The sequence below is a fragment of the Cupriavidus sp. FW305-27 genome, from assembly GCF_058787995.1.
This window is the reverse complement of sequence record NZ_JBYTAG010000029.1, coordinates 1-56,882: the sequence shown is the minus strand read 5'-3', so window position 1 is coordinate 56,882 and position 56,882 is coordinate 1. Positions and strand designations below refer to the sequence as shown.

44 protein-coding genes and 14 pseudogenes (1 of these 58 running past the window's edge) are annotated in these 56,882 nt (G+C 64.4%); 32 read left to right on the top strand and 26 right to left on the bottom strand.

The annotated features are described in order from the left end of the window. A protein-coding gene (locus tag AC3WRI_RS15860; protein ID WP_011615273.1) for an MFS transporter crosses the window boundary here: on the bottom strand, positions 1–521 show its beginning. 766 nt of this gene lie to the left of the window's left edge; only the first 521 of its 1,287 coding nucleotides appear in the window; it begins with the start codon at positions 519–521; the stop codon falls past the left edge of the window. Between the two features lie 159 nt (positions 522–680). On the opposite strand from AC3WRI_RS15860, the gene AC3WRI_RS15855 reads away from it, so the two are divergent. Further along, the gene (locus AC3WRI_RS15855; protein ID WP_011615274.1) at positions 681–1,604 is read left to right on the top strand and encodes a LysR family transcriptional regulator; all 924 of its coding nucleotides are present in this window, start codon (positions 681–683) and stop codon (positions 1,602–1,604) included. A gap of 110 nt (positions 1,605–1,714) precedes the next feature. Here AC3WRI_RS15855 and AC3WRI_RS15850 read toward each other — a convergent pair whose 3' ends face one another. Further along, complete coding sequence (locus AC3WRI_RS15850) at positions 1,715–1,840, bottom strand: hypothetical protein (protein ID WP_255266293.1); 126 nt, start codon at positions 1,838–1,840, stop codon at positions 1,715–1,717. A 140-nt stretch (positions 1,841–1,980) separates the two neighbouring features. Here AC3WRI_RS15850 and AC3WRI_RS15845 point away from each other — a divergent pair, with 140 nt between their 5' ends. Next, a complete protein-coding gene (locus tag AC3WRI_RS15845) occupies positions 1,981–2,109 on the top strand; it encodes a histidine kinase (protein ID WP_269446661.1) in 129 nt (42 codons plus the stop codon). A 141-nt stretch (positions 2,110–2,250) separates the two neighbouring features. Further along, complete coding sequence (locus AC3WRI_RS15840; protein WP_041687336.1) at positions 2,251–2,436, top strand: hypothetical protein; 186 nt, start codon at positions 2,251–2,253, stop codon at positions 2,434–2,436. Positions 2,437–2,476: 40 nt separating this feature from the next. Here the strand turns inward: AC3WRI_RS15840 and AC3WRI_RS15835 are convergent, their stop codons facing one another. Further along, on the bottom strand, positions 2,477–2,899 hold the full coding sequence (locus tag AC3WRI_RS15835; RefSeq protein WP_231881405.1) for a tyrosine-type recombinase/integrase: 423 nt from the start codon (positions 2,897–2,899) through the stop codon (positions 2,477–2,479). A 128-nt stretch (positions 2,900–3,027) separates the two neighbouring features. Between AC3WRI_RS15835 and AC3WRI_RS15830 the strand changes: the two are divergent. Both AC3WRI_RS15830 and AC3WRI_RS15825 read left to right on the top strand, forming a co-directional pair. After that, positions 3,028–3,240: pseudogene (locus AC3WRI_RS15830) on the top strand (IS30 family transposase); the annotation flags it as partial. Between the two features lie 8 nt (positions 3,241–3,248). After that, a complete protein-coding gene (locus AC3WRI_RS15825) occupies positions 3,249–3,509 on the top strand; it encodes a cupin domain-containing protein (RefSeq protein ID WP_081225799.1) in 261 nt (86 codons plus the stop codon). Positions 3,510–3,810: 301 nt separating this feature from the next. On the opposite strand, the gene AC3WRI_RS15820 is transcribed toward AC3WRI_RS15825, so the two are convergent. Further along, positions 3,811–4,305: a winged helix-turn-helix transcriptional regulator gene (locus AC3WRI_RS15820; protein ID WP_041687341.1), complete on the bottom strand. Its 495-nt coding sequence runs from the start codon at positions 4,303–4,305 to the stop codon at positions 3,811–3,813. Positions 4,306–4,462: 157 nt separating this feature from the next. Between AC3WRI_RS15820 and AC3WRI_RS15815 the strand changes: the two genes are divergently transcribed. Continuing rightward, positions 4,463–5,656, top strand: coding sequence for an MFS transporter (locus AC3WRI_RS15815; RefSeq protein ID WP_011615276.1), 1,194 nt, complete (start codon positions 4,463–4,465; stop codon positions 5,654–5,656). A 210-nt stretch (positions 5,657–5,866) separates the two neighbouring features. Here AC3WRI_RS15815 and AC3WRI_RS15810 read toward each other — a convergent pair. Together AC3WRI_RS15810 and AC3WRI_RS15805 are read right to left on the bottom strand one after the other, a co-directional pair. Next, positions 5,867–6,187, bottom strand: a pseudogene (locus AC3WRI_RS15810) (IS30 family transposase); the annotation flags it as partial. A 21-nt stretch (positions 6,188–6,208) separates the two neighbouring features. Further along, positions 6,209–7,299 (bottom strand): annotated as a pseudogene (locus AC3WRI_RS15805) (IS3 family transposase). Between the two features lie 50 nt (positions 7,300–7,349). Between AC3WRI_RS15805 and AC3WRI_RS15800 the strand changes: the two are divergent. Then, positions 7,350–7,846 (top strand): annotated as a pseudogene (locus tag AC3WRI_RS15800) (fumarate hydratase C-terminal domain-containing protein); the annotation flags it as partial. Between the two features lie 162 nt (positions 7,847–8,008). Here AC3WRI_RS15800 and AC3WRI_RS15795 read toward each other — a convergent pair. The 4 genes from AC3WRI_RS15795 to AC3WRI_RS15780 all read right to left on the bottom strand — a co-directional run bounded on the left by AC3WRI_RS15795 (position 8,009) and on the right by AC3WRI_RS15780 (position 10,244). After that, entirely contained in the window at positions 8,009–8,869 is an 861-nt protein-coding gene (locus AC3WRI_RS15795) for a ferritin family protein (RefSeq protein WP_051398476.1), read from the bottom strand. A gap of 98 nt (positions 8,870–8,967) precedes the next feature. Next, on the bottom strand, positions 8,968–9,423 hold the full coding sequence (locus tag AC3WRI_RS15790) for a carboxymuconolactone decarboxylase family protein (RefSeq protein ID WP_011615279.1): 456 nt from the start codon (positions 9,421–9,423) through the stop codon (positions 8,968–8,970). Next, positions 9,420–9,845, bottom strand: a complete 426-nt coding sequence (locus tag AC3WRI_RS15785; protein ID WP_011615280.1) for a cupin domain-containing protein — start codon at positions 9,843–9,845, stop codon at positions 9,420–9,422. Before AC3WRI_RS15785 ends, AC3WRI_RS15790 begins: the two co-directional genes overlap by 4 nt. Before the next feature lie 96 nt (positions 9,846–9,941). After that, on the bottom strand, positions 9,942–10,244 hold the full coding sequence (locus tag AC3WRI_RS15780; RefSeq protein WP_492293512.1) for a hypothetical protein: 303 nt from the start codon (positions 10,242–10,244) through the stop codon (positions 9,942–9,944). A gap of 254 nt (positions 10,245–10,498) precedes the next feature. Here AC3WRI_RS15780 and aceE point away from each other — a divergent pair, with 254 nt between their 5' ends. The 3 genes and pseudogenes from aceE (at position 10,499) to AC3WRI_RS15765 (ending at position 15,154) form a co-directional block, all read left to right on the top strand. Further along, on the top strand, positions 10,499–13,195 hold the full coding sequence (gene aceE / locus AC3WRI_RS15775; RefSeq protein WP_011615282.1) for a pyruvate dehydrogenase (acetyl-transferring), homodimeric type: 2,697 nt from the start codon (positions 10,499–10,501) through the stop codon (positions 13,193–13,195). Beyond that, positions 13,107–14,156, top strand: a complete 1,050-nt coding sequence (locus AC3WRI_RS15770; RefSeq protein ID WP_492293511.1) for a xanthine dehydrogenase family protein molybdopterin-binding subunit — start codon at positions 13,107–13,109, stop codon at positions 14,154–14,156. The genes aceE and AC3WRI_RS15770 overlap by 89 nt, the downstream gene beginning before the upstream one ends. A gap of 45 nt (positions 14,157–14,201) precedes the next feature. Beyond that, positions 14,202–15,154: pseudogene (locus tag AC3WRI_RS15765) on the top strand (GlxA family transcriptional regulator). 280 nt (positions 15,155–15,434) lie between these two features. On the opposite strand, the pseudogene AC3WRI_RS15760 reads toward AC3WRI_RS15765, so the two are convergent. Next, a pseudogene (locus AC3WRI_RS15760) lies at positions 15,435–16,233 on the bottom strand (SDR family NAD(P)-dependent oxidoreductase). A gap of 329 nt (positions 16,234–16,562) precedes the next feature. Between AC3WRI_RS15760 and AC3WRI_RS15755 the strand changes: the two are divergent. From AC3WRI_RS15755 to AC3WRI_RS15745, 3 genes and pseudogenes are all read left to right on the top strand, one after another. Further along, a complete protein-coding gene (locus tag AC3WRI_RS15755; RefSeq protein ID WP_011615284.1) occupies positions 16,563–17,177 on the top strand; it encodes a response regulator in 615 nt (204 codons plus the stop codon). Further along, positions 17,174–18,475, top strand: coding sequence for a sensor histidine kinase (locus AC3WRI_RS15750; protein WP_011615285.1), 1,302 nt, complete (start codon positions 17,174–17,176; stop codon positions 18,473–18,475). Before AC3WRI_RS15755 ends, AC3WRI_RS15750 begins: the two co-directional genes overlap by 4 nt. A gap of 237 nt (positions 18,476–18,712) precedes the next feature. Then, positions 18,713–19,602 (top strand): annotated as a pseudogene (locus tag AC3WRI_RS15745) (FAD-dependent oxidoreductase); the annotation flags it as partial. 31 nt (positions 19,603–19,633) lie between these two features. On the opposite strand, the gene AC3WRI_RS15740 reads toward AC3WRI_RS15745, so the two are convergent. Next, a complete protein-coding gene (locus AC3WRI_RS15740; RefSeq protein WP_492293510.1) occupies positions 19,634–21,424 on the bottom strand; it encodes a cytochrome c biogenesis protein DipZ in 1,791 nt (596 codons plus the stop codon). Between the two features lie 432 nt (positions 21,425–21,856). On the opposite strand from AC3WRI_RS15740, the gene AC3WRI_RS15735 reads away from it, so the two are divergent. The 3 genes and pseudogenes from AC3WRI_RS15735 to AC3WRI_RS15725 form a co-directional block, all read left to right on the top strand. Beyond that, the gene (locus AC3WRI_RS15735) at positions 21,857–22,150 is read left to right on the top strand and encodes a hypothetical protein (protein WP_041687751.1); all 294 of its coding nucleotides are present in this window, start codon (positions 21,857–21,859) and stop codon (positions 22,148–22,150) included. A gap of 130 nt (positions 22,151–22,280) precedes the next feature. Then, entirely contained in the window at positions 22,281–22,823 is a 543-nt protein-coding gene (locus AC3WRI_RS15730; RefSeq protein ID WP_136227763.1) for a thioredoxin family protein, read from the top strand. Positions 22,824–22,840: 17 nt separating this feature from the next. After that, positions 22,841–23,053, top strand: a pseudogene (locus AC3WRI_RS15725) (transposase); the annotation flags it as partial. Here AC3WRI_RS15725 and AC3WRI_RS15720 read toward each other — a convergent pair. The 3 genes and pseudogenes from AC3WRI_RS15720 to AC3WRI_RS15710 all read right to left on the bottom strand — a co-directional run. Continuing rightward, positions 23,032–23,665: pseudogene (locus AC3WRI_RS15720) on the bottom strand (IS110 family RNA-guided transposase); the annotation flags it as partial. The pseudogenes AC3WRI_RS15725 and AC3WRI_RS15720 sit on opposite strands and share 22 nt — an antisense overlap. A 246-nt stretch (positions 23,666–23,911) precedes the next feature. Then, positions 23,912–24,057: pseudogene (locus AC3WRI_RS15715) on the bottom strand (IS5/IS1182 family transposase); the annotation flags it as partial. Between the two features lie 1,043 nt (positions 24,058–25,100). After that, positions 25,101–26,312, bottom strand: coding sequence for an NAD(P)/FAD-dependent oxidoreductase (locus AC3WRI_RS15710; protein ID WP_011615289.1), 1,212 nt, complete (start codon positions 26,310–26,312; stop codon positions 25,101–25,103). Between the two features lie 304 nt (positions 26,313–26,616). Here AC3WRI_RS15710 and AC3WRI_RS15705 point away from each other — a divergent pair. Next, a pseudogene (locus tag AC3WRI_RS15705) lies at positions 26,617–26,799 on the top strand (cupin domain-containing protein); the annotation flags it as partial. Here AC3WRI_RS15705 and AC3WRI_RS15700 read toward each other — a convergent pair. Further along, positions 26,794–27,040 (bottom strand): annotated as a pseudogene (locus AC3WRI_RS15700) (hypothetical protein); the annotation flags it as partial. The pseudogenes AC3WRI_RS15705 and AC3WRI_RS15700 overlap by 6 nt on opposite strands. Positions 27,041–27,289: 249 nt before the next feature. On the opposite strand from AC3WRI_RS15700, the gene AC3WRI_RS15695 reads away from it, so the two are divergent. Continuing rightward, positions 27,290–28,501, top strand: a complete 1,212-nt coding sequence (locus AC3WRI_RS15695; protein WP_492293509.1) for an NAD(P)/FAD-dependent oxidoreductase — start codon at positions 27,290–27,292, stop codon at positions 28,499–28,501. A gap of 77 nt (positions 28,502–28,578) precedes the next feature. On the opposite strand, the gene AC3WRI_RS15690 is transcribed toward AC3WRI_RS15695, so the two are convergent. Beyond that, a complete protein-coding gene (locus AC3WRI_RS15690) occupies positions 28,579–29,328 on the bottom strand; it encodes a LysR substrate-binding domain-containing protein (RefSeq protein ID WP_011615291.1) in 750 nt (249 codons plus the stop codon). Between AC3WRI_RS15690 and AC3WRI_RS15685 the strand changes: the two genes are divergently transcribed. The 7 genes and pseudogenes from AC3WRI_RS15685 (at position 29,295) to AC3WRI_RS15655 (ending at position 39,011) form a co-directional block, all read left to right on the top strand. Continuing rightward, a complete protein-coding gene (locus AC3WRI_RS15685; protein WP_011615292.1) occupies positions 29,295–30,080 on the top strand; it encodes an epoxide hydrolase in 786 nt (261 codons plus the stop codon). The genes AC3WRI_RS15690 and AC3WRI_RS15685 overlap by 34 nt on opposite strands. Before the next feature lie 301 nt (positions 30,081–30,381). Further along, positions 30,382–31,623: an efflux RND transporter periplasmic adaptor subunit gene (locus tag AC3WRI_RS15680; RefSeq protein WP_492293508.1), complete on the top strand. Its 1,242-nt coding sequence runs from the start codon at positions 30,382–30,384 to the stop codon at positions 31,621–31,623. A gap of 102 nt (positions 31,624–31,725) precedes the next feature. Then, complete coding sequence (locus tag AC3WRI_RS15675; RefSeq protein ID WP_492293507.1) at positions 31,726–34,917, top strand: efflux RND transporter permease subunit; 3,192 nt, start codon at positions 31,726–31,728, stop codon at positions 34,915–34,917. A gap of 11 nt (positions 34,918–34,928) precedes the next feature. Then, on the top strand, positions 34,929–36,407 hold the full coding sequence (locus AC3WRI_RS15670; protein ID WP_041687755.1) for an efflux transporter outer membrane subunit: 1,479 nt from the start codon (positions 34,929–34,931) through the stop codon (positions 36,405–36,407). A gap of 198 nt (positions 36,408–36,605) precedes the next feature. Beyond that, positions 36,606–37,163: an RrF2 family transcriptional regulator gene (locus AC3WRI_RS15665; RefSeq protein WP_011615296.1), complete on the top strand. Its 558-nt coding sequence runs from the start codon at positions 36,606–36,608 to the stop codon at positions 37,161–37,163. A gap of 182 nt (positions 37,164–37,345) precedes the next feature. Continuing rightward, positions 37,346–38,737, top strand: a pseudogene (locus AC3WRI_RS15660) (aldehyde dehydrogenase family protein). A 40-nt stretch (positions 38,738–38,777) separates the two neighbouring features. After that, a complete protein-coding gene (locus AC3WRI_RS15655; protein ID WP_157886285.1) occupies positions 38,778–39,011 on the top strand; it encodes a DUF2798 domain-containing protein in 234 nt (77 codons plus the stop codon). On the opposite strand, the gene AC3WRI_RS15650 is transcribed toward AC3WRI_RS15655, so the two are convergent. Together AC3WRI_RS15650 and AC3WRI_RS15645 are read right to left on the bottom strand one after the other, a co-directional pair. Further along, positions 38,968–39,429 (bottom strand): DUF6130 family protein, encoded by a 462-nt coding sequence (locus AC3WRI_RS15650; RefSeq protein ID WP_011615298.1) that lies wholly within the window; start codon positions 39,427–39,429, stop codon positions 38,968–38,970. The two genes, AC3WRI_RS15655 and AC3WRI_RS15650, sit on opposite strands and share 44 nt — an antisense overlap. A 143-nt stretch (positions 39,430–39,572) precedes the next feature. Further along, a complete protein-coding gene (locus AC3WRI_RS15645) occupies positions 39,573–40,532 on the bottom strand; it encodes an AraC family transcriptional regulator (protein WP_011615299.1) in 960 nt (319 codons plus the stop codon). An 86-nt stretch (positions 40,533–40,618) separates the two neighbouring features. Between AC3WRI_RS15645 and AC3WRI_RS15640 the strand changes: the two genes are divergently transcribed. The 4 genes from AC3WRI_RS15640 to AC3WRI_RS15625 all read left to right on the top strand — a co-directional run bounded on the left by AC3WRI_RS15640 (position 40,619) and on the right by AC3WRI_RS15625 (position 44,823). After that, positions 40,619–40,924: a carboxymuconolactone decarboxylase family protein gene (locus AC3WRI_RS15640; protein WP_011615300.1), complete on the top strand. Its 306-nt coding sequence runs from the start codon at positions 40,619–40,621 to the stop codon at positions 40,922–40,924. 242 nt (positions 40,925–41,166) lie between these two features. Then, positions 41,167–41,658, top strand: a complete 492-nt coding sequence (locus AC3WRI_RS15635; protein ID WP_011615301.1) for a YkgB family protein — start codon at positions 41,167–41,169, stop codon at positions 41,656–41,658. A 318-nt stretch (positions 41,659–41,976) separates the two neighbouring features. Next, positions 41,977–43,023 carry an alpha/beta fold hydrolase gene (locus AC3WRI_RS15630; RefSeq protein WP_011615302.1) on the top strand — a complete coding sequence of 349 codons (1,047 nt, stop codon included), beginning with the start codon at positions 41,977–41,979 and terminating at the stop codon, positions 43,021–43,023. A gap of 60 nt (positions 43,024–43,083) precedes the next feature. Continuing rightward, complete coding sequence (locus AC3WRI_RS15625) at positions 43,084–44,823, top strand: FAD-dependent oxidoreductase (RefSeq protein WP_492293506.1); 1,740 nt, start codon at positions 43,084–43,086, stop codon at positions 44,821–44,823. A 550-nt stretch (positions 44,824–45,373) separates the two neighbouring features. On the opposite strand, the gene AC3WRI_RS15620 is transcribed toward AC3WRI_RS15625, so the two are convergent. After that, positions 45,374–47,320: an Atu1372/SO_1960 family protein gene (locus tag AC3WRI_RS15620; RefSeq protein ID WP_492293505.1), complete on the bottom strand. Its 1,947-nt coding sequence runs from the start codon at positions 47,318–47,320 to the stop codon at positions 45,374–45,376. Positions 47,321–47,404: 84 nt separating this feature from the next. Next, complete coding sequence (locus tag AC3WRI_RS15615) at positions 47,405–48,511, bottom strand: tripartite tricarboxylate transporter substrate binding protein (protein WP_492293504.1); 1,107 nt, start codon at positions 48,509–48,511, stop codon at positions 47,405–47,407. A gap of 231 nt (positions 48,512–48,742) precedes the next feature. Between AC3WRI_RS15615 and AC3WRI_RS15610 the strand changes: the two genes are divergently transcribed. Beyond that, positions 48,743–49,633, top strand: coding sequence for a LysR family transcriptional regulator (locus AC3WRI_RS15610; RefSeq protein ID WP_492293503.1), 891 nt, complete (start codon positions 48,743–48,745; stop codon positions 49,631–49,633). A gap of 61 nt (positions 49,634–49,694) precedes the next feature. Here AC3WRI_RS15610 and AC3WRI_RS15605 read toward each other — a convergent pair whose 3' ends face one another. Beyond that, complete coding sequence (locus tag AC3WRI_RS15605) at positions 49,695–50,354, bottom strand: DsbA family protein (protein ID WP_011615306.1); 660 nt, start codon at positions 50,352–50,354, stop codon at positions 49,695–49,697. A gap of 264 nt (positions 50,355–50,618) precedes the next feature. Here AC3WRI_RS15605 and AC3WRI_RS15600 point away from each other — a divergent pair, with 264 nt between their 5' ends. Next, positions 50,619–51,824, top strand: a complete 1,206-nt coding sequence (locus AC3WRI_RS15600) for an FAD binding domain-containing protein (protein WP_011615307.1) — start codon at positions 50,619–50,621, stop codon at positions 51,822–51,824. 60 nt (positions 51,825–51,884) lie between these two features. Here the strand turns inward: AC3WRI_RS15600 and AC3WRI_RS15595 are convergent, their stop codons facing one another. Continuing rightward, a complete protein-coding gene (locus AC3WRI_RS15595; RefSeq protein WP_492293502.1) occupies positions 51,885–52,967 on the bottom strand; it encodes a maleylacetate reductase in 1,083 nt (360 codons plus the stop codon). A 52-nt stretch (positions 52,968–53,019) separates the two neighbouring features. Next, positions 53,020–54,024: a tripartite tricarboxylate transporter substrate-binding protein gene (locus AC3WRI_RS15590; protein ID WP_041687352.1), complete on the bottom strand. Its 1,005-nt coding sequence runs from the start codon at positions 54,022–54,024 to the stop codon at positions 53,020–53,022. 196 nt (positions 54,025–54,220) lie between these two features. Between AC3WRI_RS15590 and AC3WRI_RS15585 the strand changes: the two genes are divergently transcribed. Beyond that, on the top strand, positions 54,221–55,174 hold the full coding sequence (locus AC3WRI_RS15585; RefSeq protein ID WP_011615310.1) for a LysR family transcriptional regulator: 954 nt from the start codon (positions 54,221–54,223) through the stop codon (positions 55,172–55,174). Between the two features lie 77 nt (positions 55,175–55,251). On the opposite strand, the gene AC3WRI_RS15580 is transcribed toward AC3WRI_RS15585, so the two are convergent. Further along, entirely contained in the window at positions 55,252–56,364 is a 1,113-nt protein-coding gene (locus AC3WRI_RS15580; protein ID WP_492293501.1) for an alkene reductase, read from the bottom strand. A 314-nt stretch (positions 56,365–56,678) separates the two neighbouring features. Beyond that, positions 56,679–56,849 (bottom strand): annotated as a pseudogene (locus AC3WRI_RS15575) (MFS transporter); the annotation flags it as partial. Positions 56,850–56,882: the final 33 nt, after the last annotated feature.

Here is a 56,882-nt window from a genome sequence, read left to right as displayed (position 1 = left end):
AGCGCGGTGATTAGCCATGCCGAGACCGGGCCGCCGACAATGCCGCCGAGCGGGCCGGCAAGGAACACGATCGCAATGGCGCGGGCCATGCGCTGCGGCCCGTACCAGCAGGACAGGTAGTAGATCATGCCCGGTGCAAAGCCTGCTTCGAAGATGCCGAGCAGGAAACGCATGGCGTAGAACATCGGCACGTTGCGCACGAACAGCATGCAGGCCGAGGTGATGCCCCAGAGTACGAGGATGCGGCTGAAGGTCTTGCGTGCGCCAATGCGCGGCAGCACCAGGTTGCTCGGTATCTCGAACAGCACGTAGCCGATAAAGAAGATCCCCGCGCCCACGCCATATGCGGCATCGGAGAAACCGAGGTCGCCTTGCATCTGAAGCTTCGCAAAGCCGATGTTGACGCGATCGAGGTAGGCGAACAGGTAGCAGATCAGCAGGAATGGCATTAGCCGCCAGTTGATCTTGTTGTAGAGGGCAGAGGTGCCGTCTACTGCGCTTTCTCTCGGGATCGCCAGCACGCCAGTCTCCAATGTCTTTTATGTGTATCGCGTTGATGGATCGGATAGTGCCAGCGACAATGGCAATCTCCAACAGCAACCATGTCCACACTTCGTTGCCTTCAGGGCAACGCATCGGTATGGTGTAAAGTCTGTCATCGACCAAGTGGATGGTTCGACATGCGTGAAATCAATCAGCAGCGGCTGCGCTACTTCCGCGAAGTGCTCGAGCAAGGCACCATTCGAGGCGCTGCGGAGAATCTCAACACATCGCCATCGGTGATCACCCGGCAGATCCGGCTGCTCGAGGACGAACTTGGCACGACGCTGTTCGAGCGAGAGGCGCGTGGCGTCAGGCCGACCGAGGCCGCCGCGCATCTGCTTGAGTTCTGGCGCGACTACCGGTCACATCAGGAGAAGCTTGAGGACCAGCTCCATGCCCTCAAGGGTCTGCGGCAGGGGCAGGTCCAGGTGGTCCTGAGCGAGGGGTACGTCGATGCACTGGTCAATGAGGTGCTAGCGCCGTTCTGTGCGCAGTACCCGCTGCTCGACATCGGCATGGAGATCCTCGGCGTGGATCAGGTGCTCGACGCCGTGGCCGAAAGTCGCGCGCACATCGGACTTGCCTTCAATCCGCCACCACATCCGCGCATCGAGTATCTGGCGAGTTCGTCGCAGCCGGTCGGCCTGCTGGTGCGGCCCGACCATCCCTTGGCATTGCGTGGCGGCGCGGCCAGCGCCAAGGACATCTTGTCCTGGCCGCTGGCCATGATGCCGGCGTCATTCGGCGTCGGGCACGCCGCCAAGATGCTCGAATTCGCGGAGAACATTAGGATCCGGCCGACGCTGGTCACCAATTCACTGACGGCGCTCAAGCAGTTTGTTACCTACGAAAACTACATGACGCTGATCGGCGGCGAGTTCGCCGCGTATCGCGAAATCGCTGCCGGAACGCTCACGGTGGTGCCCATCGATCATCCGCTGTTCAGGGGCACCCAGGCGCGCGTGCTGGCCAAGGCCGGGCGGCCGCTACCGGCGGCGGCGCTCAAGCTGCTCGAACATATCCTGCGGGACATGCCGATGTTTGCGCAGGGCGGCCAGTAGCCGCCCGCTACGGCTCGCGCGACACCTCGACCAGGCAGCTCATCGCATGCCGTCCTTGTGTCAGATCCGACGTGCCTACAATCCGACGACCTGTTATTGCTCGACCGCGGCTACCCCATCAGTTCCTTGCGCAATAACTGTGGCCACGCCTCGATCGCCACCACCAGCGGCGTGCCTACGTTGAAGTTGCAGATGGTGCAGGACGGCCGGGTTACCCCGGTGCGACGCGGACTCAAAGGCAGCCTCCGCGTCGGTCTCGAAGACGATGTCCTCGAGACCGTCGATCAGCGCACGGTAGTCGTGGAGGGGCGGGATCGGGCCAACGCCGGGGCGCGGCACCGCGGCGGCGGCAGGCCGGCGCGGCGCGCGCCGGTTGGTGGCCGCGGCCTCCCTGGCGATCGGCAACTTCCGGCGCATGCAGGCAGGGCGCCGGGTAGCGCTGATCGAGGAGCGCACGGCCATGGCGCGCGAACTGCACGACTCGCTGGCGCAGTCGCTGTCCTAGGTCAGCCGCCTGCAGACCCTGGCCGACCGAGGGGACGCGCACGAGGGCCTGGAGGCGACCGCGGAAGAACTGCGCGACGGCCTGAACGGCGCCTATCGCAAGCTGCGCGAACTGATCACGACGTTCCGCACGCAGATCAATGTGCAGGGCCTGGCCGCGGCGCTGGAGGAGGCCCTTGATGAGTATGGCGCGCGCAGCAGCGTGGCCATGACGCTGGACAACCGGCTCAAGGGCTGCCAGCTCAGTGCCAACGAAGAGTTCCATATCGTGCAGATCGTGCGCGAGGCCCTCTCCAATGTCGTGCGCCACGCGGTCGCACGGCGGTAAATGACCTTCACAGTGTCCAGTGGAATATCCATGATATTCCTTATTCCTCGGCCTTTGCTGGCGCGTCAGGCGAGCTATTTTGGTGCATTGGCTCCTCCTCTGCCGGCAGCGTCGCAGCAATTCGGTCACAAGTGCGATGGCTGGCTAGCCCCAACATGCGGCTGACCTCATCACGTGAGCTGCCTGCCAGGAGATGGCGCCGGCAGAAGGTATTGCGCAACGTGCGGGGGCTTGGCTCTGCACCGGAGAACCCCATTGCGGCAAGTGCGGTGGCCACGATCCGACCGAAGCTCATGTCGCTGATCGGTCGACCATCGGGGGTGAGCGTGAAAAGTAGGTCGCCCTCGACGGGGAGGATCGAGCGGCGGGCACACCAAGTCCGCAGTACAGGTATCGCGAAGTCGGCGAGGTGAACCGTGCGCGCATCCCGTGCGCCGACACAAAAAATAGGGCGGGTTCGCATCTGCGATCAGATCTCTCAACGCGCTGCTCGCGCTTCCCCCGCTGTAATACCCGTTGCGAGGAATGCCGCGACGATTGCGCGGCTGCGCAAGCCGGCCAGATCCTCGGCAGGCGATAGAAGATAGGCCCACCTTGGTCGAGCGTCAGACGAGGTTTGTGATGCTGGTGAAGGTCGCCAGCAAAGACAGCGAGACAGTCGTCAATGCACTCATCAAGCATGTGCGCAAACTGCCCCAGGAGCTCTACAAATCGCTGACGTGGGATCACGGAAAAGAGATGGCCGATCACAAGCGCTTTACCGTGGCCACGGATATCCAGGTCTACTTCTGTGACCCTCGGGCCGCGAAGCCATTCAGGTCCGCGTCGACTTTGATCCGGGCGCCTTCGCGCCGAAGCACTCGCACCCCGGCGAAGAGATCGCCCACGTGCTGAAGGGAACCCTTGAGTACCAGCTTGGCGACCAGAAGCCGGTCACGCTGAAGGCGGGGGATTCGCTTTTCATTCCGGCAGGCACGCCGCATTCGGCCAGGAATGTTGGAAGCGGCGAGGCTTCGGAACTCGCGTCTTATATCGTCACGAAGGGCGCCCCTCTCGTGGTGCCGGGCAAGTAGGGCAGGGGAAGCCAGCTGGCCGGCCGGGCCGTCGTGAATTCGTTGACAGGTACTTCAGCACGTAGCAATTCCCTTCCGCAAGCCGGAACGCGCCATTTGCGCGGGTTCTGGCGGCGCCTGGATTCCAAGCCGGGTTGCAAGGTCCGACTTCCGGAAGCCTCGCACCTGACGGGCAAGGAAGTCGTTGCCATGACCGGCATCTCCACACCGCACAGCACCCATCGTGCTGCATCGCATTGGCTTCACGTGGGAGGCGCTCCTCGACGACAGCAGCGCCGCGACAAGCGATGCGTGATCGGGTTTACTTGCCGAGAATGGACTTGTTGCGGGCGTCGATGATCTCAGCCGTTCGCTCGGTCGCGCCGTCGCCGGGTTCCAGGCGGACGTCGCGCAAGCCCAGCGTGCGGGGACCCACGCGCAATGCGACCGGTTCGACCGGTTCGCCGGTGCTGTCCTCGACGAGGCGGATGGGCGTGCGTTGGGTGCACCATTTATCGCCCCATTGCATCAACCCCGCGATGACAGGATAGAGCGCCTCGCCCTTTTCCGTCAGCCGGTACTCGGTGCGCCGTTCCGCGCCCTCGGCGATCACCTTCGCCAGCACCCCGTGCTCAATTAGGGTGTTCAGCCGCGTGGCGAGCACATTTCGAGCGATACCCAGGCGCTGCTGGAAGTCGTCAAAGCGCGTAGTGCCCATCATGCACTCTCGCACGATGAGCAGGCTCCACCATTCGCCGACCTGCTCCAGCGCGCCAGCCACGGAGCAGTTCATCCCTGTGAAAGTCTTGCGGTGCATAAGCGGACGTCTTGCGTTACATAACACTCATCCTAGACGAGAAAGTTGCATGAAGCAACTCAATGAGCTATCGTAAGTTTCATCAAGAAACTTTTGTGGGATGCGTCCCGTCACGATTTCCCAACGCGCGGCTCGATGTGCCGCAGAGGACATTCACATGGATAAACGTCTGATCGTTCTGGCCAGCGGCATGTTCGCGATTGGCACGGACAGCTTCGTGGTGGCTGGCGTGCTGTCGCAGGTTTCGGCTTCGCTTGGTGTATCGGTGGCGCTGGCCGGCCAGATGGTGACGCTGTACGCGATCAGCTATGCGCTGCTGTCACCGGTCATCGCTGCGGCGGCAGCGAACTGGCCACGCAAGCGGTTGCTGCTCACGGGGCTTGCGGTGTTCGTGGTGGGTAACGTGGTGACCGCTGTGGCGCCGAATATCGAGCTCGTGCTGGCCAGCCGGCTCATCGCGGGCCTTGGCGCCGCCATGTTCAGCCCGACCGCGACGGCCACTGGCGCGTCGCTGGTGCCGCCGGAGCAGCGCGGGCGCGCGCTGGCCATCGTGATCGGCGGTCTGTCCAGTGCAACGGCGCTGGGTGCGCCGCTGGGCACCTTCATCGGCGGCGCGCTGGACTGGCGCGCGACGATGTGGTTCGTGGCCGCCGTCGGCACGCTGGCCGGGCTGGGCGTAGCGTGGCGCCTGCCGGAGATCCCGACGCCGCCGGCCATCAGCCTGTCGCGCCGCCTTGCACCGCTGGCGGACACTCGCGTGCTGTTGACGCTGCTGACGACCTGGATGATCTATGCGGGCCTCTTCCTCGTCTACACCTACATCGGCCTGAGCTTCGACCGTGCCACTGGCGGTGACCCGCTCGTGCTGGCGGCCTTGCTGCTGCTGTGGGGCGTGGCGGCCACCGTCGGCAATCTTGCCGCGGGCGGCCTGACCGACCGCTACGGCAGCCGCCGCATCATCAACGCGGCCATCGCCGTGCTGGTCATCGACTTCGCCCTGTTGCCGCTGACGTCGGCATCGCTGGTGACCGCGGTCCCCGCGCTGATCGTCTGGGGCGTGTGCGGCTGGGGCGTGCTGGTCCCGCAGCAGCACCGGCTTATCAGCATCACGCCGGCTGCCTCGCCGCTGCTGTTGGGGCTGAACTCGGCGGCGATCTACGTTGGCGTATCGATGTCAGGCGTCATCGGCGGCGCGGCTATCGCCTCGTTCGACCGTCATGCCCTTGGTCTCGTGGGTGCGGTCTTTCTGGCGGTGGCACTGTTTGTCGCCGAATGGGCGCGGCAGCGGATCGCGCGGCCGCAAGCGGGACCGGCCGGCGTGGTCGCCGCCACACCCGGTTCGGCCAACTGAAGCCGAGCAGGGAATCCCGGCAGGCGCGCGACGCGCTGCCGGACGAATCACCGATGAACTAATGGACGGATTGGGCAGCAGAGCATGGCAGACAGACAGAACGGCCGGGCCGGCAGGCGGCGATGGCTATTGGCAGGTGGGGTACTGGTCGTGACGACTGGCACGCTGGTGACAACGATGGCATTGAAGGACACGCGTGCGGCAACAGCTCCGGCAGCGCCTCAGGTGTTCCAGCAGTTCCTTCTTCAGCGCACCGCGGGCCTGTATGTAGAGGCTACGATAGATCGTCTCGTGTGACACCTGGTAGCCCTTGTTGACCGCATATGCGTGCTTGAGCCAGCCTGCAACTTGCTCAGGCGACCACTGCAACTGAAGCTTGCTTGCCACAACCTGTGCAAGTATCCGATTCCTGACGAGCTTACATGTCTTTGGACGCCGGCCGGCTACGGTGTGCAGGTTGTCCAATGGCTGTCGGATCGTGCGGCGCGACTCGAACGCGCATTCGAGCCGGTAGGGTATTCCCCCGTTTCTAGCGGTCGCTGGAAGTAGAGGCTAGGCCAAGTTGGCCGATCGTTGTTTCGGTGTGATGCGACCAAGCGCCATATTCGGGCGTTCGTGATTGTAGGACCATAGCCATTTGTCGCGTACTCCCGGACCTCGGCGACGGTTTCGAACAGGAAATGCGCCAGCCAGTCATACCGCACGGTCCGGTTGTACCGCTCGATATAGGCGTTCTGTTGAGGCTTGCCCGGCTGGACGAACTGCAACCGGATTCCCCGCTTGTCTGCCCAGTCCTTCAGCGCTTCGCTGACATACTCCGGGCCGTTGTCGCACCGAATCGCCTGCGGCGGCCCTCGCCACTCGATGACCTGATCCAGGGCGCGGATCACTCGTGGTGACGGCAGCGGGAAGTCCTCGTCGATGCACAGACCCTCTCGGTTGAAGTTGTCAATGACATTGAACAGCCGGATGCTGCGGCCAGTCGGCCAACTGGTCGTGCATGAAGTCCATCGACCAGCTTTCGTTCAGCGCCAATGGCACTGCCAACGGTTCGGGCTGCTCACGCACCAGCCGCTTTCGGGGCTTGATGCGCAGGTTCAACTCCAACTGCCGGTAGATGCGATAGACGAAGGCTTGTGGTTCCAGCCGAAGCCTTTGACGTTGCGCAGGTAGAGGAAGCACAGACCGAAGCCCCAATTACGCTGGTTGTGCGTCAGCTTGACCAGCCAATCGGCGATGACCTCGTCCTCCGCCGAGCTCTTGGCCTGATACCGGTAGCACGTCTCGCTCACGCCGAAAGCTGCGAGAGGCTGTCTTGACCGTCAGAGCGCGTTCTCGCACTGCACGCATGGCCATCTCATGTCGGTGAGATGGCCTTACCACTTTTTCTCGATGGCTTCCTTCAGGACATCCGCCTTCAGGCGCTCCTCGGCATACATCTTCTTGAGGCGGGCATTCTCGGCTTCCAGTTCCTTCATCCGGGTCATTAGCGCTGCATCCATGCCGCCATACTTGGCTCGTCATTTGTAAAAACTGGCGCTACTCATGCCATGTTCCCGACAGAGCTCCGGAACCGGCGTACCGGCTTCGGTCTGTTTCAAGATGGCGATGATCTGGCTGTCCGTGAATCGGGGGGTCTTCATGCAAAATTTCCTAAGGTACCGCTGCTAGAAAATTCTACTTCCCGCGAGGCTTACTTTACGGGGGGAATACCACCGGACGCGATGCCGCGCACAGCGGATCGACGACATGCTCGCGCGTGGCCAGCCCTTGCCGATGGAGTTCCGCAATCGCATGATCTACTACGTCGGGCCCGCCGATCCTGTGCGTGACGAGGTAGTAGGCCCTTGCGGCCCGACCACATCCACACGGATGGACAAGTTTGCCGGGCGCATGCTGGCTTCCACCGGCTTGCTCGGCATGATCGGCAATGCCGAGCGCGGGCCGGAGGCGATCAGCGCGATCGTGAAGAACGGCTGCGTCTATCTGGCAGCAACCGGTGGGGCTGCCTATCTGATCTCCAAGGCGGTCAGGTTCTCGCGTGTCCTTGCGTTTGGCGATCTCGGCATGGAAGCCATCTACGAGTTCGATGTGGAGAACCTGCCCGTGGTTGTCGCCGTGGATGCCGGCGGCAACAGTGTCCACGAAAGCGGGCCGCGTACCTGGCGCATCGTGCCGGCAGGATGCTGACGCGGTCGCGCTTGGACACTACCCCGCATCTGCAGGACCGCGGCAAACCGTGGAAGCGATTCGCACCGGCACTCTGCGAGCCGCTTGCTTCGCAGGCCTGCCTTCGCGCTCACGGCCCCCGTTTCTGTCACACGCTGCTGGCTTCGTATGAAAATCAGCGTGCTAGTGGGGAAATGCAGCATCGCGCGCGTCCTGTTGCGGCTTCCCCAGCTCCCTGCGGTAGCGGTTCAGGTCCTGCACGCTTTCAAAGGTGCGCTCGAACAGCAGCGACATATTGTGCAGGATCCGTTCGATGACCTTCTTCTCCCAGCCTTCGTCGAAGCGGATCTGCTCGTCCAGCCATTTTCCCAGCCAGTCCGGGTCGGGCAGGCGCGACTGCACGGTGTCGTTGGGGAACAGCGCCTTGTTGACGTGCAGGCTGGTCGGGTGCAGCGGTTTTTCGGTGCGCCGCGCCGATGCCATCAACACGCCGATCTTGGCAAACGCGGCGCGCGCGGTGTCGCCGAACTGGGCCAGGTATTTCTTCATGTAGCGCAGGTAGGCGCCGCCGTGGCGGGCTTCGTCCTGCGACAGGGTACGGTAGATATGCTTGATCACCGGTTCCGAGTGCCATTCGGCGGCACGGCGGTACCAGTGGTTCAGGCGGATCTCGCCGCAAAAATGCAGCATCAGCGTTTCCAGCGGCGGCGCCGGGTCGAATTCGAAGCGCACCGCATGCAGCTCTTCCTCGGTCGGCACCAGGTCCGGGCGGAAACGGTGCAGGTACTCCATCAGCACCAGCGAGTGCTTCTGCTCCTCGAAGAACCAGATGCTCATGAACGCCGAAAAGTCGGAATCGTGGCGGTTGTCGCGCAGGAACATCTCGGTGGCGGGCAGGGCCGACCATTCCGTGATCGCGTTCATGCGGATGGTCTTGGCCTGGTCGTCTGTCAGCAGGCTGGCGTCGAAGGTGTCCCAGGGGATGTCCTTGTCCATGTGCCAGCGGACCGCTTCCAACGATTTGAACAGTTCGGGGTAGAGCATGCCAATAGCTTGAAAATGGTAGTGAAAGTGGCGTCTCAAAATCTGCGTCGGCGAAGCAGGGCCAGCGAGCTGGCCCTGTCCCGCGACCGACGGCCCGGTCATGCGTCGCCCTGGCCCTCGACTTGCGGCGCACGGCGGAAGCTGATGGCGAGGCGGTTGAATGCATTCATCAGACTGATCGCCATGGTCAGGTCAGCGAGTTCCTTTTCACTGAAGACGGCAGAGGCCGCTCCAAATGCGTCGTCCGGGACATGTGTCTCGGAAACGCGGGTCACGGTCTCGGCCCACGCCAGTGCGGCCTTCTCGCGGTCACTGAAGAGGGCGCCCGCTTCGTGCCAGACCTGCACGAGCGCGAGCTTGCCGACCGACACGCCCCTCTTCACCAGGTCTCGCGTGTGCATGTCAAGGCAGTAGGCGCAGCCGTTGATCTGGCTGACACGCAGGTAGACCAGCTCCACCAGGACATCATCGAGTCCGGACTGCATGACGTAGCCGTAGACACTGCCGAATGCCTTCACGCCACCCGGGGCGGCCTTTGTGTAGTCCAGTCTCATTTCGCGCTCCTTTCGTAAGTGGTCAGGTCCTTTTCGCCGCTGTCCACGATAAACACGGCCAGCAGCTTGGCGGGCTTTGACTTGCTCGCGTTGCGGCTGACGGCATGGTGCGAGCCCGGCTCTTCATGGAAGCTCTCGCCCGCCTTGTAGACCCGTTCCGGCCCGTCATCGACCTTGCTGGCGATGCTGCCCGAGACGACATAGGCATAGATGAATGCCGACTTGGCGTGGTAGTGAGGCAAGGACGAGGCGCCGGGTGCGTAATCCACTTCCAGCGCGATAAGTGACTTACCGGGTATGTTGGGGATGGCCCGGGAGAAGTTCTCCTTGACCGTGTCACCGGTTCCATGTGCGGCTGCGGCGACGGGAAATGCCATCACGGTGGCGGCGAGAAAGGGCAAAAGAAGGTGTTGGGCTTTCATGTCTGTTTCCTTGGCAAAACGCGTGAAGCGGGTAGTGTGGATGCCGGTCTGCGGCTTTCAGTCCCGGGACGCCTTTCCGTTATGGGAGGCACAGCCTCAGGCGAGCCGAGGCAGCGATTTGTTGGGCGGCCCCGAAGCCTTGCTGGCTTCATCCCCCGCGCCGGTCTCGCCGGCGCGGCTTGGCGTAGCGGAAACGCCGCTCAGGTCCTGGCCGGCGATCAGCGTATCGCGGAGGCTGCGGGTGTGACCCGGTTGCGTCGATACGCCTTTCAGGTCGTGGCCGGCAGTCATGGGGCGGCTGGTCGCCCAGGCCAGGTCGGAAGCGGATGCCCATGCGGTCACGCCGGCGGACAGGATCGCGGTGGCGCCAAGTGCGCTGATCCAGTGGATCGGTTTCATAGTGAACTCCGGTTGCTTTAACTACGATCATTATAGTCGTAGTAACGATAGTCGATCGTCCATCGAAGTGCAAGCGAGCACATGGACTGCGCCGAGACAAGCATCGGGAAAAGATCTTGCAGCTCTGTTTCCCGTCAAGTGCCAGACATGAACAGCCCATGGTTTGCCCTGAAGTCTCCGCGATAACTAAGACTTGTAAAGTCGTAGTTATCGCCTATGCTGGTTTTCACCGAATTCCTTAACGGAGACTTGCCGTGACCGCCACGCAACATGACGAAATCGCATTGACAATTGATCCACGGGACGACGACCCTCAGGAGACAGCCGAATGGCTGGAAGCCCTGGAGGGCGTCCTCGGCAACGTCGGGCCGGCACGTGCGCACTATCTCATCGAGCGGCAGATTGCCCATGCGCGGCTGCGCGGGCAATTGCAGCCGCACTCTGGCGGCACGCCTTACGTCAATACCATTGCCGTCGACCAGCAACCACGCATGCCAGGCGACCGCGAGATTGAGCGACGCATTCGCTCCTATACCCGGTGGAATGCCATGGCGATGGTGGTGCGGGCCGGCAAGACTTCGAATGTCGGCGGGCATATCGCCTCGTTTGCCTCCGCGGCCACGCTCTATGACGTGGGCTTCAGCCATTTCTGGCGCGCGCCCACAGCGGATCACGGCGGCGACCTTGTCTTCGTGCAAGGCCACGTGGCGCCCGGCATCTACGCGCGCGCGTTCCTGCTCGGCCGGCTGGATGCCAAGCAACTCGACAACTACCGGCGCGAAGTCGGCGGGGAAGGGCTGTCCTCCTACCCCCACCCGTGGCTGATGCCCGATTTCTGGCAGTTTCCCACCGTTTCGATGGGGCTCGGCCCGTTGATGGCGATCTACCAGACCCGTTTCATGAAGTACCTGCAGGCGCGCGGCATCGCGAAGACCGATGACCGGAAGGTATGGGTATTCCTTGGCGACGGCGAAATGGACGAGCCCGAGTCCCTGGGCGCGATCGGCATGGCGGCCAGGGAGCGCCTGGGCAACCTTGTGTTCGTCGTCAACGCCAATCTTCAGCGCCTGGACGGGCCGGTGCGCGGCAACGGCAAGATCGTGCAGGAACTGGAAAGCATCTTCCTGGGCGCTGGCTGGCGGGTGATCAAGGTGCTATGGGGTGGCCGCTGGGACGACCTGTTCGCACGCGACAAGAGTGGGGCGCTGGCACGGCGCATGATGGAGGTCGTCGACGGCGAATACCAGACCTACCGTTCGAAATCCGGGGCATACCTGCGCGAGCATTTCTTCAATACGCCTGAGCTGAAGGCGCTGGTGGCCGACTACACCGACGATGACCTCTGGAGCCTGGACCGCGGCGGCCACGATCCGGTGAAGGTCTTTACCGCATTCGCTGAGGCCGCGCGCGGCAGCGACGTGCCGACCGTGATCCTGGCCAAGACCATCAAGGGCTATGGCATGGGCGACCAGGGCCAGGCCTCCAACGTCAACCACCAGCAGAAGAAGGTGCAGCGGGAGGCCCTGCTGGCCTTGCGCGACAAGTATGCATTGCCCGTTGCGGATGCGGAAATCGAAGACGTCCCGTATATCAGCTTGCCCGAGGGATCGAAAGAGCTCACCTACATGCGCGGACGCCGCGAGGCGCTGGGCGGCTACCTGCCCGCGCGGCGCCAGAAAGCCGCATCGCTGCCGGCGCCCGCCTTGTCGGCATTCGACGCGCTGCTCAGGGCCACGCCCGAAGGGCGGGGCATGTCGACCACGATGGCCTTCGTTCGCATCCTGGGCACGCTGCTGCGGGACAAGGAACTGGGCCGGCGCATCGTGCCGATCGTACCGGACGAGTCCCGCACGTTTGGCATGGAAGGACTGTTCCGGCAGATCGGCATCTGGAACCAGGACGGCCAGCGCTACACCCCGCAGGATGCCGAGACGCTGACATCCTACAAGGAGTCGACGACCGGCCAATTCCTGCAGGAGGGCATCAATGAAGCGGGGGGCATGGCCGACTGGATCGCTGCCGCGACATCGTACTCCACGCATGGCGAGCCCATGGTGCCGTTCTATATCTTCTACTCCATGTTCGGCTTCCAGCGCGTGGGCGATCTCGCCTGGGCGGCGGCCGATATGCGGGCGCGCGGCTTCCTGCTGGGCGGAATCTCCGGACGGACCACGATCAACGGCGAAGGCCTGCAGCACGAGGATGGACATTCGCTGCTGTGGGCATCGTCGGTGCCGAACTGCATCAGCTATGACCCGTCGTTTGCGTACGAGTTGGCTGTGATCGTACAGGACGGCCTGCGCCGCATGGTGCAGGAGCAGGAAGACGTCTACTACTACATCACCGTCATGAACGAGACCTATGCGCAGCCGGCCATGCCGGCCGGCCCGAGCGTCGCGCAGGATATCCTCAAGGGCATGTACGCCTTCAGCAAGGCAGAATCTGCCGAATCCTGTCCGCGCGTGCAACTGATGGGCGCCGGCACCATCTTCAATGAGGTCATCGCCGCAGCTGCATTGCTGCAGCAGGACTGGGGCGTCGCTGCGGATGTGTGGGGCGTGCCGGGCCTGACGGAACTGGCACGCGACGGCCGTGCGGCCGAACGGCACAACCTGCTGCATCCCGAGGCGCCGCCGCGCGTTCCGCACGTGACCCGGCGGCTGCAGGATGCGCCGGGGCCGGTCATTGTCGCGACCGACTATATCCGTGCGCTCGCGGACCAGATTCGCGCCTATGTGCCGCAGAAATTCGTCGTGCTGGGCACTGACGGGTTCGGCCGCTCCGATACCCGCGCGGCGCTGCGCCACTTCTTCGAGGTGGATCGCCACTGGATCGCGATCGCGGCATTGAAGGCGCTGGCGGATGAGGGGACCATCCCCGGCACTCGCGTCTCGGAAGCGATTCACAAGTACGGGATCGATCCGGAGAAGCCGAACCCGCTGCATGCCTGAACGATGGGCCATCGGGCAGGGCAGCCGCAAGTTCGGCTGGGACCGGCGCGATCCGAGGCCGGGTTCGATGACGGCCGGCACCGAGATCGTCGGCTACGGCATGGCGGTGTGCAACTGGGACGCCTGGCGCTCGCCAGCCGAGGCTCGTGTCCTCCTGCGCAGCGATGGCACCGCCGCGGTGATCTGCGCAATCCAGGACATCGGCACGGGCATGTACACCATCGTTGCGCAAACGGTCAGCGAACTGACCGAGCTGCCATTTGAAAAGATCGATGTCAGGCTGGGCGATTCGGCGTTTCCGGCGGCTCCGGTAGCCGGCGGTTCGTGGGCGACGGCCAGCGTGCTCCCGGCCGTTGCCGAGGCCACGCGCAACGCGATCGGTCAGCTGCGCACGTTCGCGACGCAGAATGGCCGCCTGACCGACGGCAAGCGCGCCGTCGATCATGCCTCGATCCTCAATGCTCAGCGTTTTGCCAGCGCGGAGGGCTTTGCCCGGACCGGCGGCACACCGACCGACAAGCTGTCCTGCACGTCTTTCGGCGCCCACTTCGTTGAGGTGCGCTGGGATCCCGGCATTTCACGGTTGCGCGTCGCCAGGGTCGTGAGCGCGATCGATGTGGGGCGGGTCATCAACCCGGTCACTGCGCGCAACCAGGTGGAAGGCGCGATCGTGATGGGCGTCGGCATGGCTTTGTTCGAAGCCACCGAGTATGACGGACGCGACGGCATGCCGGGCAACAACAACTATGCTGAGTATGCCGTTCCGGTCCATGCAGACCAGCCGGGGATCGACGTGATCCTGCTCAACCATCCCGACCTCGAATTCAATGAATTCGGCGCGTGCGGCATTGGGGAGATCGGGATTACCGGCCTTGCCGCCGCTGTCGCCAATGCGGTATACCACGCCACCGGCAAGAGGATTCGGGATCTCCCCATCACGAAGGAGAAGCTGATGGCGTAAGCGTGTCACGGACGGACACTCTCCGACCGCTCCATGGAGTTCGCTATGCGCCACGTAGCCCTAGCCCTGTATCCAGGCTTCCAGGCATTGAACCTGGCGGTCTCGACGGTGCTGGAATTTGCCAACCGCTCGCTCGCACAGCCGATGTACGAGGTTCACCTCTGTCCGAACATGGCGGGTTGGTGCCGAGTTCAGGGGGGGTTTTCGGTCAGCACCGAGCCGTTCGGCAGGCGCCGCTTCGATACGGTGCTGGTAGTGGGAGATAACGACGTCCTGCCCGCGCCGCCCGCACTGGTGATATTCCTGCGGCGCGCTGCGCGGACCTCGCGGCGCATTGGCGCCACCTGCACCGGCGCCTTCAACCTGGCGGAGGCTGGGCTGCTGGACGGCCGCCGCGCCACTACGCACTGGTACTACGCGGAGCAGTTGCGCCGGCGCTTCCCGGAAGTCGGGGTGGAGGAAGACCGCATCTTCATCATCGACGGCCCGGTCTGGACCTCGGCCGGCATGTCGGCCTGCATCGACCTAGCGCTGGCGCTTGTGGAGAAAGATGCCGGGGGCGCCGTTGCGCGCGATGTCGTCAGGAAGCTCGTCGTGTATCACCGCCGGGCCCGGCGGGCAGTCGCAGTTCTCGGCGCTGCTGGACCTGGAACCGCGCTCTGACCGCATCCGTGCCGCGCTGGACTTTGCGCGGCAGAACCTGCAGCGGGAGCTCTCGGTGGATCAACTTGCCTAAGCGGCGCACCTGAGCCCGCGCCAGTTTGCCCGCGCATTCCGGGATGAGACCGGGCAGACCCCGGCCAAGGCCGTGGAGCACCTGCGCGTGGAAGCGGCCCGGCTGATGATGGAAAGCGGCCGCCACGCCATTGACGTGGTCGCGCGGGATACCGGCTTCGGCGACCGCGAGCGCATGCGGCGGGCATTCCTGCGGGCATTCGGGACAGCCGCCGCAGGCAATCCGGCGCATGGCGCGCGGCGATGCGTTGCAGGTCGCGTAGCCGTCGTATTCCGCGACGTACTGGCGGAAAATGCCGGCCATGCGCGGAAATACCGTTCAGTAAAGGTATCAACCACCACGGTCATTACCGCGAAGGCGGGACAATGCGCACAGCGCATTGGACGTCCAAGGGACTGCCCGAAGGGCGAACGTAGCGAGCAATCCAGCGTCTTTCACGTCCCCTTCGGGGATGAAGTCACTGGGTTCCCGCCTACGCGGGAACGACGGTGGTTCGCTGAACGGCATTAGGCCATGCGCGGACCGTTCAGGTTACCTGGGAACTACCGCGCAACGCCGTACCGGGCCGCGGGCTGGTCGCGCGACAGGCTGGGGCCGAGCGCGGCACGTGCAGCCTCGAACGCTTTCCAGTCGGCTTCGTCAGGCAACGATGGCACGGTAATCACTTCACCCAGGTCGAGCCCGGCCAGCGCGGCATCGACCAGGTCGTCGCCGCTCATCACGATGCCTTGCGGCAGGTTCTCGACCGGCTGGCCCGCAATGTCCCAGAACTCGGTCCGCGTCGCGCCGGGAAGCACGGCCTGCACGCGTACCCCCTTGCCGGCGAGCTCATGCTGCAACGACTGGGTAAAGGCCAGCACGAACGCCTTGGAGCCGCCATAGGCGCCATTCAGGATCTCGGGCGCCACCGCGACGACCGACGCGATATTGATGATGGCGCCTTCGCCGCGCGCCACGAATGCCGGCGCAGCGGCATAGGTCAGGCGAGTCAGAGCCGTGACGTTGAGCTCGATCATCGCCTGCATCTTGTCGACATCCGACACCAGCAACGGTGCCGCGGCGCCAATGCCGGCATTGTTGACCAGCGTAGTGATGCTGGCATCGGTGCGCAGCAGGTCTTCGATGCGCCGGACATCGGCAGGCTGGCCCAGGTCAGCGGTCACGATCTCGACCGAGCGGCCAGTGTCGTCGGCGATCCGGCGGGCCAGCGCCTCGAGCCGGGATCGGTTGCGTGCCACCAGGGTCGTGGCCGCGGCGGGCGAGGCGGTCTGCATAAATGGCGCCGATGCCGGAAGATGCGCCGGTGATGAGGGCGGTGCCGGCGTGGATGTCAGTCGTCATGTCAAAGCTCCTGGTTCTCTGGAGGGAAGTCTCACCGGCTGGCCGGCTGCGTGAGTTCAAGATTAGGTGCGCAAGGTCATGGCGCCAATGTCATAGATACCACCTTTCCTGCCACCACCGCCGAGGGTGCTTTCACGGGAAGGAAGGGGTCCACATGACCCGCGCGCGGTATCCACCGACGATGGCGGTGTCCCGTGAGTAAATAAATATGTATCGGACTGTGGCGTTTGCTGTACCGGATACAGTGCGATACACGGAGAATCGCCGGCACTCATACAATGGCGTCGACGCAGACTGGCGGTTCACCGTACTTTTCCGAGGGGATAGAGATGGATGCACACGTCGACCATATCTTGGTTGTCGATGACGACCGGGAAATCCGGGAGCTGGTATCGACCTATCTGGCCAAGAATGGGCTGCGCGTGACCGTTGCGCAGGATGGCAGGCAAATGTGCGCGATCCTGGAGGCCAATGCCGTCGACCTGATCGTGCTGGACGTGATGATGCCGGGCGATGATGGCCTGATGCTGTGCCGTGAACTGCGGGCCGGCAAGCACAAGACCACCCCGGTCCTGATGCTGACCGCGCGCAGCGACGAGACCGATCGCATCCTCGGCCTTGAAATGGGTGCCGACGACTATCTCCCCAAGCCTTTCGCCGCGCGCGAGCTACTGGCCCACATCATCGTCGCGCTGAGTGGCGCGGAATACCGCTTGCTGCGCGTGTTTGTCGACCATCCGCAGCGCGTGCTCAACCGTGACCAGCTGCTCAGCCTCACGCAGGGCCGCGAAGCGGAAATGTTCGAGCGATCGGTCGACCTGCTGGTCAGCCGGTTGCGCCAGCATCTCAAGGACGATGCGCGCGAGCCCCGCTACATCAAGACCGTGCGCAGCGAGGGCTACGTGTTCTCGATGCCGGTAGCGATCCGGGAGGCGCAGCAGTGAACCTCCGGGCCTTGCCGTGGCCCCGCACGCTGGGCGCGCGGCTATTCCTGATCCTGCTGGCCGGGCTCGTGGTGGCCCATGGCCTGTCGTTCGGCGTGCTGTTTGCGGAGCGCTACATCACCGCGCGCCAGGTTATGCTCGGCACGCTGGAAACCGACGTATCAACGTCGATCGCGATTCTCGACCGCGTGCCGGCGGCGGAGCGGCCGCAGTGGCTGCGGCATGTCAACCGCGGCAACTACCAGTATGTGCTCGGGCCGGGCCTGCCGGGCGTGCCGGAGATGAGCGCGCAGGCCCAGGAGATCGCCGACCGCATTACCGAAGCGAGCGGCGGCCGCTTCCCCGTCAGGGTCGAATCGATCCCGGGGCAGGGCAAACGCTTGCAGGCGCACCTCACCCTCAGCGATGGCAGCCCGCTGACCATCGACGTGCATCCGAAGCCGCCCGCGATCGCGCAATGGCTGCCCTATGTGCTGGTGCTGCAGCTGTTGCTGCTGGTGCTGTGCTGCTGGCTGGCGGTACGGCTGTCGCTGCGCCCGGTGGTGGCGCTGGCCAATGCCGCCGACGCGCTCGACCCGAACGCCGCGAGCGAGCCGCTGGCCGAGACCGGTCCGACTGAACTGGTGCGTGCCGCGCGCGCGTTCAACGCCATGCGCGAGCGCATTGCACGCTTTGTCGAGGAGCGCGTGCAGATCCTGGCGGCAATCTCGCACGACCTGCAGACGCCGATCACGCGCATGAAGCTGCGCGCCGAGATGGCGGAGGATTCCGAAGACAAGCGCAAGCTGGTGCACGACCTTGCCGAGATCGAGACGCTGGTCAAGGAGGGGCTGACCTATGCGCGCGCCATGCATGGCGACGGCGAAAAGGCATCGCGGATCGATATCGGGTCCTTCGTCGAGAGCCTGGTCTACGATTACCAGGACACCGGCAAGGCCGTCACTATCCGGCAGAATACCGGCGGCGCCATCCTGACGCGCCCGCACGCTCTGCGCCGCATCCTGACCAACCTGACTGACAACGCCATCAAGTTCGGCGGGGCGGCGGAACTGAGAGTGCGCCGCGACGGCGCCGCGGTGGTGATCGGCGTGCTTGATCGCGGGCCCGGCATCCCGGCAGAGAAGCTCGAATCCGTGATACAGCCGTTTGTCCGGCTCGAAGCGTCGCGCAACCGTGAGACCGGCGGCACGGGCCTGGGCCTGGCCATCGCGCACCAGCTGGCGCTGGCGATCGGCGGTTCGCTGACGCTGCACAACCGGGAGGGCGGTGGGCTGGAGGCGCAGCTCAGGCTTGGCTGAGGGGACAAGCCTCGCTCAGGGCGCTTGGCCGGCTCATCCTCGCGCGGCCTGATGGTGAAATGCAGGACAGGCCGGGAAAGCCCGTGAAAATTGACGCTGTTCTGTGACATCGCGAAATCCCACGCGGTTGTCTATGCTTGGGCGTGAGCCAGGTACGATTGCTGCCCGATCCCCAGCGCGAATGCGCCGCTGCGCGTGGTGAGTGCAGCGGGCATGGCACAAGCCAGGGAGAGCGCGATGGCCCAGGGATTCGACGCGATCATCATCGGCACCGGACAAGCCGGCCCCGCGCTTGCCGCGCGGCTGTCCGGCTCCGGCATGAAAGTGGCAGTCATCGAGCGCGCGCATTTTGGCGGCACTTGCGTGAACACCGGCCGCATTCCTACCAAGACCCTGATCGCGAGCGCGTATGCGGCCCATCTTGCGCGGCGGGCGGGCGACTATGGCGTGACGATTGGCGGGCCGGTCGCTGTCGACATGAGGCAGGTGAAGGCGCGCAAGGACGACATCGCCGGGCGCTCCGCCAGCGGCGTGGAACAGTGGATGCGCGGCCTGGCCAACGGCACGGTCTACCAGTGGCACGCCCGCTTGGAAAGCGCGCACGGTGTGCGCGTCAATGGCGAACTACTGCAAGCCGATCGCATCTTTATTAACGTCGGCGCCCGGGCCCTCGTTCCGCCGATGCCCGGGCTCGACACGGTGGCGTACCTGACCAATTCGGGCATGATGGACGTGGACTACCTGCCGGAGCATCTGGTCATCATTGGCGGCAGCTACATCGGCCTGGAGTTTGCCCAGATGTACCGGCGCTTTGGCGCAAGGGTCACCGTGGTGGAAAAATGGCCCGCGCCTGATCCAGCGCGAAGACGAAGACGTGTCTGCGGGAGATCCTGGAGCGCGAGGGGGGGGGAATCCGCCTCGATGCCAACTGCCTGACCGCGCGCCGGGCCGGGGAGGGCATCGCCGTCGGGCTCGATTGCGCAACGGGATCGCGCGATGTGCACGGCTCGCACCTGCTGCTGGCGGTGGGGAAAGTGCCCAACACGGAAGACCTGGGACTCGACAAGGCAGGCGTCGAAACCGACGAGCGCGGCAATATCAAGGTGGATGAACAGCTGCGCACCAGCGATAAGTGGAATGCGTGGATGGAAACCGGCGTCAGCCGAAGGTGAAGGCATAGGCCTGCGCACCGGGATCCAGGAAGCGGATCTCGAAGGTGTGCTCGCCCACCTTGCCCGCCTGGCGCACCAGCTGATAGAGCCGCGTCTGCGTGACCGCACCGTTGCCGGCGGCATCGATGTCGGCGCCATGGCTGTCGCCAGGGGGCTTGCCGTCGATCGTCACCAGGAAGCGCACCGCTCGGCCGTCGGGCGCCGGGCCCAGTACCAGGTGCAGGTCGCGTGCATGGAAACGATGGACGATGCTGCCATCGGCCTTGTCGAGGGCAGCCCGCTCGGCGCCTACGGTCCATTGACCGGCCAGGCCCCACTGATTGAGCCGGAGCTTGCCGACGCTGTACCGCTGTGGAGCATCCTGCCGCATGCCGCCCGGCGAGGCGAAGTTGGCCGCCTGCAGATAGCCGAGGTAGGTTTCGCCGGAGCGGAGGTTGGACAGGTCCGGTGCCGCCTGAGCGCCTTCCGCAAGCGGGGCGACGACATCGCGCGCCGTGGACGGACGGCCGGCTTCCGCCAGCAGCGCCTGGATCACGCGTTCCGAGTTGGCGTAGTCACCTTCGCCGAACTGGTGGTGGCGGATATTGCCGTGGGCATCGACAAAATACGCAGCGGGCCAGTAGCTGTTCTGGAAGGCGCGCCAGATGCGGTAGTTGCTGTCGACGGCTACCGGGAAGCCGATGCGGAAGTTCGCGACTGCGCGCTGCACGTTGTCCGGTGACTTCTCGAAAGCGAACTCGGGCGTGTGCACGCCGATCACCGTCAGGCCCTGCTCCTTGTACTTGTCCGCCCACGCGCGCAAATAGGGCAGGGTGCGGATGCAGTTGATGCAGGAGTATGTCCAGAAGTAGACCAGCGTGACTTTGCCCCGCAGGTGATCGCGCGTGAGCGGTGCCGAGTTGATCCATTGCACGGCGCCATCGAGTGCCGGCATGCGGCCCTCCACCGGCAGGCGGTTCGGCATGGCCACCGGCATGTCATTCGCGGCCAGCAGCATGCCGGTGCCGGGCTGTGCCGCCGCATGCGCGGCCTGGGGCGCAGGGCGCGCCTTGTGCAGCACGTCGACCAGCGCCTGCTCGATCCGCACCGGCCCGCTCGCGGACAGGCGAGCCAGCAGGCCGGTGTCGGCGCCCAGCCCGATGGCAAGCACGCCGCCAAGCACGCCGGCGCCCAGCCCCCGGCGCACCCATTCACTGGCACCCATCGACCGCTTCATGGCTGCAAACATGTGTGCGCCGATGCCGAGCGCGGCCGCCAGCGAGGTCGCTGCGCCCGCGGCATAGGCGGCGAGCGCCAGGGAGGTCGAGACGCTCGCGCCCTGCAGCGCCGCAGCAGTCAGCACTATGCCGAGGATCGGCCCCGCGCAGGGTGCCCATAGCATCCCGGTGGCGATGCCGAGCAGCAGCGATCCCCATGGCGAAGGTGACGCTGCCTGGGTCGAGGCGGCAGGGTTGCCGGTCAGGCGGTTGCCAAGCGCCACCAGGGGCCGCGCCAGCGTATCCGCCACCTGTGGCAGGAGCAGGGAGAGCCCGAACAGTGCCAGCAGCGCCAGGGCGGCCAGGCGCCCGTAGGCGTTGGCCTGCACAGCCCAGGCGCCGCCGGCCGACGCCAGCGTGGCGACGGCGGCAAAAGTCAGCGCCATGCCGGCCAGCATCGGCAGCTTGCCGCGCAGGAACGGCTGGCCGGTGCGGCTTAGCACAAAAGGCAGGACCGGCAGGATGCAGGGGCTCAGGATGGTCAGTATCCCTCCGAGGTAGGCGAGTATCAGCAGGCTCATGATCAGTGTTTTCTCACAGGGCTTGGCTTCCCCGTATCAGACACCGTCCGCGTAGCCGGATTGTGTCGTGGATCGGCGCCTGTGTACCGGATTGTCAAGCCTGTGCCGCCAGATACATTGCCATACAAAAGCCTGCCGCGGCACGCACAGGGCCGGGCAAAAGCGGCCCGCCCGGTCTTTGCAGAACTTCGAGAGCGTCGCGCGTCGTATTGGCCCGCTCTCGCTGCGCGGGACGGTCCGGGCGACGTACCGACTTTGTACGCCTTTGTATCAAGACGACCTTCCGACACGTCCGGCGACAAAAGTGCCGTCCACCCGCTAAGGGCCAGATACATCGGTCGCCTTCAATGCAATCCGTGGCACGGCGGCGAAATGCAAGGCAAGCAATCCCGGTGGGCCGCAACCCCGATGACCATTTACTGGGAGCTGATCATGACTGCCAACACTGCAAATACTGTCAATACTGCCAAGAGTTTTGTCTTCGCCATCGCCCTGCTGGCCGCCGCCGCTGGCGCGCAGGCCGCGTCGTCCGGCTTCGGTGCGCGCGACCCGTACACCGACGGCGCCCGCTCGGTGCAGTTGCCGCGCAGCCCGTACAGCGACGGCGCCCGCTATGTCGATCCGTTCGCGGACGGCGCGCGTTCGCTGGCCGGCATGGATCGCACCGGCGTATCGGCAGAGCCGTCGCGCAGCGTCGACCCGTACCTGGACGGTGCCCACGCCTGACGCTATGCAACCTGGGTGGCCAGGGCCGCGTAAGGTGCTGACCGCGCCGATCCCTCGCTCCGGCCGAGGCCAGGGCGGACGGGCCCCCAGGGGTATCCGCTTCCATCACAATTCTGCACGGGCCAGCATCATGCGCACGAAGTTATACCGCCTCGTACCGATAGGGCTGCTGATCGCGGCAGTCGGCATTGCCGTTTTCGGCCAGCGAGGCCTCGCCCCGACCGTTGGCGATCAGGGCCGCGCGCCCGAGTTCACGGGGATCCATCAGTGGCTGAACTCGCCGCCGCTGTCCATGGAGGGCCTGCGCGGTAAAGTCGTGCTGGTCGACTTCTGGACCTATGCCTGCGGCAACTGCATCAACACGCTGCCATACGTGAAGCAGTGGCACGACAAGTACAAGGATCAGGGCCTGGTCGTGGTGGGCGTCCACACGCCAGAATTCCCGTTCGAGAAATCGACCGCCAACGTGCAGGCGGCGATCAGGCGCTTCGATATCCGCTATCCGGTCGCCCAGGACAATGCCTATGCGACCTGGTCGGCCTTTAGCAACCAGTACTGGCCCGCCCTCTACCTGATCGATGCCAATGGCCGCATCGTGTACAAACACTATGGCGAGGGCAGCTACGCCGAAACCGAGGACACCATCCGCAAGCTGCTAGCGCAACGCAAGTAGGCGCCTCGCGCGCAGAGATTCCCGGGATCGGCCCGATCACGGCCAGTGCCCTTGTTGCTTCGATCGGGGATGGCAAGTGCTTCAGCAACGCTCGGCAATTGGCGGCATGGCTAGGCTTGGTGCCGAGGCAGCATTCGAGCGGAGGCAAACCGTTGCTGCTCGGCATTACCAAGCGCGGTGACACGTACTTGCGCACGCTGATGGTCCACGGAGCACGAGCCAACCTCCGGCTGGCGTCATTCGCGTGATGCCAAGCCTTGATCTGCATCTCGAGCTCTTCGACCTGTCGATCGAGTTCCTTTAGATGATCGATCAAGCGCTGTACCAACAAACGGAACGAGCCTGGCAGTTCATTTGTGGCGTCTTCGATGAGCTGCGGCACATGTTGGGCAATGCTCGTGATACCCCGTGGGATCACGAGACTGAATTCCCCGAGCAGCCCGCGGATCTGATTCGCCTGCGCAGTGCGGGCCCGCACGAACCCCTGACGGGCGCGGTGTAGCGCAAGAATCGCTTGCTGGTCGACGTTCTTGATGGGCACGAACCGCATATTCGGCCGCGCCACGGCTTCGCAAATCGCTTCCGCATCGGCCATGTCGTTCTTATTCGTCTTCACATAGGGCTTGACGAACTGGGGAGCCATGAGCCGCACCGTGTGGCCGAGCGCCTGCAGCTTGCGTGCCCAGAAGTGGGCCCCACCGCAGGCTTCCATGCCAACCAGACTCGGCGGAAGGGTTTGCAAAGAACGTCGCCATCTGATGTCGCTTTAGCTGCTTCTTCGATACGGACTTGCCGTGCTCGTTCACGCCGTGGACCTGGAAGATATTCTTGGCGAGGTCAATGCCCTATGTAGTAACGCTCATGGTGACGCCTCCTTCGATGATGGTTGTGCTTCGACGCACTTACCACTTTGGCACATCGATGCCGTTTCGGACGGGGGCGTCCATTCCATTACCACCCGGCATGCGGGTCCGCACCGGGCGGTTCGAGAGGTTGAGATAAAGTGAGGGGGCAGGCCCAGTTGGTCGAAGAAGGGCGTTGTTGCAAAAGTCGGATCTGAAGGCGTGGGTATCTCCGTGAACACCAAGTCAGCCAACGCGCACGGATTGCGGGCGAGCGAGGGCCGCCATGCGGTTGAGCACATCTACACGGATGGCCCCTCCGTGGCCTGGGAGCCGGTCTCGCGCGCCCACAGGCAAGGACCAGTGAGTGTCTTGAGTCGGTACATCAGGTTCGAGAAGCTGCCCGCAACGAGACAGGTAGTCCTACATGTGCGTTGGCAGGGCGGTACCTGTACCGACACCACCGTGACTTTGCCCAAGCCGGTCACCGACGCGATGCGCTATCCCACTGCGACCGTCGAGCACGTACGCAGGCTGTCGCAACATCTGTCCGACCCACAAATCGTTGCGCACCTCAATCAGGAAGGCCGGCGCAGCCCAACTGGCAAATCGTTCACGCTCTCCATGGTCAAGTGGATCCGCGACCGGTACGGGATTGCGCCGACCAGCCTCCAGTGGCCTGACGAACTCACGGTACAACAACTCGCTCACCGACTGGGCATCAGTCCACACGTCGTGTATTACTGGATTGAGCGCCAGGTGGTCCACGCTCGTAAGCTCGACGGGCGGGGCCATGGTGGATCACCCTGGATACTACCCAGGTTATCTCGCGTCAGCGCCGCTGCAAGCGGCGCCGACCCTGTGCTCTCTGGTTCGCGTCGCAGGCCGCAGGCTTCGTCGCAAGCGAGTTCCCGGCCGGTTTCACCGTCCGTTTCCTTCGCTCGCCCCGCTCGCGCGGGCTTCTGACGCGATGCCTGCTGCATCGACACGGCTTCGAACACTCCCTTTCGCTCGGTCCTTCATCGGCGGTCTTGAGCCCTACCCCTCCGACTACTTCGACCTCTGCCGACTTCTCGCTCCGGCTCGACGCCGTTGCCCGTTCAGGCATGAGGCGAGATCTCCCCAGGTAAGAACGTACTCCTTCACTGCACAACCGCCGGATATACGCCGCCTCCCCTTGATCGCGAGAACTTCGCGAAGCTTTGCCCGCTCGTTCTGGTCGGCACCGCCTTCTATCCGGTTCGTGTTCCTCGGCTCGCAGCTTCGCTCGCGCTCCTCCCCACGATCGGTCACCCTTTCGCAGTTGCGCTTCGCTTCGTCCGCTGTGATCAACTTACGGTGGGACTTACACCCACGAGAGTGCGCCCATGCTGGGCGTACAAAGGCAGAGAGGGCGATCCCGCGGATCGCCCCCTTGCCTTTTTGCCTCGCGCCCTCAGGCCACGACGATGAACCGTGGGTCAGCCAAGGCAAGCGCTTCTTCACGATTCGCGCTCGGAGGATAGATCCACTCGGTATTGATCCGCGTCTTCAGCGCCTTGGCGACGCCGCCCGTCATCTTCACCTGGCGGTTCCAGCCTTCCGTGTAGACAGCGCCCCAGGGCCCCAGGTCCAGGCAGGTCACGTACTTCGGCTGGCTGTAAGGGATTGGCGCCGCGCCCACCAGGTCTGCTGCCACGTTGTGGCCGGCCGAGCGGCCCAGATTCATGGCGTGCTGGCAAGACATGGTGGCGAAGTTGCCTTCGTCATCGGTCGCGGCATAGGCGCAGTCGCCGGTGGCGAACACCGCCTCGACCCCCTTGACCTTCAGGTTGCGGTCAACATGCAGCCGGCCAAAGTTGTCCCGCTCTGCCGGAATCTGTGCGGTGAGTTCGTTGGCCCGGGCGCCCGCCGTCCAGATCACGGTGTCTGCCTCGATGCGCTCCCCATTCTCGAGCATGACGCCTTTCGCATCGACAGCCGCGACACCCGAGCCGAGCTTCCATGTCACCCCAAGCTCGGCCAGCGCCTGCGTGATGACCGGCCGCGGACCCTCGCCCAGGTCAGGGCCGATCGCGGCATTTCGCTCGACCATGATCACGCTCACGGCAGCGTCCTCGCCCAGGACTTCGCGGAGGCGAGCCGGCATTTCGGCAGCCGTCTCGATACCGGTAAAGCCGGCACCCGCGATTACCACCGTATTGCGGCCGGCGCTCTCCCGGCGGTCGGCCAGTCCATGGATATGGGCTTCAAGCTCCGCGGCGTCAGCGACCTGGTCGACATTGAAGGCATGCTGGTCCAGCCCTGGGATCTGCGGCCGGAACAGGCGGCTTCCTGCAGCAAGCACCAGACGGTCATAGCTGATGCGCTGGCGCGGCGTATCAGCGCCAACGCCCGCAACGCTCACCGTCTGGTTTGCGACATCGATGTGCTCCACCTTGCCCTGGATGAACCTGACGCCAACGGCCTGGAAGATGTCCTGCAACGGCGCCTTCATCCCGTTCGGATTCTGCTCGTAGAGGCGAGGGCGGATGTGCAGTTCCGGCTTCGGTGCGACAAGGGCGATCTCCACATCGGTGCGCCCAACCTGGTCAAGCAAACGGGCCGAAGCCAGCGCGCTCCACATGCCGGCAAAGCCGGCGCCAATGACAAGAATCCGTTTGGACATCTTTCATACTCCTGAACCAAATCTCAAGTAACAGGCCGACTCCGCCGCGGCGTAGCGCGCCCGATCGAAACAGCGAGCGCTCGTTCGCATCGCTTAACTGCGATCATAGTAGTCGTAGTTAAGCGATGCAAGTTTTTTTTTTACCAACTGCTACCAGCTGACCTGCACGAGTGGCTTGCACTTCAGCGATCAATCCACAATTGTTACTGAGACTACATGAATCGCAGTTAAGCGCCGGCCCACCAGGGACAGAATCTCTGTAACGAGAACCGGCTGGATGCACCCGGGTGCCTGAGGGAACCGGCATGCCTATGTCGTCTCTGGCAGCCTTGCGAGCAAGGTCGACAATGGGCCGGAACGCATCTGCAAGGCGGGCGAGAGCTTCCATGAGGAGCCGGGATCGCACCATGCAGTTAGCCGCAACGCGAGCAAGTCAAAGCCCGCCAAGCTGCTGGCCGTGTTTGTCGTGGACAGCGATGAGGGGTAGTCGTCCTAGGCCCTCGAGCAGCTTGGCGATGTCCTCCAACCGTTCTTCGGCCGTGCGGCGGGTATCGTCAACCAGAGCCTTGATCTTGATCATTTGCTGCCGGTATTCGATCGCCAAGCGCGCTTGCTTCGTCGTGGCCTGCTGTAGGCCTGCCGGGGTCGGAGACGCGCCGCCCGGTTTGGTAGAGCATCGCGTCCGTCAGCTCCAGCAATGTCACACGCAGGAAAAGCACCAGCTCAATATACTACGATTACAATAGTCGTAGTAAAGATAGTCGATACATGATTGAAGTGCAAGGCGCAGGTGAAAAGCGCACGAGATGGCACAAGAGAATGTCGCGACCTTGGCGTCGCGGAAAAATCTTGCCCACCGTAACTACGACTATTACAATCGTAGTTACGGTGGGCGCCGCCTGGCTGATCAGGCTGATACGCCAACTGTGGAGTTCGCCGGTCACGCGAAACCGAGCATTGATTCAGGAGCATGAAGCATGTCGAAACGTATTGTTGTTATTGGTGCCGGCTTCGCCGGCATGTGGAGCGCGCTGGGTTCGGCCCGCCTTCTGGATGAAGTGGGGCGCACTGACGTGGAGATCGTACTGGTCGCGCCGGAGCCCGAGCTGCACGTGCGTCCGCGTCTTTATGAGAAGAACCCAGGCGGCATGAGGGCGCCGCTGCAGGAAATCTTTCAGGCTGTGGGCGTCAGGTTCATCCAGGGCCTGGTCGAACGCATTGATGTGGTAAGCCAGAAAGTGGAACTTGTGGGGCTGGGTGGCGATACGTCGCGCCGTAAGCTCGGCTATGACCGCCTGGTCCTTGCCGCTGGTAGCCGCCTGTTCCGGCCGCAGATTCCGGGTCTCGAGCAGCATTCGTTCAATGTAGACCAGGTGGCTGATGCCGCAGCGCTTGATGCGCATCTCGCCAGCCTGGCGCGTCGTCCCGAAAGCGTAGCGCGCAACACGGTAGTGATCGCCGGTGCCGGCTTCACCGGTATCGAGACCGCAGCGGAAATGCCTGCCCGTCTACGCGAGGTGTTCGGCAAGGACGCTGCCGTGAACGTGATTATGGTTGAGCGCAACAGCGACGTTGGCCCGGATCTGGGTCCCGGCCCGCGTCCGGTGATTACCGAGGCGCTGACTGAGCTCGGTGTGACATGGAAGCTCGGCTCCGGCGTCGCGGCGGTCGATGCGAACGGCGTTACGCTCAAGAACGGTCAGCGCATCGAGACAGACACGGTAATCTGGACCGCCGGCGCGCGCGCCAGTGCGCTGACGTCGCAGATTCCTGCGCAGCGCGACAACTTCGGGCGGCTCCATGTCGATCGCAACCTGAAGGTCAAAGGCATCGATACGGTCTACGCTACTGGTGACGTTGCCTACGCGTCCACCGATGAGGAAGGCAACCACGCCGCGATGTCCTGTCAGCACGCGATGAAGCTGGGCCGGATTGCAGGACATAATGTGGCGGCGGACCTCCTGGGGGCAACGCCGATTCCTTACAGCCAGCCGAAATATGTCACCTGCTTGGATCTCGGGTCGTGGGGGGCTGTATACACCGAAGGCTGGGATCGTCAGGTGAAGCTGGTGGGCGCAGAAGCCAAGGCACTGAAGACGCAGATCAACACCGAGTGGATCTATCCGCCAAGTGCTGACCGTGCCGAGGCGCTGGCTTGGGCCGATCCGCACTATGTGGTAGTGGCCTGACAGCGCTAGCAATCATGAACGAGGGCGATCCTGATGGATCGCCCTCGTTGCTTCAACCACATGCGATGCACGGGCCACTACTCGCCAGGAGATTCGCCGAACAGTTCCTGGGTGATCGCCCGCAGCCAGCGATTGCCCGGGTCGTCATGCTGGCAACGGTGCCAATGCTGCCTGAGATCGAAAGCGGGGATCGGGAACGGTGGCTCAAGGACCTGTACATCCGCGATGCGCGCGAACAGCTCGCCGACCGGCAGCGGCACCGTGACGACCAGATCCGACGATGCGATCACGAGCGGAATGCTGAGGAAATGCGGAGAACGCAGCATCTCGCGGCGTGCGATACCGTGCTGGCGCAGATACGCCTCGACCAGCTCCTGGCTGCGGCTTTCGTTCTGGATCATCGCATGAGGCGGTTCCCGGAACTGTTGCGCCGTCATGCGTCCGCGTGCGACTGGGTGATTCTTGCGCGCCAGGCACACGAAGCCATGCCGGAACAGGCGCTGCTGGAATACGTCCGAACCGCCCAGATCCGGATAGTAGCCAATGGCCAGGTCGATCCTGCCGCGTTCGAGCTGATCCATGATGTCCGTGTGCCGTGCCGACACCGTACGCACGTCCACATGCGGCGCCTCTTTCATGAGCCGGGCCAGCAGGCGCGGCAGGAATGCCGCTTCTCCAACATCAGACAGGGCCAGCGTAAAGGTCCGCCGAGCCTGCGCGGGATCGAAGCGCGGCGCCGTCGCTGACGGACCCGACAGCGCATGGCGGCAGCGCGGACGATGCGTTTCATCTCGTGATTCCGTCGGTTCCCGGCTTCGGCTTCTCACAGAAGCCCACGGACACTGGCTGGCACCCGGGCCGCATCGCCCGCGCGTGGGACGTGCTGATGAAGCGGCTCGGATATGCGCGCTACGTTTCGCAGGGAGGCGACTGGGGCGCAATCATCTCCGACGCTCTTGGCAGTCTGGCGCCTGAAGGGCTGCTTGGCATCCACGTCAACCGCATCGAGCGCGCCACCACGTTGCCACCGGCGATAGCCATGGCGCTGAAAAGCGGGGACCCTGCGCCGTCAATCCTGACCCCTGAAGAAAGGCAAGTGTTCGACGACGCGAGGGATTTTCTCAACCGGGGATTCGGTTACGCGGCCATCATGCAAACGCGGCCGCAAACCATTGCCTTTGGCCTGGCCGATTCGCCAGTGGGGCTGACAGCGTGGATCTATGACAAGCAGGCCGACTGGGTATTCACGCGTGGCGATCCGGAGCGAGCACTCGGCCGTAATGCGATCCTTGACAACATCTCGCTCTCTTGGCTCACAAATACAGGCGAGTCGAGCGGACGGATCTACTGGGAAGCCAGTAGCGCCCCGGCAATGAATTCTCCCATCACCGTTCCGGTGGCAGTGACGGTTTTCCCTGGCGAGGTCTACCGGCCGCCAAAACAGTGGTTGGAGCGAGCCTATCAAAACCTGATCTACTATCGCCGCGTCGAGAAGGGCGGTCACTTTGCCGCCTGGGAGGAGCCAGAGCTATTCAGTGCCGAATTGCGCTCCGGGTTCCGGTCGCTACGCAACGCGTAAGCATCCGCGCAACCTCCGAAGCCGCTTCGCCAGATCCGGCGTGATGGGCTGGACGCGCGCACCGGCCCCGGTCGGCCGCAGAAAGACGACGCGGAGGTTGTCGGCTCAACTTCATACAACGCCCGCGACACGATCTCACCGCTGCACATGCAGGTGGACAACGTTGCTCGATCAAGAAATATCTTGCGACCCATAACTACGACTAATATAATCGTAGTTATGGGTCGCCGATATGCCAAGATGCGCTGCACGGGGGTAAGACTCGACTCTGGAATCTCAAAGATGTATGGAGTGAAGAAAGATGAATCGCAAGTCTCGACACACACTGCTCGCCATTGCCTTCGTGGCAATCCTGGGGGCCGGCGTGGCAGCCTCGGTACTGCGTCCCTGGCACGGCGGGGAAGCACAGGCGACCATGCCGCCGCCGACCCCGGCGGTGGAAGTGGCGGCAGTGGTGGGCCAGACCATCATCACCGAATGGGATGAATTCTCGGGCCGCATCGAGGCTGTGGATCGTGTTGAGATCCGTCCACGTGTGTCCGGCGCGATCGAAACGGTGCATTTCCGCGATGGCTCGATCGTGACGAAGGGCGACCCGCTGTTCACGATCGATCCGCGCTCGTATGCGGCCGAAGTGGCGCGCGCCGAGGCGGTACTGGCAGCGGCGCAGGTACGTGCATCGCATGCACAGACCGAGAAGGCGCGCGCGCAACGCCTGCTCGACGATAACGCGATCTCGCGCCGCGAGTTCGATGAGCGCATCAACGCGGCCAGCGAGACGTCGGCCGACGTCCGTGGTGCGCAGGCGGCGCTGGAGGTGGCGAAGCTGAACCTGGGCTACACGCGCGTCGTTGCACCGGTCACGGGCCGGGTGTCGCGTGCCGAGATCACGGTGGGAAACCTTGTGGCGGCCGGCGCGGCATCGCCGCCGCTGACCACGGTGGTATCGGTCTCGCCGGTGTACGCGAGCTTCGATGTCGACGAGCAGAGCTACCTGCGCTACACGACGCCGGGCGCTGGTGGCGGCAAGGGAGACCTGCCGGTATTCCTGGGCCTGGCCAACGAGGATGGCAATCCGCACAAGGGCCGGATTCATTCGATCGACAACCGGCTCGACACGCGCAGCGGTACGATCCGCGTGCGCGCCGTCTTCGACAATGAGGACCGCCGCCTGCTGCCGGGCCTGTACGCGAAGGTCAAGCTCGGCGGCGGCTCGCCATATCCCGCCGCGCTGGTCAACGATCGCGCCATAGGCACCGACCAGGGCAAGAAGTTCGTGCTCCTGGTGGAAAAGGCCAACAAGCTCGCGTACCGCGAAGTCGAACTGGGGCCGACGTACGAAGGGCTGCGTGTGATCCGCAAGGGTCTGCGACCGGGCGAGAACATCGTCGTGAATGGCCTGACGCGCGCGCGCCCCGGCGACACCGTGACCCCGAAGCCGGTAGCGATGGCCTACCGCAGCGAACTGGAGTCGCGTGGCAGCACGACGGATCGCAAGCAGGCCGCAGCTGACGCGAAGGCCGGAAAGGCCAGGATGAGCTGAGTCCCACCCTCCGCCACAGACCGAACTGGAATTCTCCCCTGAGATTGCACTGGCGTCCGCTCCGGCGGACCGCCAGCGGGGACTGCTTTCGCCGAGACCAAGATGAATTTCTCGAAATTTTTTGTCGACCGCCCGATCTTCGCGGGCGTGCTGTCGGTGCTGATCTTCCTGATCGGCGCCATCTCGATGTTCAATTTGCCGGTCTCGGAGTACCCGGAAGTGGTGCCGCCGTCAGTGGTGGTGCGCGCGCAGTTCCCGGGCGCCAACCCTAAGGTGATCGCCGAAACCGTGGCCACGCCGCTGGAAGAGCAGATCAACGGCGTCGAGGACATGCTCTACATGAACTCGCAGGCGAATACCGACGGCACGCTGACGCTGACGGTGACCTTCAAGCTGGGCACCGATCCGGACAAGGCCCAGCAGCTCGTGCAGAACCGTGTCTCGCAGGCCGAGCCGCGCCTGCCGGAAGATGTGCGCCGCCTGGGCATCACCACGGTCAAGAGTTCGCCCGACCTGACCATGGTGGTGCACCTGGTCTCGCCCAACGACCGCTATGACACGACCTATCTGCGCAACTACGCGCTGATCAACGTGAAGGACCGCATCGCGCGGATCCAGGGCGTCGGCCAGGTGCGGTTGTTCGGCGCGGGTGACTACTCGATGCGAGTGTGGCTGAATCCGGAGAAGATCGCCGAGCGCGGGCTCGCCGCGTCGGACGTGGTGCGCGCCATCCGCGAGCAGAACGTGCAGGTGGCGGCAGGCGTGCTCGGCCAGTCGCCGACGCTGCCGGGCACCGACCTGCAGCTGTCGGTGAACGCGCAGGGCCGGCTGCAGACCGTGGAAGAGTTCGGCGACATCATCGCCAAGACCTCGCCTGACGGTGTGGTCACGTACCTGAAGGACATTGCGCGCATCGAACTGGGTGCTTCGGAATACGCGCTGCGTTCGCAGCTGGACAACAAGTCCGCCCTGTCACTGCTGATCTTCCAGTCACCGGGGGCGAACGCGATCGAGATCTCGAACGAGGTGCGCAAGACCATGGCCGAGCTGAAGCAGAACATGCCGGAAGGCGTGGCCTACAGCATCGTCTATGACCCCACGCAGTTCGTGCGCCACAGCATCGAGGCGGTGGTCCACACGCTGTTCGAGGCGATCGTGCTGGTGGTGCTGGTGGTGATCCTGTTCCTGCAGACGTGGCGCGCGTCGATCATCCCGCTGCTGGCGGTGCCGGTGTCGATTGTCGGTACCTTCGGGCTGATGCATGCGTTCGGCTTCTCGATCAATGCGCTGTCGCTATTTGGGCTGGTGCTGGCCATCGGTATCGTGGTCGACGATGCCATCGTGGTGGTCGAGAACGTCGAGCGGAACATCGAAGAGGGGCTGACGCCGAAGGAGGCCACCTACAAGGCCATGCGCGAAGTCAGCGGCCCCATCATCGCCATCGCGCTGACGCTGATCGCCGTGTTCGTGCCGCTGGCCTTCATGACGGGCCTGACCGGCCAGTTCTACAAGCAGTTCGCGCTGACCATCTCGATCTCGACCATCATCTCGGCCTTCAACTCGCTGACGCTGTCTCCCGCGCTGTCGGCCCTGCTGCTCAAGAGCCATGACGCGCCCAAGGACTGGCTGACGCGTGGCATGGACAAGGTCCTCGGCAAGTTCTTCGTCCGCTTCAACCGCTTCTTCGGCCGCAGCTCCGAAAGCTATGGCCGTGGCGTGAAGGGTGTGATCCGCCGCAAGGGCTCGGTATTTGGCGTCTACGCCGTGATGCTGGTGGCCGCCTGGGGCGTGTTCCAGCTCGTGCCGAAGGGCTTCGTGCCGGCGCAGGACAAGCAGTACCTGGTGAGCTTTGCCAAGCTGCCCGACGGCGCTACGTTGGATCGCACCGAGGACGTGACGCGCCGCATGTCGGAGATCGCGCTCAAGCATCCGGGCGTGGAATCGGCCGTTGCCTACCCGGGCCTGTCGATCAACGGCTTCACCAACAGCCCGAGCGCCGGCATCGTCTTTGTCACGCTTGACCCGTTCGAGAAGCGCAAGAGCAAGGAGCTGTCGGGCAAGGCCATTGCCGCGGACCTGAACAAGGAGTATGGCGCGATCCAGGACGCGTTCATTGCCGTGTTCCCGCCGCCGCCGGTGCAGGGCCTGGGCACGATCGGCGGTTTCAAGCTGATGATCGAGGACCGCGCCGCACTGGGCTATGACGCCCTGTTCGACGCCACCAACTCGTTCATGACCAAGGCGCGCGCCACGCCTGAGCTTGCCGGCATCTTCAGCAACTACCAGGTGAACGTGCCGCAGCTTGATGTGCAGCTCGACCGTACCAAGGCCAAGCAGCTCGGCGTGCCGGTGACCGATGTGTTCGATACGCTGCAGACCTACCTGGGTTCGGCCTACGTCAACGACTTCAACAAGTTTGGCCGTACCTACCAGGTCAAGGTGCAGGCAGATGCGCAGTACCGCCAGCATGCCGAGGATATCCTGCAGCTGAAGGCGCGCAGCGCCAGCGGCGAGATGGTGCCGCTGTCGTCGCTGGTGCAGGTCAAGCAAGGCTTTGGCCCGGACAGCGTGATCCGCTACAACGGCTTCACTGCCGCCGACCTGAATGGCGGCCCGGCGCTGGGCTTCTCGTCGGGCCAGGCGCAGGCTGCCGCCGAGCGCATCGCTGCCGAAACCCTGCCGAAGGGCATCGGCTTCGAATGGACCGAGCTGACCTACCAGGACATCCTGGCCGGCAACGCGGGTGTGTGGATCTTCCCGCTGTGCGTGCTGCTGGTGTTCCTGGTGCTGGCTGCCCAGTATGAGAGCCTGACGCTGCCGCTGGCCGTGATCCTGATCGTGCCGACGAGCCTGCTGGCTGCCATGACGGGCGTATGGCTGACGCAAGGGGACAACAACATCTTCACGCAGATCGGCTTCATCGTGCTGGTGGGGCTATCGGCCAAGAACGCGATCCTGATCGTCGAGTTCGCGCGCGAGCTGGAGCATCACGGCCGCACCGTGGTCGAGGCCGCGATCGAGGCCAGCCGCCTGCGCTTGCGTCCGATCCTGATGACCTCGTTCGCCTTCATCATGGGCGTGGTGCCGTTGGTGGTGTCGAGCGGCGCCGGCGCGGAAATGCGCCAGGCCATGGGGGTGGCGGTGTTCGCGGGGATGCTCGGCGTGACCTTCTTCGGACTGTTCCTGACGCCGGTGTTCTATGTGGCGTTGCGCCTGCTGGCCACGCGCGGCCAGCGCCGCGCGGCGGTGTCGACGGATGCAAAGGTCGCGCACGCCGTGGCGTCCGCAGAGTAATGGTGAAAGACATGCATAACATTAGCGATGCGACGAAGCGGAACGTGCCAAGGCTTGCGGCCATGGCGGCCGCGCTGCTCCTGGCCGGCTGCTCGCTGGCGCCGACCTACAAGGTGCCGGAGACACCCAGTGCCTCCACGTTCAAGGAAGCCGAGGCCGCCGCGGCCGAGAGCGCGCAATGGAAGACCGCCACGCCGGACGAAGGCCAGCAGCGCGGTGAGTGGTGGAAGCTGTTTGGTGATGCCGATCTGGACCGGCTGATCGATGCAGCCAACGTTCACAACCAGGAGCTGGCCGCGGCGGCGGCGCGCCTGAAGCAGGCGCGTGCGTTCACCGGCGCCACCGAGGCGGCGCGGTATCCGCAACTGAGCGTGGGCCTGGACCCGACTCGCTCGCAGCCGTCGGCCGCCTCGCAGGGGCTGCCCGATGGCGCGCGCGTGGCGCCCCAGACGGTGCTCAAGGCCCGCGCATTCGCCAGCTACGAACTCGACCTATTCGGCCGCGTGGCCAGCAGCGTGGACGCCGCGCGCGCCGACGAGCGGGGTGCCGAGGAACTGTACCGGTCCGTGCAGCTGGCGCTGCAGGCCGACGTGGCGCAGGCCTACTTCGCGCTGCGCACCCTGGACAGTGACCGCGAGCTGCTCAATGCGACGATCAGGCTGCGTGAGGGCGCGCTGTCGCTGCTGCGCACGCGGTACGAAGCAGGGGAGGCCACCGACCTGGATCCGGCCCGCGCCGAAAGCGAACTAGGCGCGGCGCGCTCCGGCCTGGCCAGCATCGAGCGCCGCCGCGCCAACCAGGAACATGCACTGGCCGTACTGACCGGCGTGGCGCCCGCGCAGTTCGGACTCGCCGCCCGGCCGTTCGATACCGCTCCGGTGGCCGTGCCGGCGGGGCTGCCGTCGGAACTGCTCGAGCGCCGGCCCGATATTGCGGCGGCGGAACGCCAGATGGCGGCGGCCAATGCGCGCATCGGCATCGCCCGCGCGGTGTTTTTCCCGCGCATCTCGCTCACGGCGCTGTTCGGCTTCGAGTCGTCGGACCTGTCGAACCTGTTCAAGTGGTCGTCGCGCACATGGCTGCTGGGTCCGCTGGTCGGTTCGACGGTGGCGCAGACCGTGTTCGACGGTGGCCGCAACCGATCAAGCCTTGCTGGCGCCCGCGCCGCGCACGAGGAGAGCGTGGCGCGCTACCGGCAGACAGTGCTGTCGGCATTCCGTGAGGTGGAGGACGGCCTGGCCGATGTGCGCTGGCTCAGCCAGCAGGCCACGGCGCTCGACGGCGCCCTGGCCGGCGCGAAACGGGCCCAGGGCATCTCGCGCAGCCGCTACGATGCCGGTGCCGTCGACTACCTGACCGTGATCGACGCCGATCGCACCGTGCTGCAGTCGCAGCGCGATGCCAATGCGGTGGCAGGCTTGCGTGCCGCGGCGACGGTGTCGCTGGTGCGCAGCCTCGGCGGCGGATGGGGGCAGCGGAAACCATCCTGACGGCGTGCCTGCTGCCGGGTGTGTTTCAGTGCGTATCAGGAGGCTTGTCGCTCACACCAGCCAGGCACCGGGCGCCGGGCGACCGGAAGCCGGTTATCGGTCCGGTTGCCGTGACTGCCAACGGCATGTCCTTTGCCTTGCGGACCCCACGGAAGTTGTATAGCATTGCAACTACGATACACAAAGTCCTAGTATGCCATGTCCCAAATCAGTACAGGCGTTGAATACAGCCTCCACTGCCTGCTGTACCTGACGCATTCGCAGTCGGCCGTGGAAGAAGCGAGTGTCCGTGATCTGGCTGAGCTTCAGGGCGTTCCACACGATTTCCTGGCCAAGCTGTTCACCAAGTTGGCCAAGGCTAAGCTGGTAGTTGCCACTGAGGGCATCAAGGGCGGATTCCGGCTTGCGCGGCCCGCCAACCACATTACCGTTCACGATGTCGTGGTCGCGATCGATGGCGAGAAGCCGCTGTTCGACTGCCTCGAGATCCGCGGGCGCTGTGCCGTCTTCAATGATGACGCACCGGGTTGGGCGACGCGTGGCGTCTGCTCGATTCAGGCTGTCATGCAGGCTGCAGAGAAGGCTATGCGAGCGGAACTGAAACGGCATACCCTGGCCGACCTTTCTCAGCGCGTCAATGACAAGACGCCGGCCAGCTACGGGGTGCAGGTTGTCAACTGGCTGTCGGATCGTGCGGCCAACCGGCGGGGCGAAAGGGCTGCGCCTACGCGCGCGGGCTCACGCAAGAGCGTTTGAGGTCCGCGCTCGATTCTCCCGCGCATTTCATGGGGATCGAAGCGTGGAGGCGATCTTGTGAATCGCCGGCTTTAGTTGCTCGGACCACCGTCATGCGGTGAGGATCGTGCGCGACTGCGCGCGGGAAGGAGTGTTCCTGCGCGTCATTCGGCACACCACAACACCGCAGGAATGGGGTTTTCATGAATCTCACGCATTCCCCCGGCTTGCTCGACAAGAGCATCTGGACTGACCAGCTCTTTACCGGGCGCTGGCAGGCCGGCAGCTTCGCGACCGGCGTGATCGAGCCCGCTACTGGCCGGGAACTGGGGCGTATCGGCATGGCCGATGCTTCGATGATTGCCAGTTCGGCCGAGGCCGCGGCGAAGGCATTGCCGGGCTGGGCCAACCTGCACTATGAAGAACGAGCAGGTGTGCTGCGCAGGGCTGTGCGAGTTGCCGAGACGCATTTCGATGAGATCGTCGGCTGGATCGTGCGCGAAGGCGGCTCCACGCGAGCGAAGGCGGCGTTCGAGACCACGATCACCATCAAGGTCCTGCAGGAAGCCGCAGGGCTGCCATCGCGCTCCGCCGGGGAGGTATTGCCTTCCGTGCCCGGGCGGCTGTCGCTGGCACGCCGGCGCCCGCTTGGCGTAGTCGGCGTGATCTCGCCGTTCAATTTCCCGCTCTACCTGGCGATGCGGGCCGCTGCGCTGGCGCTGGCGCTGGGCAACGCGGTGGTGCTCAAGCCCGATCACCGCACGGCGGTATGCGGTGGCTTCGTGGTCGCGCGGCTGTTTGAACTCGCCGGCCTGCCGGCTGGCGCGCTGCACGTGCTGCCGGGCGATGGTGCCGCCGGTGCTGCGCTGACGGCCGATCCAAATGTGGCGATGATTCAGTTCACTGGCTCCACGGCTGCTGGCCGCAAGGTCGGGGAGGCCGCGGGCCGGCACCTGAAGAAGGTTTCGCTGGAGCTGGGCGGCAAGAATTCGCTGATTATCCTCGATGATGCCGATCTCGATCTCGCGGTTGCAAACACCGCCTGGGGTAGCTTCCTGCACCAGGGCCAGATCTGCATGGCCACCGACCGTGTGCTGGTACAGCGTGCCATTCACGACCGGTTCGTCGAGAAGCTGGCCGCCAAGGCCGCGAGCCTGACGGTCGGGGATCCCGTTGAAGGTGACGTCGCGCTCGGGCCGTTGATCAATGAAGGCCAGCGCGACAATGTTGCCAGGATCGTTGCGACGTGACACCGGATAGCCCGGCCTTCAGCGAAGAGATATTCGGGCCGGTGGCCGTGGTGGTGCCGTCGACACGGATGAAGAAGCGATTGCGCTGGCCAACCGTACCGAGTACGGGCTGTCGATGGGCATTGTTTCCAGCAATGTCGGTCGGGCATTGCGCATTGGGGAACGCCTGCGCACCGGCATGCTGCATATCAACGACCAGACCGTCAACGACGAGGTCATCAACCCGGTCGGCGGCGTCGGCGCGTCTGGCAATGGCACCAGCATTGGCGGAGCGGCCAACTGGGAGGAATTTCCCAGTGGCAATGGATGACCATTCAGGGCGGAGCGCCACAGTACCCGATTTAAGTCTCCCAGCATTTTCCGAGGCGCAACCGAACTGTCTCAATTGCCTCTCAATCTCGGGTTCAATGAAGAGTTTGTCGTCCTGTGGCTGCGCTCCTGGGGCATCGGCTTCGTGCTTATTGCTCCCGTCATGCTGCTGGCCGGCAAGAACAGATCGATCGCCTTATCCACTGAACCGGCGGACATGCAGCGACGCATCAAAACCACGAAAAGCCCGCCGGAACTTCAAGCGATCAATGCTTGTGCGCCGCCGGCGCCTTCGGATCAGGCAAGGTAAAGGCGACGCTCTCCGTGGCCAGGATCTTGTGACTGGGATCGGCCAGTTCGAGCCGAAGCTTGTGTGCGCCCGGCGGCAGCCCCACTACGATGACGGGATCCTCGCTGGTGTGTGCCCAGGTAATGTGCGAGTCGTCGACAGTTACATGAAGATGCCCAATGCGCGGCGATATCTGGACGGCGGTCTTGCCGAACACAGGCATGACACGGAAGTGTTGGGTCCGGAACTGCACGATGACGACACCGCGGGCCAACGGTTCGGCCAGCGGCGGATACGAGACCAGCTTTGGTGCCTGTTCCGATTCGAGTGGAAGGATTGCCGGAGGGCGGATGGGATCCGGTGCGCTTTGTGCCAAAGCCGTCATACAGAGTGCCATGACGGCCGAGGCGACTGACACATGTCTCAGGGGGAAGCGCATGATTTTTTTCCTTCCATTTTTGAGAAGGGTTTAGTCGACGCACGAGGCAGTGTCGGTTCATGCGTAAGTACAGAGTAGTCCCTGGCACAGCCTGCGACGGTACTTGCGCGGCACGCCGCGATCAGTTGAATCCGCATTCGGAATCAGTTGCCACCCACACGCTGACGAGATGTCGTCCGCTGCCGAAATCCGCTTGGGTCCACACCATGCTGTTTGTGGAACGCCTGCGAGAAATTGCTGCGGCTGGAGAAACCAACGGCGTGCGCCACCTGGGAAATCTGCAAGGTTGTAGTCGCCAGCAATTCCGCGGCCTTGTGCAGCCGCACCGCTCGCAGCATGGCCATCGGCGTCTGGCCGAACGCACGTTCGAAGTGCGCAGCGAACGCTGAACGGCTCATTCCAGCCAGATCGGCCAATCGCTGCACGGAAAGTGGCACTTCGGGATGTTCAAAGAGTTTTTCCAACGCGAGAAGCAGCCTGGGATCGGCAACGGCCGCCGTCCACGACAGCTCCGCGTCATCGCTCTCCATCTGACGCCGCAGCAGCATGACCAGGCATTGCTTCAGCAATGCCTCGATCAGCACCCGCGATCCCAGTCCGGGCTGCGCGGATTCCGCCAACAGCATGACGAACTGGTCTTTCAGTCCAGCCGGCCCGTCGAACCGCGTCACGATTGGATGCCGCAGCATCCTGAAGGGATCGGCGGTACTCGTCGCAAAGCGCAGCTCCCCACACGCCATCTCAACTCCCGCTGCCGCCTCGCCCACCTTCACCGTCGGCGCCGTTTCGCGCGCGGACCATGAGCCAAGCCTTGCCCGATCCACCGACATAGTCGGCGACTCGAACGCGCTTTCCAGCCGATAGGAAACGCCTGGCGGCATCAGGACAAAACTGTGCGGCTGCAACGCGATGCGGTGGCCATTGCCTGCGTCGAGCGTTCCGCAGCCGTCCAGGCAGTAGTGCAGGCTGGCCGTTTCGCACGCATCGAAGCGCACGCTCCACCCATCGCGAATGTCGCACCGTGTGATGTGCGTGACACCAATGTCGAGTGTGGCAAGGAAATGCTCGAGCACACGATGTGCAGAAGGGGCGGATGCCATCATTGGACGAATTGAAACCAAACTAAGACCAAGTGGAACCTTGCCATTCCTATCATACCTACTCCAACCCAACCTTGATGGAGTTTTCCATGTTCGATATGAAGGATCTTGCCCGTTTGAGGAAGCTGGACGAAAACGCTCCTGAAGCGATGAAGAGCTTCCGTGCCTTTGATCAGGCAGCTTTTGCAGACGGCGCGCTTTCGGTGCAGCAGAAACAGATTATTGCGGTGGCAGTGGCGCTGACGACGCAGTGCCCATATTGCATTGCCCTGCATACCAAGGCCGCCCACGATGCCGGCGCCACCAATGCCCAACTCGCGGAGGCCGCGCTCGTGGCCGCCGCAATCCGGGCGGGCGGTGCCGTAACGCATGCCACGCACTTGTTCCGCGACTGAAAGCCGTCCAACGCACCTTACCGCGTGACGGGAGCCCCGAAGTCCGTGGGGCGATTTCATTACGGTAATGGACGCGCCTGATACGTCTCTGGAACAAAGATTTATTCGATTCGCCGGTTCTGGCACAGCTGGAGCCGGCCGCGCCGGAACGCGCGCATGCGCGTCGTCGCAATGACAGGAAAGGAGTCTGCGCCACCGGGGCGTGCTCCTCCACCACACCACACATCCGTTGAGGAGTAAGTATGCAACCCATCACATCCTTCGCTATAACGCGCACCAGCGAGGCCATCAACAACCACGAGGCGTTGCTGCGCTGGTCCCTGGTTGTCGTCTTTCTCTGGTTCGGCGGGATGAAGTTTACCGGCTACGAAGCCCACGGTATTGCGCCGTTCATCGAGAATAGCCCCTTCATGGCCTGGCTCATCGACGCATTCGGTGTTCGTGGCGCCAGCGCTGTCATTGGCGTGCTGGAACTGTCCACCGCGGTGACACTGACCGTCGGTGCATTCCATCGTGGGGTGTCGGTACTCGGTGCAGCCATGTCATGCGCGACTTACGCCATCACGCTGACGTTCTTTGTCACCACCCCTGGTGTTGCAGAGCCGACTGCTGGTGGGTTCCCGGCGATCTCCGCGCCGATCGGTCAGTTCCTGCTGAAGGACCTCGTGCTGTTGGCAGCGTCCGCTTCTCTGCTGCGCACGGCGCTGGCACGTTGGCAAGCGGCGCGTTCCTGATTCCACAGGAGCACTGCCTGTCGATCGGCATTTCGCGCCAAACGCTCGCCAAGATTTGCCGTTGTTTAACGGAGCGGCGCCCTGAGTATCGCTGCTTGATCCCTTGGGGCAACCGGCCAGGATCTCCTCAAGAGACCCTCATTGCACTGCCCCGTTCCCGTTTTGGCATGACCTATATTGGTCTCATAAATCAGGCCACAAACGTCGTTGTGCCGGTTCCGGTATCGGTTCCGGCAACTGGGTCACGCTTCCGACGAAATTCAGCGCCGACCTAATAAGCGATTCCGCTCAGGCTTGCTCGCGCGACGGGAGAGTACGATGACGGAGAGAATCGATTTGCCACGCCGAGGCATGCTTGGCACGGCCGCCCTGACAGTCGCTGCTGCACAGCTCGGGATGTTGACTTCCGCCCAAGCCCAGCAGTCAAAGCCGGCCCCATTGCCTTCGAGCAGGCCCGGCACCCATACAGCCTTCGCGCCGATCAAGCAGATCAATGCCGGGTTGCTCAACGTCGGTTACGCGGAGGCGGGTCCTGCCGACGGGCCGGCGGTCCTCCTGTTGCATGGCTGGCCCTACGATATCCATAGCTTCGTCGACGTCGCGCCTCTGCTGGCGTCGCGCGGGTATCGTGTGATCGTTCCGTATCTACGCGGCTATGGCTCGACGACCTTCTTGTCTGGCGACACGATGCGCAACGGACAACCGGCGGCCGTCGCCCTGGACATCATCGCACTGATGGATGCGCTCAACATCCAAAAACCCATCCTCGGGGCGTTCGATTGGGGCGCACGCACGGCCTGCATCATCGCTGCACTGTGGCCGGAGCGTTGCAACGGCCTGGTTTCCGTCAGTGGCTACCTGATTGGCAGTCAGGCGGCCGGAAAAATGCCGTTGTCGCCTGAGGCGGAGTTTCGGTGGTGGTACCAGTTCTATTTGGCAACGGACCGCGGCCGCGCTGGCTATCAGAAATACACGCACGACTTTACCAAACTGATCTGGCGGCAAGCTTCGCCAAAATGGAGATTCGACGATGCCACCTTCGACCGCAGCGCCGCTGCTTTCAAGAATCCCGATCACCTCGACATTACCGTTCACAACTATCGCTGGCGGCAGGGCCTTGCCGAGGGTGAGCCGAAGTACGATGAGTTTGAGCAGCGGCTCGCGTCGGCGCCCACCATAGGCGTGCGCACAATCACCATGGAAAGCGATGCCAACGGCGCCCCACATCCGGCACCCAGTTCCTATGCAAGCAAATTCACCGGCAAATACGCGCATCGGGACGTTAAGGGAGGTATCGGCCATAACTTGCCGCAGGAAGCACCGCGAGAATTCGCTCAGGCGGTGGTCGACGTCGACAAGTTCTAGAGGCCGTCCTCACGCTTTGATGCTTTGATGGCGCGGCGAAGTTATGGTAGGAGAATCGCCATGAGCAAGGACTCAGCTCTGGGAGCTAGGGGGGGCAGCCGGCCGGCAGCAAGTACGTGCGAAAGCAGCGCTATCGAAGAAGACGCAAGCGTACGCGAGCATCCGCGTTACCAGCAAATGTTTCCCGTCCTCACGGATGAGGAGGTCGCCAGAGTGTGTCGCTTTGGGAGCCCCTGCCATTACGTCATAGGCGATTTTCTTTATCGCGCTGGAAGCATATGCCCGGGTGTGTTCATCATTTTGTCGGGGAAGGTGCGGATAGTGATTCGCGATGGTCTGTCGCAACAGCGAATTCTTCACACCTATACAATGCGCGGTGAGTTCACGTCAGATATCACGCAGCTCTCAAGTAAACCTGCAGTCGTTGACGCACATGTGATTGAGGATGTCGAAGCGGTGCTACTGCGTCCAGACGAGCTCAGCGCCATGATTGTCAACGAGGCTGGTCCTGGCGACAAGATCATGCGCGCGCTGATCCTGAGGCGTGTCCTGGCCATTGAACGCGGGCGTGGAGTCGTCTTCGTCGCTACCCCCGGAAACGCGAGGCTCCTTGAGTTGCAAAATTTCCTGCGTCGCAACGCATTTCCGAATCTGACACTTGACGCGGAGGAGGACGCCGAAGCGATCGCTTTGCTTCAGCGCCTGACGCCGCAGCCCGATGACTTTCCGCTGGTTGTTTGTCCCGATGGCACCGTCTTGCGAAACCCGGACGCGGGGCAGCTCGCATCCTGCCTGGGACTGATCCCGGACTTCAATCCGGCTCACGTGTACGATGTGGCGATTATCGGTGCCGGCCCAGGGGGGCTTGCGGCAGCCGTTTACGCATCATCCGATGGCTTGTCCGCCGCGGTATTCGACTGTCGTGCACCTGGGGGGCAGGCAGGTACGAGTGCCCGCATTGAGAACTATTTGGGGTTCCCCACTGGCATCACAGGGCAGGATCTCGCGAGCCGCGCGTTCATCCAAGCACAGAAGTTCGGTGCCCATATTGGCATTCCGTGCGAGGTGAAGGCCTTGTATTGCGACCGCCACCCGCTTGCCGTCGAGCTTGCCGACCACCGTCGTATCTCCGCACGGACCGTTGTCATTGCCAGCGGCGCTGAGTATCGCCGGCCTGTTGTCGACGGACTCGAGCGCTTCGAGCGCTGTGGCGTCTACTATTGGGCCACGCCGATCGAAGCTCGACTATGCCGCAACGAGCCGGTGTTGCTGCTCGGTGGAGGTAACTCGGCGGGCCAGGCGGCGGTGTTTCTTGCATCGCATGCTGAGCACGTGCACATGTTCATTCGTGGATCGAGGCTTGCCGATAGCATGTCGCGCTACCTGATCGAACGTATCGGCTCACTTGAAAATTTGACACTCCACACGGGAACCGAACTGACTGCGCTCGAGGGCGGTGTGCGGCTTGAGCGCGTGCACTATCGCGGCGCAGGTGGCATAGAAGGAAGCATGACCACACATCATCTGTTTGTGTTCATCGGCGCACTGCCGAATACAGACTGGCTCAGGAGATGCGGCGTGGTGCTCGATGGAAACGGCTTCGTGTTGACTGGCGCCGATGTTTCGGAAGCATCGCTGCTGCCACTACAGACTAGTGTAGATGGCGTCTTTGCGATCGGTGACGTTCGCTCGGGATCTACAAAGAGAGTCGCATCGGCGGTCGGCGAAGGTGCGGCCGTGGTCGCCCAGATACATCAGTTCTTGTCTCCGGTACGGCCGGCGCAGCGGGAGCGAACTTAGTGAGCGAGCTAGATGAGGGACGCGCATTTTGTGGTTGTGGCGTCTCCATCGTCTCTGCAGCGGAGTCGACCTCACCGCTGCAGCTAGGAATTGCCTGCAACGCGCCGCCGATGGGACCGGCCTCCTCTACGACGAGGTGCCCAACCGCGCCACCATCCCGGATCGATCGATATCAGCCGGCTCCCGGGACCATCCGTGTCACCTTCTTTTGCCCGCTGGAGGCGCTTGACCGCATGGGCATTGGTGACCTAGCTGAACTGAGACATCGTCAGGCAGGCGTCTGACGATGTCCGCCACAATCGCCGCCGTGCGGCTAGTAGGGTGCGACTAGCCTTCTGCTAGCGCCGTCCCGCCCAAAATTCCGTATGCTTCCTACGCATGTGGCATTACTGGCTAACGTGTTCCTCCACTATGTGTTCGACTGGTGGATGCAGAAGCATCATCCGGACGTGCCATGGTATCGTGCAGACGGTTGCGATTTTGCTTCCGGCGACCTGGCAGTCGTGCCGATGAACATGCGTTGCTGGCGCCATTCAGGCCGTGCACGGAATCAGGCGACCTCGACGATCAGTTCGATTTCCAGGCAGGCGCCGAGGGGCAACTGCGATACGCCGAACGCGCTGCGCGCGTGCTGGCCGCGCGTGCCAAACACCTCGGCGAACAGAGCGCTGGCACCATTAGTCACGAAGTGCTGCTCGGTGAAGTCCGCTGTCGACTGGACGAGGCTGGTGAGCTTGACGATTCGCACGATCGAATCGAGGTCTCCGGTGGCGGCGTGCAGCGTCGCGAGCAAGTCGATGGCAACCAGGCGGGCCGCCGCGACACCGTCGGCGGTGCGCAGGTCCTCGCCAAAGCGGCCGGTCCGAACCTGGCCATCGACGCGCGAGAGATGGCCGGACACGTGGATCAGCTTGCCGGACCGCACGCTCGGCACATAGGCCGCCGCCGGGCCCGAAGCCTTGGGCAGTTCGATGCCGAGCTGCGTAAGCTTGTCGTAGATTCGCGGCACCGGCGCGAACGCCGGACCATTCGGTTTCAGGCGCATGCCGGACGTGAGATGCTGCCATGGCAGGTCCGCCGGATCGGCGATGAACGGACCGGGCGCACGCACCACGAAAATGTCTTCCGCGATCGGGGCGAAGTCGGCGCGGAAATGCACCGAGCTCTTGTTCACGAGAATCTTCATTTCCGCCGGTTCGATGCCGACCGCGCGGTACATGTTGCGGTCGAGCAGTTGTGCCTTGGTCGAGCTGACGGCAATGAGTACGCCGTCGAGCCGCAGCCGCGCCATTGGTCCCATGTCGGCAGCCTTGCCATGCATCATCGGTCCGCCGTAGACGAACTTGCCATAGGACAGTGCCTCCACCTCGAAGGTCGCCCGCAGCGGGGCATCCTCGCTCACCTGTGGGCAGCCGCCAAGCGCGATATCGATCCTCGCGCCAACTCCAGCCTGGTGCGCGGCCGCGGCCGCCGCTGGATCGCAGATGATCCCGATCGCGGCGTCCTGCGCGCCGGCCTTGAGAAGCGCACGCAGCATGCCCATGGTGTTGCCATCGCCGCCGACGCCCGGGTTGTCCTGCGTGTCCGCAAGGATCACTGGCCGGGTGGCTGTTTGCGCGATCCGCATGGCACGTTGCACCGCTGCATCAGGCTCCTCGAACTGCACGGCCCACTGGCTCTCGGGTTCACAGATGCGCGCGAGCAGTGCCTCGACGGCCCGCTCGACGCTGGCCTTATCAAAGCCATACCCCCAAACGACGGGGCCGCACTCGGCGAAGTCGGCCGCGGGAAAGCCCGGTGTGAACGACAGCGACAGCACGCCTTGTTGCTCCAGCTCTTCGAGCAGGCCGTAGATGCCTTGAGCGGGCTGCATCATCGTAGACATGCTGTTGACCGGTATCAGGAACGGCACGCGTTTTGCCACCAGGTGCGCACGCGTCTCCCGCCTGCGCAATTCAAGCAGCATCTCGGCTGCCCGCTTGCCGGTGGCGGCCATGTCCACGTGCGGATAGGTGCGATACGCCACCACCCCGTCCGCCAGCGCGAGCATCCGTTCGGTGACGTTGGCATGCAGATCCAGCGAGACCACGATCTTCATGTCCGGGCCGGTCGCGGCACGGATGCGCGCCAGCAACTCGCCCTCGCCGTCGTCGAGGTGCTGGGCCACCATGGCGCCATGCAGGTCGAGATAGATCGTGTCGTACGAGGCCGTCGCCACCGCCTCCACGATCTCGCCGGCGATGCGCTCGTAGGCATCGGTCGTGACATGGGCCGAAGCACCGGCTGCTGCCCAGATCACCGGCGTGACGGTGTGGCCGTGCTCGCGAACGTGGTGGATGAAGCCGCTGATCGGCACATTCACGTCCAGCAGGTCGTAGATCGCCTCGCCGCGCACCATGGCGGGGAAGTCCTCGCCACGGACGAAGCTCTCGTAGGTGGCCATGGTTGGCGCGAACGTATTGGTTTCGTGCTGGAAACCGGCAACTAGGATATTCAAGGAGAACCTTCCTGGAATGGGATGCTGGAACGAGGCGGGGCCAGCGACACGAGCGTGGGCGCCCCCAATGCCGGGAGGGGGGTATTACTGCGGCGTCAGCTTGATCGAGGCGGCCATCTTCCTGAATTTCTCGGTCTCGTCGACGTAGAACTTCGCGGAGGCCTCGAGCGTTTGTGGCTTCATCGGCTGCACGCCGGAGAGATCAAGCGCCTTGATCAGTTCGGGCGACCGCAGCGCTTGCTGCGAGGCATCCATCAATACGCGGGCACGCTCCGCCGGGACGCCGGCCTTGCTCATGACGCCCAGCCAGATCGAATACACGAACTCGGATTTGCGCGCGACGCTGGTTTCGGAGATCGCAGGCACATCGGGCAGGTTTCGCATGCGCTGTGTGTCCAGCACTGCGACCGCCTTGATCTTGTGCGTTTCGAGCAACTGCGTGGAGGCACCGAGGTTTGGCAGAATCGTCATGTCAATCTGGCGACCGGTCAGGTCTGCCAGCATCGGCGTGGCGCCCTTGTACGGCACCTGCAGCATCTTGGCGCCGGTCAGCTGAGCCATGTATTCGGCGACGATGTGGTACATGGTGCCGTAGCCCGGATTGCCGAAGGTCAGGCTCTTGCCACCTGCCGACTTGCTGGCCGTGATGATCTGTTGAAGCGAATTGTATGGCAGGTCGCTGCGCGTCATCACGACGAGCGGGTGGTTCGAGACCGGCGCCAGCAGGGCCAGTTCCTCCGACTTGTACTTGGCGCTGGCGAGCGCCAGCGGCGTCAGGATAGCCTCATTGGGCGAGCCCATGATCAGCGTGTAGCCGTCGGCCGGACGGCTGAGCAGCCGCTGCACTGCCAGCGCACCGCCGGCGCCGGGCAGATTCTCGATGACCACGGGCTGGCCGAGCGCCTTGGCCATCGCCGGCTGCATGGCCCGCGCCAGAACATCGGCGGGCCCCCCCGGAGGGAATGCCACCAGCATCGATATCGGCTTGGAGGGAAAGGCGTCGGCGGCGGACGTTGGTGCGCTGGTCAGTGTCATCCCCAGGATGGCGGCACTCAGCGCCATCCAGCGCTTGACGGGGGGTAGTCCTCGGTATTGCATGTCGTCCTCTACTTTCTTAGACCTTCTCGCATATCTACGAGAACCGGTTGTGAGGCGGATTGTTGGCTGAAAAATTCGTTCGAGGAACAGCAATCTTTACACGAGATCGTTGCCCTGTGGGCAACGCGGAGTTTTCAGCGTCGAGGTGCGTGCGGCTTTCCGGGCACTGCATTGAGCGGGAAGTGCCGCGTAATGTGCAAGCATCCGGGTCAAACTCTGCCGAGGGCACGAAGATCCGCTCAATGGCGCACGGGGGATGATGCTGAAGCGGACCACACCCTCCGCAGCAGTCATCTCATCGGCCAAGCCCGCCGGCGACACGGGATGTTCGTGGAGACCGTGGATGCGAAGGGCTTTTCCGCCGCGGGGCGCCGCCTGAACCTGGCCACATCGTCGGTCACGCGCGCGCTGGACGGGCTCGAGGCTTCGCTCGGGGCGGTGCTGCTGAACCGCTCCACGCGGCTGATTACCGTCACGGAGGCGGGCGCCGCCTACTATCAGCGGGCCCGCAGGATCCTGGACGCGGTCGAGGAGGCCGACGCGCTGATCGCGGATCGGGGCGAGGAGCCGGTCGGGCAACTGCGCGTGTCGTTGCCGGTGGCATTCGGCCGGCGGTGCATCGCGCCTTATCTGGGTAGGTGGCTGGCAAAGCATCCCCAGCTCGAGGTCGAAGTGACGCTGACCGACGATATCGTCGACTTGCTGGGCCAGCGCATCGACCTTTCCGTGCGGCTGGGCAGCCCGGCATCCTATGACAATGTCGTCGCGCGGGAAATCGGGCGCTTTCGCCGCCGTGTCGTTGCCAGCCCGGCCTACCTGCAAAGCAATGCCAGTCCCGATGATCCGGTCGACCTCGTCAATCACCGCTGCCTTCGGTTCAGCTATGGCGCGCGGGATCAGGTGTGGACCTTCCGGCACGGCGACAGCGAGACCAAGGTACCCGTCAGCGGCCACTTCCGCAGCAACAACGCGGAGATCCTGCGCGAAGTCGCGCTGGCCGGCGGGGGGATCGGACTGCTGCCCGACTGGCTGGTCGACGACGACATCGCTGCCGGGCAGCTGACGGCCTTGTTCGACGACTGTTCCGTCAATCCGAACCAGGCAAGCTCCGCTATCTCCGCGCTGTATCTTCCGAACCAGCGCGGTTCGCGCAGAATCGGCGCATTCCTGGAGTTCCTGGCGGCGCTGCCCGGGCCGACCCGCCGCCGGGACTGACGCCAGGCAGCCGGTCCTCGCCGCGAATGCACCGCCCGGCGCGCTGCTGATGCGTGTGCGGTCACGCTACGGGCTGGGGTGGTGCCATCAGCTCCGCCAGTGCCTCGCGGAAACGCTCCGGCTTGCCGAAATACCGGCCCAGATGGATGCGCGATAGCATGCCGTCCCGTTCGATCGCCAGGGTCGGATAGCCCTGCCCGCCCAGTGCGTCGAGCAGTGCCTGGGTATTCCTGAAGTGCATGCCGATCTCGCGCAGGGCCTGGTCATAGGCTGTCGAGAACGCGTGTGCGTCCAGGCCCAGTTCGACGGCGATGTGGACCAGTTCGGCGCGCTCGGCAATGTGCCGGCCCTCGACATAGTACGCGGTCTGGAGCCGTTTCAGCATGCGCACACCCGCATCGGCCACCCATTCCGCAGCCAGCATCGCTGCCGTGGGCGGCGCGGAATCCAGCTTTACGTCATAGTTGAACTGGGTGCCCTCCTGGTACGGCGTGCCGAACGTCTGTCCGCTGAGCGCGGTAATGCGCGCTTCATGGGGCCGGACGAACTCGCGCCATTCCCCGGACATCATCTGTGCGCGCTCGCCGGCCAGCATGCCGCCACCATGCGCGACGACCTTCAGTCCTTCGGTCTCTTCGGCTACCGAAATCAGCGGCGCCAGGCCGTAGCACCAGCCGCAGTAGGGATCGTACACATAGTGAAGAGTGGCTTGATTTTCCATGTCGCTTCTCCTTGTTCAACGCGATGCGTCGGGGATGCAGGAAGGTTAGGCGCGATCGCCGCCAGCATGAATGGCATATCCGTGCAATCCAGCGTTGCATCTCGCGCAAGGCCGCGGCTGCAGCGGCGGGGCCGCCGCCTGCCGCCGCCGGTCGTTGCTGTTGCCGCAAAGCGCTCTTGCTTTGCCGTCCCATTCAGCGATCACGCACGGCCCTCTACCATGGCTGCATCGGATCGCACATCGGACCGCATATTGGAGCCAGACATGGAAGGCAATCTTTCCCTTGATGCAGAACCATCGGCATCTGTCGCGCCGGACCCGGCGGCACTGGCGCGCCCGCCCAGGGCACTCGTCATCGGCGGCTCGCTCGGCGGCTTGTTCGCGGCAACCGCGCTGCGCGCGGTCGGTTGGAATGTGGAGGTGTTCGAGCGTTCGCCCTCCGCGCTGAGCAGCCGCGGTGGCGGGATCGTGCTTCAGCCCGAGGTGATACGCGCCTTTGCCTTTGCCGGCGTCGTCCCGGGCGGCGCGCTTGGCGTGCGCTCGCACGACCGGCTGTACCTGGATTCCCGCGGCACGGTTCGCGACCGGCAGCATTCGCCCCAGACTCAGACGTCGTGGAACACGTTGTACGCGGCATTGCTGCGCAGCTTCCCGGCCGAGCACTATCATCGCGGAGCGCGGCTGACCGGCGTCGGGCAGGACGGCTTCGGCGTGCATGCCACGTTTGCCGATGGCCGGCAGGCGCAAGGCGACTTGCTGGTCGGCGCCGACGGGGCCGGCTCCACGGTCCGATCGCTCGTGCTGCCGGGTATCTCGCCGACCTATGCCGGCTATGTGGTCTGGCGCGGACTGGTCGAGGAGGAACGCCTGCCCGATAGCGCCAGGCCGCTGCTCTACGAGAACTTCGTGTTCCAGCACGAACCTGGCTCGATGATGCTGCAGTACATGGTGCCGGGGGTCGACGGTTCGACCGAGCCGGGTCACCGCCGCTTCAACTGGCTGTGGTACCTGAAGGCGGAGCCTGGCACCAAGCTCGAGCAGGTCCTGACGGACCGCAACGGCACGTTGCGCAACCAGTCCGTGCCTCCGGGTTCGCTGGGGCCCGGGCAGGAGCGCTGGATTCGCCGGATGGGCGCCGCGCATGCAAACCCTGCGTTCCAGGCGTTGATCGAGAACACCACGGAAATCTTCGTCCAGAAGATCCAGGACCTGCAGGTGCCCGGCATGCGGTTCGGCCGCGTCGTGCTGACAGGCGACGCGGCCTTTGTGCCGCGGCCGCACACCGCGGGCAGCACGGCAAAGGCGGCCGGCGACGCCGTGGCTCTCGCGCTTGCCGTCGCGCAGGCGCGTGGGCAGGATCTGGACGCCGCGCTGTCGGCCTGGCAGCAGGACCGCCTGGCGGAGGGCGCGAGAATGACGGCGTGGGGCATTGGCATGGGCAACCGGATCATGGGTATCGCGCACGCCTGAGCACGGCTGGCGACCGTGGCGGTGTTGTCCGTTCGATGCGGCAGCCCCGGCCGCTGCCGTTCAGGCCGACGGCGCTGTTCCGGCGAATGCGTCTTCCAGCAGCTGGCGGATCCCCTCGCGTTCGAGCGGACGCGGATTCGGATACTGGTCGCGCAGCGCCAGCTCGCAGGCGCGATCGAGGTCTTCCGACGACAGTCCCAGTTCACGCAGCGACGTGGGCGCACCGAGCTTCGCCGCCAGTTCGAACACGGCGAGCGGACCGCTGCCGTGCCCGGCACCCAGTGCCTGTGCAATGGCGGCCATTGCCTCCGGCGCGGCAGGCGCGTTGTACGCCAGCGCATGGGGGAGCACCACCGTGTGGACCTCGGCGTGCGGCAGGTTGAAGGTCCCGCCCAGTGTGTGGCAAAGCTTGTGATGCAGACCGGCCGTCACGCTGCCGAGCACGGCCCCGCACAGCCAGGCGCCGTAGAGCGCGTCGCTGCGGGCTTCGCGCCGCGCCTCGTCGGTGTGCTGCTCCGCTGCGGCAATGACCGGCAGTGCCCGGCCGAACGCTGCAATGCCTTCGCGTGACATCCACTGGCTCACCGGGTTGCGGTCGGAGGCATAGAGCCCCTCCGCCGCATGGGCGATGGCATTCATACCACTGGTCACGCTGATCGGGACGGGCAGGCCCAGCGAGAGGTCCGGATCGTAGAGGATGGTTCGTGGCAGCACGCGCGGGTCGCGCCCCGTGCGCTTCAGGCCGGCATCGGTCAGACCATAGATCGGCGTCATTTCCGACCCGGCGTAGGTCGTCGGCACAGCGATGACCGGCAGTTCCGACTCCAGTGCGATGGCCTTTGCCAGCCCGATGGTCGAGCCGCCGCCAATGGCGACAGCGCAGTCGGCACCAAGCCGCGCGGCGTGCTCGCGCGCCAGGCGCGCTTGCTCGATCGGCACGTGCATCACGGCGCCGTCGAAAATCCCGGCGCTGCGCGTGCCCAGCACCGCCACCGCGCGTTCGGCAAGCTTGCGCTGGCCGGGCGTGCACAGCACCAGCGCGCTGCGCGCGCCGAGGGCATCGGCTTCCTCGCCAAGCCGCGCCAGGCTGCCGGGGCCGAAGACGACACGTTGCGGACGGGTCTGGTAGGCGAAAGGAACCATCGCGAAATGCCTGTCAGGAAGTTGATAAAGGGTTTAGGCCAGCAGCGCGCGCTCAGTCGACCGCGATGTTGCGCGCCTTGATTAGCCGGCCCCAGCGTGCCGATTCGTCCTGGATCAGCTTGTTGGTCTGTTGTGCGTCGCCGGCCACCACGTCGAAGCCGCCGTCGGTCAGCAGTTTCGCGATCGCCGGATTGCGCAGCGTCGACGTCATGGCGGTGGTCAGTTTCCCCAGCACTTCCGGCGGGGTCTTGGCCGGCGCGATCATCCCGACCCACGAATAGGCCTCGAAGCCCTTGTAGGACTCGGCTACCGCGGGGACAGCCGGCAGCCTCGCGTCACGCTGGCGCGAGGTCACGGCCAGCGCGCGCAGCTTGCCCGACTGCACATAGGGCAGCACCAGCGGCAGGCTCGCGATCATCGAGTCGACGTGGCCGCCGAGCAGGTCATTGATGGCCGGGCCGCCGCCCTTGTAGGGGGTATGGATGCCGCTGGTGCCGGCGGCCTCGTGGAAGGCTTCGGCCACGAGCTGGTTCGAGCTGCCGTTGCCCACCGATGCGTAGGACACCTTGTTCGGCACGCGTGCCGCCGTCACGTAGTCCTGCACGGTCTTGTAGGGCGAGGCGGCGGGTACGACCAGCACCATCGGCGAGCGCACCATATAGGAAACGCCTGTCAGGTCGCGGTGCGAGGCATAGGGCAGCTTCGGGTAGAAATGCGGCTCGGTGGCAAAGCTGTCGAACACCATGCCGACGGTGTAGCCGTCCGGCGCGCTGCGCGCGATCTGCCCCGTGCCGATGGTGCCGCCCGCGCCTGCGCGGTTGTCGATCACCACCGTCTGCGCCAGCTGCTTGCGCAGGCCCTCCTGGACCTGCCGCGCGACCTTGTCGACGGTGCCGCCCGCGGCATAGGGGACGACGATCGTGACCGGCTTGGCGGGCCATGCTTCCGCCCGCGCGAAGCCCGGCGCCAGCGTGCAGGCAAGCGTCAGCACCAGCGCGGCGGATGTTTGCGCGCGCGCCCGCGCCGCATGGAAAAGGGGGGCCAGGGCAGTAGTCATCTTGGAACTTATCTCCATGGTCGGTACCTTTATGATCGTTCGTGTCGGCTTGTCGGTTTAGCAAATGACATGATGCTTCTGCTTTGCATTTCCTGCAAAAAGCCTTGCACCGCAGCGCATCGTCCCGATACTATGCGCTGGTTGTTGCAACGGGAAGCCTTTGCTTCCGCGCAACGCCTTTGCGGGAAATGCACAAATGGAATTTGTCCGTTTTGCCGAGAACCTGGCCACCTTCGTCGACGTGGCGCGCGCCGGCAGCTTTTCGGCGGTCGCCAGGCGCAAGGGACAGGTGGCGTCGTCGGTAGCGCGCCAGATCGATGCCCTCGAGCGCGAAATGGGCGTTGCGCTGTTCACGCGCTCCACGCGCGCGCTGGTGCGCACCGAGGCCGGAGACCTGCTGTTCGAGCGCGCCACGCGCATCCTGCAGGAACTGAACGAAACGCGCGACGCCGTGACGGCGCTGGAACAGGGCGTCAGTGGCAGGCTGCGGGTTGCCTGCCTGCCGGCCTTCGCGCGACGCCATGTGGTGCCGCATCTTGGCAGCCTGTATGCGCAGTATCCGGGGCTGACCGTGGAGCTGGAGCTGACCGACCGCGTCGTGGATCCGGTGCTGGAGCGCTTCGACGTGGTCATCCGCGTCGGACAGCAGGCCGACAGCAGCCTGATTGCCCGGCGCATCGCCAGCCAGCGCTATATCGTCTGTGCAACGCCGGCCTATCTCCAGGCGCACGGCCGTCCCTTGCATGCCGAAGAGCTCGCCCATCACCGTCTGATCGACCGCGCCCACAGTACCAGCATGCGTGGGTGGCGAGAAGTACTCAGGCCGGCTCATGCCGCGAGTGCCGCGTTCGCCATGGAGTGTGATGATTGCGATGCGCGCCGGCTGTCGGTGTTGCAGGGGCTCGGGATTGCGCTGATGCCGGACTGGTCGGTCGGCGAGGATATCGGTGCGGGCCGCCTGGTGGAACTGCTGCTGGAGGGCGTGTTACCGCAGGCGCAAGGCGGCATCCATCTGGTGCGGGCCGCGCCGCGTCCGCCGGCCAAGCTCAAGGCATTTTCCGCGCACCTGCTCCAGAGCATCGGCTCCCCGCCCCGCTGGCAGGTGGCGATGACGCGCGCCGGTGGTCCTGCCGGGCGCGATGCCGCCTGAGATGTCATTGCCGGGCGCCGCATGGCTGGCAGCAGCAAAGCCGGACCCGGTAAGGCCTGGCGTTGCCGCGGTCTGGCTCAGGCCAGCGCCGGATAGTCGGTGTAGCCGACAGCCGTGCCACCGAAGAACGTGGCGGCATCCGGCGCGTTCAGCGATGCCTGGACCCTGAGGCGACGGGGCAGGTCAGGATTGGCGATGAACGGTCGGCCGAACGCGATGATGTCGGCGCGGCCGTCGGCGATCGCCTGCTCCGCGGACTTGCCATCGTACCCGCCTGCCAGCATCAGGACGCCGCGGTATGCCGCCCGCATCGCGAGAATCATGCCGTCCCAGCGCGGATCAGCGGCCTCGTCCTTGACGGTCCCGACCATGGCCGGCTCGACCAGGTGCAAGTACGCCAGCGGCCAGTCATTGAGGCGTTGCGCGATGTAGCCAAAGGTGGCCTCCGGCGTGTCATCGCCCATGCCCATGAAGCGTCCCATCGGTGTGAGGCGTACGCCCACGCGCTCCGCCCCGATTTCCTCGGCCGCGGCGTCCACCACCTCCAGCAGGAAGCGGGCGCGGTTCTCGATGCTGCCGCCATAGGCGTCGGTGCGGTGGTTGCTTTCCGAATTGATGAACTGGTCCAGCAGGTAGCCGTTGCCCGCATGGATCTCGACGCCATCCACGCCCGCGTCGATCGCATTGCGCGCGGCCCGCCGGTAGTCCTGCACGATGGCCGCAATCGCTGCCGCACTCAATGCCTGCGGTGTCGGGATCTCGCTCCACACGCCGTTGCCGTCCGCGTCGACGATGAAGGTCTTGCCCGGCACGGGCAGCGCGCTCGGCGCCACGGGCAGGGCGCCGCCGGGCTGGAACGACGGGTGCGAAACGCGGCCGACATGCCAGAGCTGCAGGAAGATCCGGCCGCCTTCGGCATGCACGGCCTCCGCCACTGCGCGCCAGCCCTCGATCTGCTCGGCGCTATGGATGCCGGGCGTCCAGGCATAGCCTTGCCCCTGTTGGGAAACCTGCGAGGCCTCGGTAATGATCAGCGCTGCCGACGCACGTTGCCGGTAGTACTCCACATTCATGGCGCTGGGCACGTTGCCCGGCTGGCCGGCGCGCGAGCGCGTCAGGGGCGCCATGGCCACGCGGTGGTTCAGTTGCAGGGCCCCGATGGTGATGGGAGCGAACAGATGGGATGTCATGACAGCGACTCCGTTGACGGATTTCGAAGAGACACGGTCTCAGCGGCGCGAAGCCAGTTCCAGCGCCGCCAGCGAGACCAGGCCAAGACCACTGCCGGCGGCGACGATGCCGGACCAGCCGAGATGCGTGTAGAGCGTGCTGGCCAGTGCGGAGCCCACCGCGCCGCCGGCACGCGCTCAATGCCGCCAGCCGCGGACGCCTGAACGCGTAGCACGATGTTGCGGCTCGCGGCGCGGCAGTGTCGTGACGATGATCGCCACCGTGGCCAGCGTCATCGCGGCGGCGATGTAGAAGACGGCGCGCCAGCCGAAGAGAACAGCCCGACGGCATAGCCGATCTGTGTCAGCGACACGATCACGCTGGCGCTCTGGGCGGACAGGCCGACCGCCGGGGCAATCAGCTCGATGATCGGCTGAGCGTAGTAGAGATTGGCGACCAGCACGCTGGCGCACAGCGCAAACAGGGCGACCAGCGCGCCGGACATCGGCGCGGTCGCATGGGCGGGGCCATGCTGGGT

Excerpts from the sequence above, each read along its gene's own strand:
- AC3WRI_RS15695 (WP_492293509.1), top strand. The coding sequence starts at position 27,290 with ATGTCGAAACGTATTGTTGTTATTGGTGCCGGCTTCGCCGGCATGTGG.
- AC3WRI_RS15795 (WP_051398476.1), bottom strand. The coding sequence starts at position 8,869 with ATGCTCTACCCCGAACTGTTCAAATCGTTGGAAGCGGTCCGCTGGCAC.
- AC3WRI_RS15635 (WP_011615301.1), top strand. The coding sequence starts at position 41,167 with ATGCAACCCATCACATCCTTCGCTATAACGCGCACCAGCGAGGCCATC.
- AC3WRI_RS15665 (WP_011615296.1), top strand. The coding sequence starts at position 36,606 with ATGTCCCAAATCAGTACAGGCGTTGAATACAGCCTCCACTGCCTGCTG.
- AC3WRI_RS15650 (WP_011615298.1), bottom strand. The coding sequence starts at position 39,429 with ATGCGCTTCCCCCTGAGACATGTGTCAGTCGCCTCGGCCGTCATGGCA.
- AC3WRI_RS15670 (WP_041687755.1), top strand. The coding sequence starts at position 34,929 with ATGCATAACATTAGCGATGCGACGAAGCGGAACGTGCCAAGGCTTGCG.
- AC3WRI_RS15605 (WP_011615306.1), bottom strand. The coding sequence starts at position 50,354 with ATGGAAAATCAAGCCACTCTTCACTATGTGTACGATCCCTACTGCGGC.
- AC3WRI_RS15590 (WP_041687352.1), bottom strand. The coding sequence starts at position 54,024 with ATGACTACTGCCCTGGCCCCCCTTTTCCATGCGGCGCGGGCGCGCGCG.
- AC3WRI_RS15680 (WP_492293508.1), top strand. The coding sequence starts at position 30,382 with ATGAATCGCAAGTCTCGACACACACTGCTCGCCATTGCCTTCGTGGCA.
- AC3WRI_RS15770 (WP_492293511.1), top strand. The coding sequence starts at position 13,107 with ATGAGGGGACCATCCCCGGCACTCGCGTCTCGGAAGCGATTCACAAGT.
- AC3WRI_RS15630 (WP_011615302.1), top strand. The coding sequence starts at position 41,977 with ATGACGGAGAGAATCGATTTGCCACGCCGAGGCATGCTTGGCACGGCC.
- AC3WRI_RS15610 (WP_492293503.1), top strand. The coding sequence starts at position 48,743 with ATGTTCGTGGAGACCGTGGATGCGAAGGGCTTTTCCGCCGCGGGGCGC.
- AC3WRI_RS15675 (WP_492293507.1), top strand. The coding sequence starts at position 31,726 with ATGAATTTCTCGAAATTTTTTGTCGACCGCCCGATCTTCGCGGGCGTG.
- AC3WRI_RS15600 (WP_011615307.1), top strand. The coding sequence starts at position 50,619 with ATGGAAGGCAATCTTTCCCTTGATGCAGAACCATCGGCATCTGTCGCG.
- AC3WRI_RS15790 (WP_011615279.1), bottom strand. The coding sequence starts at position 9,423 with ATGAGACTGGACTACACAAAGGCCGCCCCGGGTGGCGTGAAGGCATTC.
- AC3WRI_RS15735 (WP_041687751.1), top strand. The coding sequence starts at position 21,857 with ATGACTGCCAACACTGCAAATACTGTCAATACTGCCAAGAGTTTTGTC.
- AC3WRI_RS15710 (WP_011615289.1), bottom strand. The coding sequence starts at position 26,312 with ATGTCCAAACGGATTCTTGTCATTGGCGCCGGCTTTGCCGGCATGTGG.
- AC3WRI_RS15585 (WP_011615310.1), top strand. The coding sequence starts at position 54,221 with ATGGAATTTGTCCGTTTTGCCGAGAACCTGGCCACCTTCGTCGACGTG.
- AC3WRI_RS15855 (WP_011615274.1), top strand. The coding sequence starts at position 681 with ATGCGTGAAATCAATCAGCAGCGGCTGCGCTACTTCCGCGAAGTGCTC.
- AC3WRI_RS15740 (WP_492293510.1), bottom strand. The coding sequence starts at position 21,424 with ATGAGCCTGCTGATACTCGCCTACCTCGGAGGGATACTGACCATCCTG.
- AC3WRI_RS15780 (WP_492293512.1), bottom strand. The coding sequence starts at position 10,244 with ATGAAACCGATCCACTGGATCAGCGCACTTGGCGCCACCGCGATCCTG.
- AC3WRI_RS15785 (WP_011615280.1), bottom strand. The coding sequence starts at position 9,845 with ATGAAAGCCCAACACCTTCTTTTGCCCTTTCTCGCCGCCACCGTGATG.
- AC3WRI_RS15755 (WP_011615284.1), top strand. The coding sequence starts at position 16,563 with ATGGATGCACACGTCGACCATATCTTGGTTGTCGATGACGACCGGGAA.
- AC3WRI_RS15820 (WP_041687341.1), bottom strand. The coding sequence starts at position 4,305 with ATGCACCGCAAGACTTTCACAGGGATGAACTGCTCCGTGGCTGGCGCG.
- AC3WRI_RS15625 (WP_492293506.1), top strand. The coding sequence starts at position 43,084 with ATGAGCAAGGACTCAGCTCTGGGAGCTAGGGGGGGCAGCCGGCCGGCA.
- AC3WRI_RS15580 (WP_492293501.1), bottom strand. The coding sequence starts at position 56,364 with ATGACATCCCATCTGTTCGCTCCCATCACCATCGGGGCCCTGCAACTG.
- AC3WRI_RS15640 (WP_011615300.1), top strand. The coding sequence starts at position 40,619 with ATGTTCGATATGAAGGATCTTGCCCGTTTGAGGAAGCTGGACGAAAAC.
- AC3WRI_RS15645 (WP_011615299.1), bottom strand. The coding sequence starts at position 40,532 with ATGATGGCATCCGCCCCTTCTGCACATCGTGTGCTCGAGCATTTCCTT.
- AC3WRI_RS15595 (WP_492293502.1), bottom strand. The coding sequence starts at position 52,967 with ATGGTTCCTTTCGCCTACCAGACCCGTCCGCAACGTGTCGTCTTCGGC.
- AC3WRI_RS15815 (WP_011615276.1), top strand. The coding sequence starts at position 4,463 with ATGGATAAACGTCTGATCGTTCTGGCCAGCGGCATGTTCGCGATTGGC.
- AC3WRI_RS15730 (WP_136227763.1), top strand. The coding sequence starts at position 22,281 with ATGCGCACGAAGTTATACCGCCTCGTACCGATAGGGCTGCTGATCGCG.
- AC3WRI_RS15835 (WP_231881405.1), bottom strand. The coding sequence starts at position 2,899 with ATGCGAACCCGCCCTATTTTTTGTGTCGGCGCACGGGATGCGCGCACG.